General features: G+C 38.0%; 48 protein-coding genes (1 of these 48 only partly in view). 10 read left to right on the top strand and 38 right to left on the bottom strand.

Annotation, left to right across the window (positions count from 1 at the left end; all coding sequences use genetic code 11):
* Positions 1-13: 13 nt before the first annotated feature.
* The 13 genes from cysK to J2786_RS05845 all read right to left on the bottom strand — a co-directional run bounded on the left by cysK (position 14) and on the right by J2786_RS05845 (position 14,234).
* Positions 14-925 carry a cysteine synthase A gene (gene cysK / locus J2786_RS05905; RefSeq protein WP_047430345.1) on the bottom strand — a complete coding sequence of 304 codons (912 nt, stop codon included), beginning with the start codon at positions 923-925 and terminating at the stop codon, positions 14-16.
* A gap of 20 nt (positions 926-945) precedes the next feature.
* The gene (gene epsC, locus J2786_RS05900; protein ID WP_047430348.1) at positions 946-1,776 is read right to left on the bottom strand and encodes a serine O-acetyltransferase EpsC; all 831 of its coding nucleotides are present in this window, start codon (positions 1,774-1,776) and stop codon (positions 946-948) included.
* 3 nt (positions 1,777-1,779) lie between these two features.
* Positions 1,780-3,018, bottom strand: a complete 1,239-nt coding sequence (locus J2786_RS05895; protein ID WP_047430350.1) for a sulfate adenylyltransferase subunit 1 — start codon at positions 3,016-3,018, stop codon at positions 1,780-1,782.
* A 105-nt stretch (positions 3,019-3,123) separates the two neighbouring features.
* Positions 3,124-4,032: a sulfate adenylyltransferase subunit CysD gene (cysD, locus tag J2786_RS05890; protein ID WP_047430353.1), complete on the bottom strand. Its 909-nt coding sequence runs from the start codon at positions 4,030-4,032 to the stop codon at positions 3,124-3,126.
* Positions 4,033-4,043: 11 nt separating this feature from the next.
* Positions 4,044-4,757: a phosphoadenylyl-sulfate reductase gene (locus J2786_RS05885; RefSeq protein ID WP_047430354.1), complete on the bottom strand. Its 714-nt coding sequence runs from the start codon at positions 4,755-4,757 to the stop codon at positions 4,044-4,046.
* Positions 4,758-4,839: 82 nt separating this feature from the next.
* Positions 4,840-5,256 carry an RrF2 family transcriptional regulator gene (locus J2786_RS05880; protein ID WP_081983596.1) on the bottom strand — a complete coding sequence of 139 codons (417 nt, stop codon included), beginning with the start codon at positions 5,254-5,256 and terminating at the stop codon, positions 4,840-4,842.
* 324 nt (positions 5,257-5,580) lie between these two features.
* Positions 5,581-6,075 carry a GNAT family N-acetyltransferase gene (locus J2786_RS05875; RefSeq protein WP_047430356.1) on the bottom strand — a complete coding sequence of 165 codons (495 nt, stop codon included), beginning with the start codon at positions 6,073-6,075 and terminating at the stop codon, positions 5,581-5,583.
* Positions 6,076-6,351: 276 nt separating this feature from the next.
* The gene (locus J2786_RS05870) at positions 6,352-8,499 is read right to left on the bottom strand and encodes a M43 family zinc metalloprotease (protein WP_052186957.1); all 2,148 of its coding nucleotides are present in this window, start codon (positions 8,497-8,499) and stop codon (positions 6,352-6,354) included.
* Between the two features lie 82 nt (positions 8,500-8,581).
* Positions 8,582-9,847: an NAD(P)/FAD-dependent oxidoreductase gene (locus tag J2786_RS05865; protein WP_047430359.1), complete on the bottom strand. Its 1,266-nt coding sequence runs from the start codon at positions 9,845-9,847 to the stop codon at positions 8,582-8,584.
* Positions 9,848-9,854: 7 nt separating this feature from the next.
* Positions 9,855-10,853: a 4-hydroxyproline epimerase gene (locus tag J2786_RS05860; protein WP_047430362.1), complete on the bottom strand. Its 999-nt coding sequence runs from the start codon at positions 10,851-10,853 to the stop codon at positions 9,855-9,857.
* Positions 10,850-12,340: an aldehyde dehydrogenase (NADP(+)) gene (locus J2786_RS05855; protein ID WP_047430364.1), complete on the bottom strand. Its 1,491-nt coding sequence runs from the start codon at positions 12,338-12,340 to the stop codon at positions 10,850-10,852. Before J2786_RS05855 ends, J2786_RS05860 begins: the two co-directional genes overlap by 4 nt.
* A complete protein-coding gene (locus J2786_RS05850) occupies positions 12,337-13,260 on the bottom strand; it encodes a dihydrodipicolinate synthase family protein (RefSeq protein ID WP_047430367.1) in 924 nt (307 codons plus the stop codon). The genes J2786_RS05855 and J2786_RS05850 overlap by 4 nt, the downstream gene beginning before the upstream one ends.
* A 92-nt stretch (positions 13,261-13,352) precedes the next feature.
* Positions 13,353-14,234 carry a helix-turn-helix domain-containing protein gene (locus tag J2786_RS05845; RefSeq protein ID WP_047430370.1) on the bottom strand — a complete coding sequence of 294 codons (882 nt, stop codon included), beginning with the start codon at positions 14,232-14,234 and terminating at the stop codon, positions 13,353-13,355.
* A gap of 187 nt (positions 14,235-14,421) precedes the next feature.
* Here J2786_RS05845 and J2786_RS05840 point away from each other — a divergent pair, with 187 nt between their 5' ends.
* The 4 genes from J2786_RS05840 to J2786_RS05825 all read left to right on the top strand — a co-directional run bounded on the left by J2786_RS05840 (position 14,422) and on the right by J2786_RS05825 (position 19,411).
* Positions 14,422-15,810 (top strand): aminopeptidase P family protein, encoded by a 1,389-nt coding sequence (locus tag J2786_RS05840; RefSeq protein ID WP_310024261.1) that lies wholly within the window; start codon positions 14,422-14,424, stop codon positions 15,808-15,810.
* Between the two features lie 20 nt (positions 15,811-15,830).
* Positions 15,831-18,002, top strand: coding sequence for a S9 family peptidase (locus J2786_RS05835; RefSeq protein WP_082001948.1), 2,172 nt, complete (start codon positions 15,831-15,833; stop codon positions 18,000-18,002).
* A 289-nt stretch (positions 18,003-18,291) separates the two neighbouring features.
* Positions 18,292-18,894, top strand: coding sequence for a DNA-3-methyladenine glycosylase (locus tag J2786_RS05830; protein ID WP_047430377.1), 603 nt, complete (start codon positions 18,292-18,294; stop codon positions 18,892-18,894).
* Positions 18,895-19,093: 199 nt separating this feature from the next.
* Entirely contained in the window at positions 19,094-19,411 is a 318-nt protein-coding gene (locus J2786_RS05825; RefSeq protein ID WP_047430380.1) for a DMT family transporter, read from the top strand.
* A gap of 84 nt (positions 19,412-19,495) precedes the next feature.
* Here the strand turns inward: J2786_RS05825 and J2786_RS05820 are convergent, their stop codons facing one another.
* The 4 genes from J2786_RS05820 to J2786_RS05805 form a co-directional block, all read right to left on the bottom strand.
* Positions 19,496-19,921, bottom strand: coding sequence for a hypothetical protein (locus tag J2786_RS05820; RefSeq protein WP_047430382.1), 426 nt, complete (start codon positions 19,919-19,921; stop codon positions 19,496-19,498).
* A gap of 182 nt (positions 19,922-20,103) precedes the next feature.
* Complete coding sequence (locus tag J2786_RS05815) at positions 20,104-20,805, bottom strand: LytR/AlgR family response regulator transcription factor (RefSeq protein ID WP_047430384.1); 702 nt, start codon at positions 20,803-20,805, stop codon at positions 20,104-20,106.
* Positions 20,786-21,823: a sensor histidine kinase gene (locus J2786_RS05810; RefSeq protein ID WP_310024255.1), complete on the bottom strand. Its 1,038-nt coding sequence runs from the start codon at positions 21,821-21,823 to the stop codon at positions 20,786-20,788. Before J2786_RS05810 ends, J2786_RS05815 begins: the two co-directional genes overlap by 20 nt.
* A gap of 170 nt (positions 21,824-21,993) precedes the next feature.
* Positions 21,994-22,389 (bottom strand): DoxX family protein, encoded by a 396-nt coding sequence (locus J2786_RS05805; protein WP_047430390.1) that lies wholly within the window; start codon positions 22,387-22,389, stop codon positions 21,994-21,996.
* A 569-nt stretch (positions 22,390-22,958) separates the two neighbouring features.
* Between J2786_RS05805 and J2786_RS05800 the strand changes: the two genes are divergently transcribed.
* Entirely contained in the window at positions 22,959-24,617 is a 1,659-nt protein-coding gene (locus J2786_RS05800; protein ID WP_047430393.1) for an FAD-binding dehydrogenase, read from the top strand.
* Positions 24,618-24,638: 21 nt separating this feature from the next.
* Positions 24,639-25,442 (top strand): SDR family oxidoreductase, encoded by an 804-nt coding sequence (locus tag J2786_RS05795; protein ID WP_047430397.1) that lies wholly within the window; start codon positions 24,639-24,641, stop codon positions 25,440-25,442.
* 56 nt (positions 25,443-25,498) lie between these two features.
* Here the strand turns inward: J2786_RS05795 and J2786_RS05790 are convergent, their stop codons facing one another.
* From J2786_RS05790 to J2786_RS05765, 6 genes are all read right to left on the bottom strand, one after another.
* The gene (locus J2786_RS05790) at positions 25,499-26,308 is read right to left on the bottom strand and encodes a phosphatase PAP2 family protein (protein ID WP_310024251.1); all 810 of its coding nucleotides are present in this window, start codon (positions 26,306-26,308) and stop codon (positions 25,499-25,501) included.
* Between the two features lie 33 nt (positions 26,309-26,341).
* The gene (locus J2786_RS05785) at positions 26,342-28,723 is read right to left on the bottom strand and encodes a TonB-dependent receptor domain-containing protein (protein ID WP_310024248.1); all 2,382 of its coding nucleotides are present in this window, start codon (positions 28,721-28,723) and stop codon (positions 26,342-26,344) included.
* Between the two features lie 81 nt (positions 28,724-28,804).
* Positions 28,805-29,560 carry a COG4705 family protein gene (locus tag J2786_RS05780; protein WP_047430406.1) on the bottom strand — a complete coding sequence of 252 codons (756 nt, stop codon included), beginning with the start codon at positions 29,558-29,560 and terminating at the stop codon, positions 28,805-28,807.
* A 164-nt stretch (positions 29,561-29,724) separates the two neighbouring features.
* Complete coding sequence (locus J2786_RS05775; RefSeq protein ID WP_047430409.1) at positions 29,725-31,011, bottom strand: sensor histidine kinase; 1,287 nt, start codon at positions 31,009-31,011, stop codon at positions 29,725-29,727.
* Between the two features lie 108 nt (positions 31,012-31,119).
* Positions 31,120-31,800, bottom strand: a complete 681-nt coding sequence (locus J2786_RS05770) for a response regulator transcription factor (RefSeq protein WP_047430412.1) — start codon at positions 31,798-31,800, stop codon at positions 31,120-31,122.
* A gap of 71 nt (positions 31,801-31,871) precedes the next feature.
* Positions 31,872-32,861, bottom strand: a complete 990-nt coding sequence (locus J2786_RS05765; RefSeq protein WP_310024243.1) for an aldo/keto reductase — start codon at positions 32,859-32,861, stop codon at positions 31,872-31,874.
* 224 nt (positions 32,862-33,085) lie between these two features.
* Here J2786_RS05765 and J2786_RS05760 point away from each other — a divergent pair, with 224 nt between their 5' ends.
* The 3 genes from J2786_RS05760 (at position 33,086) to J2786_RS05750 (ending at position 37,352) form a co-directional block, all read left to right on the top strand.
* The gene (locus J2786_RS05760) at positions 33,086-34,357 is read left to right on the top strand and encodes an NAD(P)/FAD-dependent oxidoreductase (RefSeq protein ID WP_047430417.1); all 1,272 of its coding nucleotides are present in this window, start codon (positions 33,086-33,088) and stop codon (positions 34,355-34,357) included.
* 31 nt (positions 34,358-34,388) lie between these two features.
* Positions 34,389-35,381, top strand: a complete 993-nt coding sequence (locus J2786_RS05755) for an SDR family oxidoreductase (protein WP_047430420.1) — start codon at positions 34,389-34,391, stop codon at positions 35,379-35,381.
* A gap of 123 nt (positions 35,382-35,504) precedes the next feature.
* Positions 35,505-37,352, top strand: a complete 1,848-nt coding sequence (locus J2786_RS05750) for a chloride channel protein (RefSeq protein ID WP_047430423.1) — start codon at positions 35,505-35,507, stop codon at positions 37,350-37,352.
* 164 nt (positions 37,353-37,516) lie between these two features.
* On the opposite strand, the gene J2786_RS05745 is transcribed toward J2786_RS05750, so the two are convergent.
* From J2786_RS05745 to J2786_RS05700, 10 genes are all read right to left on the bottom strand, one after another.
* Entirely contained in the window at positions 37,517-38,461 is a 945-nt protein-coding gene (locus tag J2786_RS05745) for an aldo/keto reductase (RefSeq protein WP_047430425.1), read from the bottom strand.
* A gap of 370 nt (positions 38,462-38,831) precedes the next feature.
* On the bottom strand, positions 38,832-40,640 hold the full coding sequence (locus J2786_RS05740) for a hypothetical protein (protein ID WP_047433254.1): 1,809 nt from the start codon (positions 40,638-40,640) through the stop codon (positions 38,832-38,834).
* A gap of 272 nt (positions 40,641-40,912) precedes the next feature.
* Positions 40,913-42,064 (bottom strand): efflux RND transporter periplasmic adaptor subunit, encoded by a 1,152-nt coding sequence (locus J2786_RS05735; RefSeq protein WP_047430428.1) that lies wholly within the window; start codon positions 42,062-42,064, stop codon positions 40,913-40,915.
* A 6-nt stretch (positions 42,065-42,070) separates the two neighbouring features.
* The gene (locus J2786_RS05730) at positions 42,071-46,408 is read right to left on the bottom strand and encodes a CusA/CzcA family heavy metal efflux RND transporter (protein WP_047430431.1); all 4,338 of its coding nucleotides are present in this window, start codon (positions 46,406-46,408) and stop codon (positions 42,071-42,073) included.
* 200 nt (positions 46,409-46,608) lie between these two features.
* A complete protein-coding gene (locus tag J2786_RS05725; protein ID WP_142016067.1) occupies positions 46,609-46,971 on the bottom strand; it encodes a hypothetical protein in 363 nt (120 codons plus the stop codon).
* A 132-nt stretch (positions 46,972-47,103) separates the two neighbouring features.
* The gene (locus J2786_RS05720) at positions 47,104-47,673 is read right to left on the bottom strand and encodes a Crp/Fnr family transcriptional regulator (RefSeq protein WP_047430438.1); all 570 of its coding nucleotides are present in this window, start codon (positions 47,671-47,673) and stop codon (positions 47,104-47,106) included.
* Between the two features lie 53 nt (positions 47,674-47,726).
* Positions 47,727-48,476: a siderophore-interacting protein gene (locus J2786_RS05715; protein WP_047430440.1), complete on the bottom strand. Its 750-nt coding sequence runs from the start codon at positions 48,474-48,476 to the stop codon at positions 47,727-47,729.
* Positions 48,477-48,478: 2 nt separating this feature from the next.
* Positions 48,479-49,654 carry an MFS transporter gene (locus J2786_RS05710; RefSeq protein ID WP_047430443.1) on the bottom strand — a complete coding sequence of 392 codons (1,176 nt, stop codon included), beginning with the start codon at positions 49,652-49,654 and terminating at the stop codon, positions 48,479-48,481.
* 85 nt (positions 49,655-49,739) lie between these two features.
* Positions 49,740-50,348, bottom strand: coding sequence for a hypothetical protein (locus tag J2786_RS05705; protein ID WP_052186958.1), 609 nt, complete (start codon positions 50,346-50,348; stop codon positions 49,740-49,742).
* A gap of 579 nt (positions 50,349-50,927) precedes the next feature.
* A complete protein-coding gene (locus J2786_RS05700; RefSeq protein WP_047430445.1) occupies positions 50,928-51,710 on the bottom strand; it encodes an AraC family transcriptional regulator in 783 nt (260 codons plus the stop codon).
* 71 nt (positions 51,711-51,781) lie between these two features.
* Between J2786_RS05700 and J2786_RS05695 the strand changes: the two genes are divergently transcribed.
* On the top strand, positions 51,782-52,987 hold the full coding sequence (locus tag J2786_RS05695; RefSeq protein ID WP_310024234.1) for a CynX/NimT family MFS transporter: 1,206 nt from the start codon (positions 51,782-51,784) through the stop codon (positions 52,985-52,987).
* An 8-nt stretch (positions 52,988-52,995) separates the two neighbouring features.
* Here J2786_RS05695 and J2786_RS05690 read toward each other — a convergent pair whose 3' ends face one another.
* The 5 genes from J2786_RS05690 to J2786_RS05670 form a co-directional block, all read right to left on the bottom strand.
* The gene (locus tag J2786_RS05690) at positions 52,996-53,703 is read right to left on the bottom strand and encodes a DUF421 domain-containing protein (protein WP_047430450.1); all 708 of its coding nucleotides are present in this window, start codon (positions 53,701-53,703) and stop codon (positions 52,996-52,998) included.
* Positions 53,704-53,857: 154 nt separating this feature from the next.
* Complete coding sequence (bioA, locus tag J2786_RS05685; RefSeq protein WP_047430453.1) at positions 53,858-55,150, bottom strand: adenosylmethionine--8-amino-7-oxononanoate transaminase; 1,293 nt, start codon at positions 55,148-55,150, stop codon at positions 53,858-53,860.
* Between the two features lie 307 nt (positions 55,151-55,457).
* Positions 55,458-56,441 carry a biotin synthase BioB gene (gene bioB, locus J2786_RS05680; protein WP_047430456.1) on the bottom strand — a complete coding sequence of 328 codons (984 nt, stop codon included), beginning with the start codon at positions 56,439-56,441 and terminating at the stop codon, positions 55,458-55,460.
* Positions 56,441-57,055: a dethiobiotin synthase gene (gene bioD / locus J2786_RS05675; protein WP_047430459.1), complete on the bottom strand. Its 615-nt coding sequence runs from the start codon at positions 57,053-57,055 to the stop codon at positions 56,441-56,443. The genes bioB and bioD overlap by 1 nt, the downstream gene beginning before the upstream one ends.
* A 50-nt stretch (positions 57,056-57,105) precedes the next feature.
* Positions 57,106-57,671, bottom strand: the 3' portion of a protein-coding gene (locus J2786_RS05670; protein ID WP_047430461.1) for an aminotransferase class I/II-fold pyridoxal phosphate-dependent enzyme. Its footprint extends 544 nt past the window's final position; the window shows 566 of its 1,110 coding nt (coding positions 545-1,110); its start codon lies beyond the right edge, outside the window; it ends in the stop codon at positions 57,106-57,108.

Raw genomic sequence — 57,671 nt, 5'->3', positions numbered from 1 at the left:
GTTAATTAAGGATTTAGAAGAGTCCTTCTACAGAGAGATACCTTTCTCCTGTATCGTAATTGATGGTAAGGATTTTAGCGTTAGGTGGTATTTCCGGTAAATGTTTGGCAATGGCTGCTAAAGCGGCTCCTGTGGAAACTCCCACAAAAAGACCTTCTTTTTTAGCTGCATTAAGGGCGTATTCATAAGCTTCCTCCTTGCCTACTGTGATTACTCCGTCTAAAAGGGTAATATCCAGAATGGAAGGTACAAAGCCTGCTCCTAATCCCTGTAATGGATGTGGTGCCGGGCTTCCTCCACTTAAGACGGGTGATAATTCCGGCTCTACAGCAATTACTCTTACGTTTGGATATTTTTCTTTGACGGTTTTTGCAATTCCGGTGATATGTCCTCCGGTTCCTACTCCGGTAATGATATAGTCGAGCCCATCAGGGAAGTCTTTTAAAATTTCCTGAGCAGTCGTCTCAACATGAACTTTTACATTGGCAGGGTTATCAAACTGTCTTGGAATCCATGAATTGGGTGTTTCTTCAGCCAATTCATTAGCTTTTTCAATTGCACCTTTCATTCCTTTTTCTCGTGGAGTAAGCACGAATTCTGCTCCGTAAGCTTCCATAATTTTACGGCGTTCTATACTCATGCTTTCCGGCATGACAAGAATGAGTTTATATCCTTTTACAGCTGCTACTAATGCAAGACCTATTCCTGTATTTCCGCTGGTAGGTTCTATGATGGTGCTGTCTTTATTTAGTAATCCTTTGGCTTCTGCATCTTCAATCATGGCCAGGCCAATTCTGTCTTTAATGCTTCCGCCAGGGTTGCTTTTTTCAAGTTTAATCCAGATTTCGTGATCTGAATTGAATAATTTATTAATTTTTACGACGGGAGTATTTCCAATCGTTTCTAATGCGTTCTGAAATCTCATATCTTTATTTTTTTGTTTTTTTAAATCACAAAGGTTAATGATTCCGGTAATGAAGTATTATCCTTTATTTTTATTTCACTTTTATGGTAAACCAGCGAATTGGCAGGAACATCCTGGGTTATCCAGACATTTCCTCCGATAATGCTTTCTCTGCCAATGGTAGTTTCACCGCCCAAAATGGTTGCTCCAGAATAGATAATCACATCATCTTCAATATTGGGATGCCTTTTCTGGTGGGCTTTTTCTTTGGAAACATTTAATGCTCCGAGGGTTACTCCCTGATAGATTTTGACATTATTCCCGATGACCGTTGTCTCCCCGATCACAATTCCTGTCCCATGGTCAATAAAAAAAGATTTTCCGATGGTGGCTCCCGGGTGAATATCAATTGCCGTTTTGCTATGGGCATACTCTGAAATGACGCGTGGTACTATTTTCACTTTCTGACTCCATAATTGATGTGAAATGCGATAAACATATGTGGCAAAAAAGCCGGGATATGCCAGATAGACTTCTTCCAGAGAATCGGCGGCAGGATCAAATTCTACAATAGATTTTGCATCCAGTACCAACTGATCGTAAAGGTCAGGCAGAGATTCAAAAAACTGATTCACCTGTTTCTCAGTACTGTCCTGATCTCCTGTTACGGTATTGATCTGTTCTGAAAGAGTTTCCCGCAGCGCTTCAAAACTTCTTTTAAGTTGCTCTTCAGTATTATCATTCTGAGGAAGGAAAAGTGTTTCATACAAATCCTTAACCCATTTTTTTGTCTTTATTTTATCAAAGAATCCATGATTACTATTTTGTTTGGTCTGATGAATTCTTTGCGTTAATTGATCGGAAATTGCCATTTTTTATTGAATTATACAGGCTGCTACCGTTGAATTGGACGTTTCATCCACCAAAATGGCAGAGCCCGTTGTTTTATTATTGGTAAAGCTGTCATAGACCAAAGGCTGTGCCGTTCGCAGGGTAACTTTTACAATTTCATTCAGTTTAATTTCGCTGTCTGCCTGTTCATGGATCAGGGTGTTAACATTGATCTTATAATCTACCTCTTTGACAATTGCTTTCACAAGTCTGCTGTTCTGCTGCAGAAGGTATTTATTCCCTGGTTGTAACGGTTTCTGATCAAGCCAGCATAACAAAACCTGAAGGTCTTTCTCAACGGCCGGAATCTGTTCTTCTGTGACAAAAATATCTCCTCTGCTGACATCTACATCATGAGCAAGATGGATCACTGCAGGCTGCCCTTCAAAAACTTCTTCTTTTTCAATCCCATTGATCTCAATTTTAGTAATTTCAGTGGTTAGATCTGCCGGAAGAATATGGATTTTGTCTCCTTTTGTGAATTTTCCACTTAATATTTGTCCGGCGTATCCTCTGTAATCGTGCAGTTCTTCGGTCTGAGGACGAATAACATACTGAACCTGAAAACGGTTTCCATTGTTTTTTTCTTCATTCAGGGTTACTTCTTCAAGATATTCAAGAAGTGAATTTCCTTTGTACCAATCTGTTCTGGAGGATTTTGAAACGATATTATCTCCTTTCAATGCTGAAATGGGGAAATAAGTGACATCGTTTAATCCCAGATTTTCTGCAATTTTTGAATAGTCAGATTTAATGGATTCAAAAACTTCTTCCGAATAATCTACCATATCCATTTTATTGATGGCTACAGCCACTTTCTTTAATTGTAATAAAGAAGCGATGATAGAATGTCTTCTGGTCTGTTCAATTACGCCTTTTCTTGCATCGATCAGGATAACCATCAGATCAGAATTGGATGCTCCGGTAATCATATTACGTGTATACTGTACGTGCCCGGGTGCATCAGCGATGATAAATTTTCTTTTTGCCGTTGAAAAATAACGGTAGGCAACATCAATGGTGATTCCCTGCTCTCTTTCTGCGCGAAGACCATCCGTTAAAAGGGCAAGGTCTACTCCGTCTTCATTTTTGTTTTTTGAATGTTTTTCAAGGACTTCCAACTGGTCCTGTAAAATACTTTTGCTATCGTAAAGCAGTCTGCCGATAAGGGTGCTTTTACCGTCATCTACGCTTCCTGCTGTTATAAATCTTAATATATCCATCCGATTTTAATTATAAATAATGAGTAATTGGTAATGAGTAATATTCTGTCGCTAAGAAGTAAAGTTGTCTGTTCTATTACTTATTACTCATTGCTGATTGCTTATCTAAAAGTAGCCTCCTTTTTTTCTGTCCTCCATAGCGGCTTCTGTCACTCTGTCGTCGATTCTAGTTTCACCACGTTCTGAAATTCTGGTCGCTACAATTTCTTCAATGACGGCATCTATTGTCACTGCATTGGACTCTACTGCTGCGGTACAGGTCATGTCTCCTACAGTACGGTAGCGTATTTTTTTGGTTGTGATGATATCTTCAGGTTCTAATACAACATGTGAAGAATTGGCAAGCCACTGGCCGTTAAAATCTACCACTTCCCTTTCATGCGAGAAATAAATAGAAGGAAGTTCAATTTTTTCTCTCCGGATATAATTCCAGATATCGAGTTCTGTCCAGTTGCTGATAGGGAAAACTCTTACATTTTCTCCTTTGTGGATTTTTCCGTTAAAGATATTCCACAGTTCAGGACGTTGAAGCTTAGGATCCCATTGCCCGAATTCATCACGAACTGAAAATATTCTTTCCTTGGCGCGGGCTTTTTCTTCGTCTCTTCTGGCTCCTCCGATACAGGCATCAAATTCAAATTCTTCAATGGTATCAAGAAGTGTATAGGTTTGCAGCCAGTTTCTGCTTGGAAATTTACCTTTAGCCTCGGTGAGTTTTTTACTTTTGATAGTATCTTCCACTTTTCTCACAGCAAGATTAACATCTAACTGCTTTACCAGCTGATCACGGAAATCCAGTACTTCCGGAAAGTTGTGCCCGGTGTCCACGTGAACAAATGTAAATGGGATTTTCCCGTGAAAAAATGCTTTTCTTGCCAGGTGAGCCAGTACGATACTGTCTTTCCCTCCACTGAATAATAAAGCCGGACGTTCAAATTGACCTGCTACTTCTCTTAATATATAAATAGATTCGGCTTCTAACTGATCTAAATAGTTTAACTGCTGTATTGACATGTTTTTCTTTTTTATTGATGAATATGCAGACCGCATTCTTTTTTGTTGGCATCCTCCCACCACCATCGGCCGGCTCTGAAATCTTCCCCTTCTTTAATCGCTCTGGTACAGGGTTCACATCCTATGCTTACAAATCCTTTCTTGTGAAGGTGATTGTAAGGTAAATGATGATTTTTCACGTATTCTGTCACCTGTTCTGTTGTCCAGTGAAGGATGGGATGGAATTTTATGATCTTATTATCCTGATCCCACTCCAGCTGTGGCATATTCTGCCGGTTTGGGGAATGTTCGGATCTAAGACCGGTAATCCATACTTTATAACCTTCCAGTGCTTTTTTTAATGGATGAACCTTACGGATGGTACAGCACGCTTTCCTCTTTTCAACTGACTGATAGAATGAATCAGGGCCGTTTTCTGTTACAAATTCTCTGAGCTCTTCCATATCCGGATAATAGGCTTTGATATTCTTTTTGAAGAATGCTTTTGTGGAAGTCCAGGTTTCGTAGGTCTGCTCAAAAAGTCTTCCTGTATCCAGGGTAAAAATTTCAATATTTAAATCTTTTATCAGATGAGTGATTACCTGATCTTCGTAACTGAAGCTGGTTGAAAAGATCACTTTATCCGGAAATCTTTCAGCCAGTAATTGCAGTCCATTAGTTTGAAAAGAAGCTTCAGTAGCCTCTCTCAAAAGGTTTTCGTATTCATTTTTCAGACTGTTTTCCATTTTGAATTGAGATTTAAGTCCTGCAAATATATACAAAATTCTATAACTCCTATCAAAATAGTAGAATTTAAATAAAAAATTTTTATTCTTTAGTAATGAACTTAGTCAGAGTAGCTTCCATCATGCTTGTTCTGGTCTTTTCACGAACGATCATTAATTCTTTTCTCAGATAGCAGACTGCTTCATCTACACAGTCATCACATGCTTCGTAAAAGTTTAAAGAGACACAAGGCGTCAATGCAATGGGGCCATCGAAAATACGGTAAATATCTGCTAACGAGACCTCATCGGGTGATTTCAGAAGATAATATCCCCCTACTTTACCCTGTTTACTGTTGACAAGTTTCGCTCTTTTAAGTTCAAGAAGGATTTGTTCCAGGAATTTTTTTGGGATGTTCTCGTCTTGTGCAATAACAGAAGTTGGCAGAAAGCCCTGGTTATAATTCCTTGCTAATCTGACCATTGCTTTAAGTGCGTATTTGCAACGTTTTGACATCATAATTTCTGCAAGTTATGATAAATTATCTGATAAATGAAATGTTTTTATAGCTGAAGACTTTGTGTTTTAACCATAAAAGTCACAAAAGATAAGTTGATTTTAGGTTACAAACAGACTGCTGAGAAGTTCACTGAAGCTTTAAAAATCAAAGATTTTTATTGATTGCTTTGGATAAACTAAAGGAAAGAATATATACAATCATCTTTGTAGATTTGTGAAATCTGTGGTAAAAGAAAACCACCCCGTCAAAAATTCTTTGAATTTTCGCCACCCCTCCAAAGGAGGGGAATTTTAAGTCCTCCGCTTGTACTATGAGCCAAAAGTTTACTCCTTTTGTAGAATAAAGTAAGCCAGTTCTCTGTCTTCTCGCGCAAGATTTTCAATTCTGTTGAAGCCGCTTTTCAGAAGTACCTTTTGAGATCCGATATTATTAAGATCGGTTACAGCAACGATATCTTTCTGATGATTTAATGATAAACAATAATCAACGAGGGCTTTACAAACCTCAGTTCCAAGACCTTTTCCCCAGTAATTTTCTCCTAAAGTATATCCTATTTCCAGCTGGTCAGGATTATCAAGGAAGATTCTGGCCAGGCACATTCCCACAAAATCATTGTTTTGAGTGTTGAATATTGCCCATCTGCTGAATGGACTTTCTTTGTAATCTGTCAATGCTTTGTCAAACATCTCCTTGTATTCTTCAGGAGTTTTGTAAGGCAGATAGCGGGTAACATTTTCATTTTCAAAAAGAGTAGAAAATAAAGGGAATTCTTCGGGAGTAAATTTGCGGATGATGATGGTGTCGTTTTTATAATGCATTGAATATTGTTATCAAAGAATAAAATTACATAAATAAATGAAGAACTGCTCATAAATAGGATAAAAAATTGGCTTACAATGAAGCCCGATCAACCGCATATAAATACTAAGCCATTATTCATATTTCTAAGAAAAGTATTTTGCTGTTTAATTTGAAAGAAGATTGTGGTATAGAAAAAAGAAAGATGAGCTCAATGAGCCCATCTTAATCAAATATATGCAGTTAAAATAAAACCTATTACTAACGATCATATTGTATCGGTATAGCGTTTGATCTTATTTTTTAATGAATTTTTGGGAAGATTTCCCTAAAGAAGTTTCAATATCAATTAAATAAGTTCCGCTTAGGAAATGCTTCACATCAACTTTATCCCCCGTAACTTTAGCATTCATTTTTCTTCCAAACATATCATAAACAGAAATTGACTTAATTTCCCCTTTTGTTTTAATATTTAATACATCAGAAACCGGATTCGGATAGATAGAGGTTTCTGGGTTTGTTGTATCAACGTCTGCAGTAAACGATGATAATGCACAAGGGGTTGTGATACTGCCATTTGGTTGTGTATTGTATCCAAACGCAGTTACAGAATAACCTGAACCATTGGCCCCAACAGTCAGTTTGAAATAGCCGTTAATATTGTAGCCTTCGAATTGGTTTCTAAAACCAACATAAGCGGTTTGGCCAGACCAGTTAGTGTATGTAGGGGTGTACACGTCCAGCTGTCCGGGAGTACCAATTGGGTAACCTATATTATTTGCATTCGTTATAGTGGTGCAGGCCGGAATTAAAGTGATATTTCTTGTTCCTGTCTGGCAAACTAATCCTTTCCAATAAGTTTCCAATTTTAATTGATTGGCTCCATAGTACCAGGCGCCATACCCTGCATCATCACTAAGCTCGGGGTTAATGATAAAATATTTCCAGGTTGCCCCTGAGTTGGTGGTTACTGTTGTTGGTGTTGGGTTGGCATAACTTTCCAGAGGAGTTCCTGTAACTATTTTATAAGGATCTTTATAAGAAAAAGTTAATGCCAAAGCTGTCGTTGATCCTAGTGAAGTTACGCCTCCTGTTATAGCCGGATTCAGGAACGTAATTGATGAATTCAGGACCTGACTTTTAGGATGACTGGTGGCTGCACCATTTATGGTAAGTGTAGCAGTCGTAGGGCTTGTAACTGCTATAGCAGCTGTTAGCCCTGCTGGTAATGAAGAAGTGAAATGTGTTCCTGCAGTAAGAGTTGTTCCATTGGGTACGGCAAATGTTGCTCCGTTCAGCGTAATTGTTGATGTAGGGGCAGAGGCTACTGTTCCATCTAATGATACGACTCCATTATTGTTTAAGTTCTCAGTAAATGTACTGTTGCTAAGGGTTAATCTAGGTGGAGTATTGGCAACGCCGGTTGCGGCTAAGTTGGCAGGCTGCCATAAATTTATTCGCGAAGGATGGTTTAATGCTGCCAGCATTCTGTTAACTTGTCCATTGGTAAACATTTTATAACAACCGGAAGAACCATTGTATCCCATATAGTTTTCAACGTTTACTTTTTGTCCAAGACAATTATTTCCAGGGTTACATCCCAATCCGGAAGAAGCATTTTCTACAGGGGTGTCAGCAACTCCGTCACCATCATTACCAGGATTTGCAGTTGAACAAAGAACATTGAACGTGTGTTGCAGATTTAACCAATGTCCGAATTCGTGAGTAAATGTATCGGAAAACTCGTTTGAAGCCACTGTTCCGGCAGCATTAAATATATAACGTCCATTATAAACAACTCTGGCTGTATTTACTGAAGTCATGTATGAATCAGGATACCAGGCAACTCCTGATTGATATAAATCTTTATTAGAATAGAGATCATTTTGAATATACACATTCATATACTTTGCATTATCCCAGGCATCTGTGCCAATTTGTGCATCATATCCACCTCCGTTGCCATATCCCCCTTTGAAAGGGTGAAATACCACTCCGCTTGTTGCTTTTCCGGTTGGATCAATTTTCGCTAATCGAAATTCAATACTTAATGCTCCTCTGATAGATTGGAAATAAGGATCTACAGTATTTGAATCCGTGTTGATTCCATTGAAATTTAAGTTGATTTGTTGCAGTAAGTCAACTACTTTTTGGTAATTTACTTTTACATTACTTTGAGATTCTCCATACACATGAAAAACCACAGGGATGATGTAGGTTGGATTGCTGGCCCTATTATTCAATGAATTTTTGTTGGATCCCATTTTTTTTACGAAATCTTTGGTGTATTTCTCAAAATTTTCATATTCAACCTTAGATTCAGGGTGCAGCTCAAAATGTTTTTTCATCATTTCATCTGCTTTACACTCACGAGGTCTGTTTTCCTGAGCAAAACCTATTATTGGAAATAGGGAAACAAGTACTAGTAATTTAAATTTTTTCATAAATTTTGGATTTGGTTGTTAATAAATTATTTGAATAACCCAATTGTTTTGGGCTTGATTTGTGTGTTTTATGTGGTGTTTTTTAACTAAATCTTTCAGGGTGGAATTTCTTTATATCAACCGTTGGCTTTTGGTCATTGGCAAGTTCTGACACTGTTTTTCCGAAGATGGGTCCTAAACTTAAACCCATCATACCACCGCCGCCTGCGATAATTAAGTTTTTTAATTGGGAAGATTGTCCCAGATAAGGAAGTCCATCCGGAGCGCAGGGTCTGTAGCCGAACCAGATTTCAGATTCTTTGGGTTTTTGAATCTGAAAGTCAGGTAAATATTGAGGAATAGACCTGATGATCCCTTCTACCCTTTTCATATTAATTGTATCATGATGGGAAGCCAATTCCATCGTTCCACCGAAACGGACCTGCCCATTCATAGGAGTGACAGCCACTCTTGCTTCCAGTAATAAAGCAGCATGATTCAGGGTATTGACCGGATTATCAGGGGTATGCATAAATGAATATCCTTTTCCGGGCATTAACTGAATTTTGATTCCTGCCTTCTGAGCCAGTTCAGGGAGAAATGAACCTCCGGTCATGACGAAACGGTCTGCAGTAAACTTTCTGTCATTGGCAATTACGGCTTTAATCATGCTTCCAGAAAATTCAAAACCTGTTACCTGATGATGAGTATGAAAAATGACACCCTTATTTTTAAGATAAGAGATCATTTGTTTCATCAGTTTCATCGGATTCATGTGACCATCACATTTATAATTGACTCCTCCGATAACATCCAATTGAACATTGGGTTCGAGTTGCTGAATCTCTTTTTTATCCAGAATATCAACGGGTAATCCCATCCCGGTGGCTTTGTGGGCAAGCTCTATTTCTTCCTCTGCAACTTTCTCCGTTTTATAAAGCATTAAAATGCCATTCTGATTAAGCTCAAAATCAAAGTCATCTTGTTTTGCAATTTCATTATAAAGCCTGCTGCTTGCCAGGTTAAGATCTCTGATGGCTGCTGCAGAATAGTCAACATGCTTCTGGTTGGAATGTTTTAAAAACTTCAATCCCCACGATATCAGTTTAGCGTTGAGTGAAGGCTTTACATAAAACGGACTTTTACTGTCGAACATCCAGCGCATTCCCTGCGCAACAACTCCCGGTGCTGCCAACGGAGTAAAGTGACTAGGTACAATCATTCCTGCATTGCCGTAAGAACAGTTGTTGGTAAGATCATTCTGTTCAATAATTTCTACCTGCCATCCTTTCTGCAAAAGATAATAAGCTGAGCTTAATCCCGCTATTCCTGCACCAATAATGAGTGCATTTCCTTTATTCTGTGTCATAGGTCTGTTACATTACCTGAAAACCCTGCCAATAAGGATCTTCATCATCAATAATTATATGATTGTATCCGGTAATTCTTGCCCAGCCTTCTACTGACGGGATAATGGCTGCTCTTCCATCAATAGTAGTGGTCTCTTCAATTCTCCCGATAAACTGGGATCCGATATAACTTTCATGAATGAACTCTTCACCTTCCTTCAGTTTTCCCTTAGCATACCATTGAGCCATTCTTGCAGAGGTACCTGTACCACATGGAGAGCGGTCTAAGGCATTTTCTCCAACCAAAACCGCATTTCTTCCACTGGCTTTAGGGTCAGTAGGTTTACCTGTCCACTGAATATGGCTTAATCCTGTAATGTGTTCAATTTCAGGATGGATGAACTGATATTTTTCATTGAGCAGTTTTCTGATAATTTTTCCATAATGGATGAGCTGGCTGGCTGTAAAATCGGAAATATCTCTGAAGTTTTCCTGAGGATCTATAATCGCATAAAAATTTCCACCATAAGCAATATCGGCACTTATTAATCCAAGATCCGGACAATCGACTTGCAGATTTTCAGCATACAGAAAAGATTTTACGTTGGTCAGTTTTACAGACTTTACTTTTTTTCCTTCCTGTACATAATCTATGAGGATAAGCCCTGCAGGAGTCTCAAGTCTTAATTTTCCCGGAATTTTAGGAACAACAAGACCTTCTTCGATGGCAATGGTAACCGTTCCAATAGTTCCGTGTCCGCACATGGGAAGACATCCGCTGGTTTCAATATATAAAACTCCGATATCGTTATTTTCATCTGCTGGAGGATACAGAATACTTCCGCTCATCATATCGTGGCCACGGGGTTCAAACATGAGTCCTTTTCTTATCCAGTCGTATTCTTTCATGAAGTGAAGGCGACGTTCCATCATGGAATTTCCTTTTAAAATAGGGGCACCTCCTGCAACAAGACGTACGGGACATCCACAGGTATGTGAATCTATGCAAAAAAATGTTCTGTTCATGTGGTCTGTAATTTTAAAGATTCTGAATTCATTGTTCCGTCGACCATTCTGTTGATCTGCAATGGATTTTCATTCTTCAACTCTTTTGGTAAGAATTCATCCGGCCAGTTCTGGAAGGAAATGGGACGGACAAAGCGTTTCACAGCATCCGGTCCTACGGAAGTAAAACGTGAATCAGTTGTAGAGGGAAAAGGTCCTCCATGCTGCATGCCATACACTACTTCTACTCCTGTAGGCATTCCATTGAATAATAATCTTCCGCATTTATCTTTCAAAACATTAATCAATGTACTGTTATCACGTACATCTTCATTGGTCGCTGCTATGGTAATGGTTAACTGTCCTTTTAGCTGCCGGGCAATTTCCATGAGTTCTTCCTCTGTTTCACACACTACAACAATACCAAACGGACCAAAGACTTCTTCACTCAATACCGGATTATTCAGGAAGGTTTCAGCATTCGTTTTTATCACTGAAGCATTTCCCACAATACCTTCTGCCTCCGTATGTCCTGATGCAATAATCTCAACATCTGGCTGTTTTAATGCAATGTTTTTATTTTTTTCGAAATTTTCAAATATTCCTTTGTGAAGCATATTAGCGGGAGCAATTTTCTGAATTTCAGCTTTTAACGTATTGATAAAACGGTCAAGCGGTTTTCCTCTCAATGCAATCAATACTCCCGGATTGGTACAAAATTGTCCTACTCCCAGTGTTAGAGAAGTACTATATTCTTTTGCCAATGTTTCTGCCTTGGTCTCAAGCAGTTGCTGAAACGCAAATACAGGATTGATACTTCCCATTTCTGCAAATACCGGAACAGGATTTTCACGGCGGCTGGCTATATCGAATAGAGCTTTTCCTCCATTAAAAGAACCTGTAAATGCAATAGCCCGGATATCCGGATGCTGCGTCAGATAAGCACCAATCTCATAAGATGTCCCTGTAATATGGCTGAAAATCCCTTCAGGCCATCCGAATGCTGAAACAACCGTTGTTATAGCATCCGCCATTATCTGCGAAGTCTGTGGGTGTGCCGGATGCGCTTTTATAATGACAGGGCATCCTGCCCCGATGGCACTTGCTGTATCTCCTCCTGCTGTTGAAAAAGCAAACGGGAAATTACTGGCCCCAAAAATAACTACGGGTCCAATGCCTACATTGTATTTCCGGATATCTCCCTTTTGTTTTTCAGGCTGGGGAAGATCAATTCTGGCTTCTGTATAGATTCCGGCAGCTACAGCTTTTGCATAGCTTCTCCATTGTCCTGTTGTTCTGGCCTTTTCACCAGTAAGTCTGGCTAATGGTAATGACGTTTCGGAATGAGCGACTGTTAGAAGTTCTTCTCCCAAAGCTTCAATCTGATCAGCAACGGCATTCATAAATTCAGCCCTTTCATGGATGGTCGTATTCTTCAGGAACCGAAAGGCTTCAACTGCCATCTGAATTCTTCTATCAATATTTTGTGGTGATGTTTCTTCTATCATATCTGTATTTCCGGAGTTAATAGTTTCGGACGATTCACTCTGCCTTCTTCAATAATCTTTTGAATTCTTTCAGCTTCCTCTCCATGAAGTTCCAGACGTGGTGCTCTTACATATGGACTGCTTATTCCTTCTGCTGTAGCAGCCAGTTTGATATACTGAATAAGTTTTGGGTGGATATCGAGTTCCAGCAATGGCATAAACCATCTGTAGATTGCTACGGCTTTGTCGTATTCATTTGCTTTCACATAGTTGTACATAGCCATGGTTTCATTAGGGAAAGCATCTACAAGACCTGCTACAAGGCCGTCTGCACCAAGCATGAGGGTTTCCAGACAAATGGTATCTACGCCTCCGAGAATTTTGATTCTTTTTCCAAAACGGTTGATCATTCTGGTTACATTGGCAAGATCTCTAGTAGATTCTTTAACAGCCTGAATGGTTGGGTATTTAATAAGCTCCTCAAACATTTCAAGGGTGACATAGATTCCATAATCTACAGGATTGTTATAGATTAGGATTGGAAGGTCCGTAGCGGAAGCCACTGCTTTGAAATATTCTACTACTTCACGATTATCGGCTTTATAACGCATCGGAGGAAGCAGCATGAGCCCGTCTGCACCCAATTCTTTGGCTTTCTGAGCAAAGTTGACTGCATTTTTGGTTGTATTTTCAGAAAGGTTAAGAATGACAGGAATTCTTCCCTGCGTTATTTTTTTTGCATATTTCAGCAATTCAAATTTTTCTTCCGTCTCCAAAGCACTGGCTTCCCCTAATGTTCCCGCAAGGATAATTCCGTGAACTCCTGCTTTAATCTGGGCTTCTGTATTGACAGCAAACATTTCAAAGTCTATCTTACCCTCTTTTGTAAAAGGAGTTAATACAGCAGGATAAATACCTTCCCAGTTTAGTTTTGTATTCATATCAAATAATATTTATTCAAAACTAGGTGAATTTTAAAACGGTAAATGTTAATATTTTAATGTATTCTAACCGTATTTTAACATGTTGTTTTTTATTGCTGTATGGTAGCCTCTTTGTAGTGTTTCAGATATTCTTTAGGAGAATATTTCATAATGGATTTGAAAACCCTGTTAAAATTGGTGAGACTATTAAATCCACTATTAAAGGCAACAGAAGAAATACTGTACATACTGCTGGCTGTCAGAAGTCTGCAGGCACGCTGTACACGAAGCTCATTGAGATATTCAATATAAGTAATACGTGTACGCTTTTTAAATGACCGGCAAAATGCCTGAGGCGTCATACAGGCTTCTTTGGCAATAAGATCGAGCGTAAGTTTATGTTGAGCAAAATTTTTCCTAATAAAATTCTGGGCATCTATAATCCTTTTGTCAGTATCGGAAATATGATCAGGTAGTTTCTTTTCTGAAGATAAGGGAATATGCAAATGCCTGTTGTGCATAAGATGATTTAGAATTCTGATAAAATCTATGATCTGCTCTACTCCTTTTGTTTTTTGTAAAGCCGCAATATTTTCCCCGATATTTGTTTTTAATTTAGGAGCCACCTGGAAACCTACTTCTGAATGACTGATGAAATTTTTAAGTTCTTCAAATTCCGGTAAGTCGAAAAAGGCAGCGATTTTTTTATACGGATCAAAAAATATAGAGATGGAATGAACTTTTTGTTTTTCATCTTTATCAAAATTACCCCTGAAAACATGGGATTGATTGGCTCCCAGATAGAATATATCACCAGCCTCAAAATTAAAGAGATTTTGTTCTATAGCCAGTGTCCCGTGTCCTTTAAGAATCCACATGATCTGAGTTTCGGTGTGGCGATGGAAATAAGGGTAGAAATTAGGCATTATATCTTCCTGGATGCGGATACTTTTGTTGGCATCAGCAGGAACAGAAAACTGGAGACTCTTCATAACATCAGTGCTTTAATGAAATACTCTATTCGCTTGGTTAAAATATTGCTGAAGATAAGCAAAATATGAACATTCAATATCATATTAAAATCCAAATTTTACATATTCATAATTTTAATGAATAAAGGGCTATAAATAGTACAAAATCGTAACTTTAAACTTTTATAATAAAAAGTATTCATAATATATGTTTTCAGCACAAACTTATCAAAACAGAAGATCAGTATTACAGAGAAGCGTGTCTAACGGAATCTTATTATTTCTGGGAAATATAGAGAATCCTGTAAACTTTGAACATAATCCTTATTATTTCCGCCAGGACAGTACTTTCCTATATTATTTCGGAATTCAGGAACCCCGTATTGCAGCCATTATTGATATTGATGAAAATAAGACCATTATTTTCGGAGATGAACTGAGCATCGATGATATTGTATGGATGGGAAGACAGGAAACTTTGAAAGAGAAAAGTCTGAAATCCGGTGTACAGGAAACACTGCCCTACGCAGAACTTGCACAATATATTGTAAAAGCACAGACTTCCGGCAGAAAGGTTCATTACCTTCCTCCCTATCAGTCTTCCAATAAAATTTTGCTGGGTGATCTTCTCGGAATTAAAATTGCAGCGCTGCAGCCTTCCGTAGAAATGATCAAGGCTATTGTTAAACAACGTTCTGTTAAAGAAGCTCAGGAAATTGCACAGATAGAACAGGCTGTGAATGTCTCCAATGAAATGCACCTGCTGGCGATGCGTCTTGCAAAACCGGGAATGAAAGAATATGAAATTGCCAATGCCATTCAATATCTGGCTGCCAATAAAGAATGTCAGATGTCTTATCCCCCCATTGTGACGATTAACGGAGGTATTCTGCATAATCACTACCGTCTCAATACTTTGAAAGAAGGAGATCTTTTCCTGAATGATTCGGGAGCGGAAACGGCAATGGGATATGCCGGCGATCTTACCAGAACATTTCCGGCAGGCAAAACTTTTACAACAAAGCAAAAGGAAATGTACGAGGTAGTTCTGAATGCTTTTAATCAAGCTCAAAATCTTCTGAAACCGGGAGTACGATTTAAAGATATTCACCTGAAAGCGGCACAACATCTGGTAGAAGGACTTATTGATCTTGGACTGATGAAAGGAAATCCCGAAGATGCTGTAAAGAACCATGCTCATACACTGTTCTTTCAGTGCGGGCTGGGTCATATGATGGGATTGGATGTACATGATATGGAAGACCTTGGAGAACAGTATATTGGCTATACCGAGGAAGAACCAAAAGATACGCGAACATTCGGATTGAAATCTTTACGTTTGGGAAAAGCTTTGGAATCCGGTTTTGTAGTGACAGTTGAGCCGGGTATTTATATGATTCCGGAGCTGATTGACATATGGCAGGCTGAAAACAAGAATGCAGACTTTATTAATTATGATACAGTAAATGAATACCGGAATTTTGGAGGAATCCGTGTGGAAGATGATTTCCTGATTACAGATGATGGATACAGACTTCTGGGGAATGGATTGATCAAAACCGTTGAAGAAATTGAAAATTACAGAGCTGAACATTGAGCTTAATTCAAATATAATTTATGAAAAATATAAAAAAACTAACAGCTATTGCATTGTATTTCCTGTGTTTGTCACCATGGGCGGCACAGAAGACACAATGGACTCCAGATGGGAACGCTTATTATTCATTTACTAAAAAAGGGGTTGAAATTGTTGATATACTGCATCCCGGAAAAGATCAGCTCCTTTTAAGCAGTAACGAGCTGATTCCAGCCGGAAGTTCTGAAGCTTTGCAGGTACAGAGTTTTCAGGTATCTCCTGATGATAAAAGTTTATTGCTTTTTGCCAATACAAAGAAAGTATGGAGAGACAATACCCGGGGAGATTACTGGATTTTTGATAAAAATACTAAAAAGCTTACCCAACTGGGAAAAGGGTTGCCCGCTTCCTCACTGATGTTTGCAAAATATTCTCCGGATGGAAAAAAAGTCGCTTATGTGTCTAAGCATAACCTGTATATTGAAGATCTTGCCGGCAATCAGCAGACTAAAATCACTACAGATGGTACAGACGGAATGATCAACGGTACTTTTGACTGGGTATATGAAGAGGAATTCGGAACTCAGGATGGTTTCCGATGGTCTCCCGACGGTAGTAAAATTGCTTACTGGAAGCTTGATGCACGGGGTACGAAAAACTTTCTGATGATTAACAATACAGACAGTCTGTATTCTTTTACCGTTCCGGTAGAATATCCAAAGGTGGGAGAAAACCCTTCAGGATGCAGTATCTGGTTTTATGACCTTGCCTCTAAATCTTCTAAGAAAGCAGATATTGCAGGTGATGAAATGCAAAATTATATTCCGAGAATGGAATGGGTACTGGATTCTAAATCCGTTATTCTGCAGCAACTGAACAGAAAGCAGAATCAGAGTAAAATCATGGTGGCAGACGCCAGTTCCGGAAGCAGCAAGACGATTCACACAGAAACTGATGCTGCATGGATTGACATCAAATCCCGATGGAATGACAACGATCCAAAAGGCTGGGACTGGATTGATAACGGAAAAGAATTCCTTTGGCTTTCTGAAAAAGACGGATGGAGACATATTTATAAAATAGATATGAGCGGCAAGGAAACATTGATTACAAAAGATGCTTACGATGTAATAAAACCGGAATTCTTTGATGTTAAGAATAATCAGATTTACTTTTTAGCATCCCCCAACAATGCTACTCAGAAATACCTGTATAAAGTAAGCATGAAAGGAGGAAAAGCTCAAAAAGTGACTCCTGAATCCTATACAGGCTCTAATACTTATACGATTTCACCTAATGGAAAAATTGCCATGTTTACTAATACCAGTGTCAATTCACTCTCAGTAGGTTCTGTGGTGTCACTTCCGGAGCACAAAGAATTGGTTGCTGCCAGTAGATCAGAAAAAGCAGATCCTGCAAAATCTAAAGCTGAATTTTTCCAGATTACCACACAAGACGGGATTACACTGGATGGATGGGTAGTAAAACCTAAAAATTTTGATCCCAATAAAAAATATCCAATTGTCTTCACAGTCTATGGAGAGCCTGCTATGCAAACGGTAACGGACGATTTTTATACCGGCTGGAATTGGTTATATGCCGGAGATATGGTTGAAGACGGTTATTTATATGTTTCTCTTGAAAATCGTGGAACCCCATCCCCGAGAGGACGCGAGTGGAGAAAATCTGTGTATCGTAAAATTGGCCAGATGAATATCCGTGACCAGGCAATGGGAGCGAAAGCTTTATTTGCAGAATGGCCTTATATTGATACTTCAAGAGTTGCCGTATGGGGCTGGAGCGGTGGAGGTTCTTCTACCCTGAACCTTTTGGGGCAGTATCCTGATATTTACCAGACAGGTATTGCTATTGCTCCGGTGGCCAATCAGTTATTCTATGACAATATCTATCAGGAGCGTTATATGGGACTTCCGCAGGAAAACAGAGAAGATTTTGTTAAGGGCTCACCATTGGCTTACGCTAAAAACTTAAAAGGGAACCTTCTGTTGGTTCACGGAACAGGTGATGACAATGTACATTATCAGAATACAGAAGTTTACATCAATGAACTGGTAAAATACAACAAACAGTTTCAGCTGATGTCTTATCCTAACCGTACCCACGCTATTAATGAAGGAGAAGGAACATCGCTGCATCTGATCACTATGTTTACCAGGTATCTAAGAGAACACTGCCCTCCGGGAGCAAGATAAATAATGAATGTCTCACAGAAATGTGGGACTTTTTAATTTTTAATAATTAGAAATCGTTTTCAGCAGCAACAAAAATTCCCCGGATTGCTCCAGGGAAAAATAAGTGTCAAAACCTATAATTTTTATAGTGGTGTGAATGATGTATACAAAAAACAACAATGGATGTGCCAAATTAATCACTGTTTTATGAAATCTGAATTTTTGTGGTACCTTTTTTAATTTCACTTTCATGTATTTCTGTTTTTAGATGATTATCACTAAATTTGAGTGAATAATTTCCGAATCATTCATGAAACTACCACTCTCCTACTATTCCAATCAGGACGTTCTTTTTCTGGCTCGGGACCTTTTGGGAAAAGTCCTTTTTACAGAAATCAATGGTGAAAAAACAGCAGGAATCATTGTAGAAACCGAAGCCTATTTTGGAATTAATGATAAAGCTTCCCACGCCTACGGAGGCAGACGTACAGACCGTACTGAAACGCTGTACAGTCATGGCGGAATTTCTTACGTTTATCTATGCTATGGAATTCATCATCTTTTCAATATCGTAACATCCGTGGAAGATGAGCCTCATGCAGTACTGGTGAGAGCTGTTGAACCTTTGATTGGTAAAGAAATCATGGAACAGCGGAGAAATATGCCTGTTTCCAAACCTGCTATTTCAGCAGGTCCCGGATCAGCTGCCAAAGCCTTAGGAATAGATCGTTCCTTTAACAAAAAAGATCTGAACGGACATGAAATCTGGCTTGAAGATCATGGTATTTCATATGCTCCAGATGAAATTATTGCAGGTTCGCGCATAGGTGTTGCCTATGCACAGGAAGATGCGCTTTTGCCCTGGCGCTTTTTTGTGAAAGGAAATAAATATGTGAGCAAGCCCAATAAGTAGAATATGCTCTTCCATATGATACTATTCTATTGAAAATGTAAAACGTTTCATCTTCTCTAAAATACATTCTATCTCTGTTTTTTGTCGGGTCACAAAGTTTATAATATTGATTGTAAATGGATAACGGTAGCTTTGTACTGTAGTAGCAATGAATTTTCTTTAATAGATTTTCATTCGGAATATCATTAAAACAAATAGTATGAACTGGATGGCATTAATTATCGCAGGAATTTTTGAAATCGGATGGCCTTTAGGGCTTAAACTTTCTCAACAGCCGGAAAATAATAAATGGAACTGGATCATTTTTTCAATTCTGTGTATGACTGTCAGCGGTGGTTTGCTCTGGTTTGCTCAGAAAAGCATTCCTATCGGAACTGCCTATGCAGTATGGACGGGAATTGGTGCTGTAGGAACGCTATTGGTGGGAGTTCTCTTTTTCCAGGATTCTGCCAGTACTTTAAGATTATTGTCAGCATTATTGATTGTCGTAGGGATCGTTGGCCTTAAATTATTTTAAAAAAAATTGGCTTAAGACTACGATCAGTCATAAGCCAAAACATTATTCAACATTCGAATAATAAACCAACCACATTCTATTGTATTATTGTTTCTCTCCTTCAAAATAAAAAGCCACCTCATTTTCAGAGGTTTTCTGAGTACTTATCTGAAGTGATTTTGATGAAATCATGTAGTTAACACTTCCCTGGCTGTCATTGCCTGAAACACTTATTCCTGCAGTATTGGTAACATTGATGGTTTTAGAGGTTGCTACTGAATAAGCCTCACCTGATTTTGGCTGCACTTTAACATGGGCATCATCTGTCTTTGACACATTAACTATTGCATTATAATAATCTTGCCCCTGAATTTTCATAGTCCCTTTGAATACTCCTGTTGCTACTTCAATGCCATGTGAATTGGGTGCCGAATCATCATCATCACTGTTTTTACAACTGAAGAAAATACTTCCCAGAGCCAGCATTAAAAAGAACCTGCTCCTTAGTTTCGAAATTCCGATTACTTTCATAATTCAAATATTTATTATTTACAGTTTCAAAGATGTACAAATGAATATGAACCGGAAAAGAATATCTATAAATGGGCAATTCCAATCTATCAACTTCTTTTGAAAACAGGTTATACCGCAAATACAGGCTTAATAATTAATAGGAGTAAAATAATAGTGATATTAAATTAAAATGAGCATACTTAAAGCTCTATCAGTGTTTTATAAGTTCTCCCCACGGGAAGTCTTTTTCCATTGATATGAATAGCATTGGCAGACTTGATTTCAATTTTTTGTTTCGATATAATATACGATTTATGAATACGGACAAACATTTTGGGGTTAAGAATCTCTTCTATTTTGCTGATGGGCATTTTAAAAGTAAAAGTCTCCGTTTTTGTATGAATATGAATGTATTCTCTTAAACTTTCGATATAAAAAATATCGTGGAGAATAATTTTAACTTTCTTTTTACCACTGTTCATAAAAATAAAATCACGCTCAGAGACTTCGAGTAAAGCATCTTCTGCTTCTATTAAATGCTTGAATTTATCAATAGCAGCCAGAAAGCGATCATACGGAATAGGTTTCATCAGATAGTCTGCAATATCAAGCTCATAGCCTTCTACAGCATACTGATGATAAGCTGTTGTGACAATAACGAAGGGAGGATTTTTTACATTTCTGAGAAAATCAAAACCCTTTACTACCGGAAGATGTAGATCAAGAAACATTAAATCTACATCATAAATACTTAAAAGACTGCTGGCATATACTGCATCTGCACATTTTCCTACAAGATTCAGGTCCTGATCTCTGGAGATAAAACTTTCCAGTATTTCTGTGGCAATAGGTTCATCTTCTACAATAATGCAGTTGTATTTTTTAGTGACTGATGGTATCATGAAAATCAATGGTTAAAGTTACAGTATAGCGGTTTTTCTCATCTTCTACACGAAGCGTATGGTTGGGATAAAGCAGTTCCAGCTGTCTTCGGATATTTTTCAGGCCTATTTTTGTGGAATTTTCATGAGAGTTTTCCTGTTTGGAGTTTTCTATGAAATAGGTAAGAATTCCATTTTTTAATCGGATATCTATCATAATGAATGCTTTTCCCAGGCTTTCGGAAACACCATGCTTAAAAGCATTTTCTACAAACTGTATCAATACCAGAGGTGAAATTTCCTGTGAAGGAAGATCAATTTCCTCCATAAAACTTACAGTAAGCTGACGATGCCGGATTTTCTGAATTTCTATGAAGTCTTTAATATTTTCAAGATCCTTGGCTATGGAAATATTTTTTTCCGCAGCTTCATAAATATTATACCGCATGATTTTGGATAGCTGCAGAATAACATCCGGAGTTTCATCTGCTTTTTTCAGCGCCATTCCATAGATATTATTAAGGGTATTGAAAAGAAAATGCGGATTGATCTGGGCTTTCAGCATAGTAAGTTCCTGGTCAAGTTTTTCTGATTTCAACTGAGAGATCTGTTCTTTGAGTACATTCTTTTGCCGGGTAATTTCAATTCCGAAAATAAGACCTACCATAAAAATAAGATCCATAAAAGAATTGAATGCCACATAACCATTGATAAATCCGGAAGCCTGCTTTCCGTCCAATGTTTCAGTAACACCGTAGATATAAGGATATAGGAAGTAATGCGTTAAAAAACGGTGACCCAAAACAGCTGTTATTACAATGAAAATATAGAGTATATATTTAAAAACAAGTTTAAGATCAACCTTTTCATATAGGTACAGCAAGGAATATGCTAACGGAATTTTAACCAAAAAATAACCAAGCTCCAGCACAAGGGAATTCTGAAGTCTCATTTGCCATCTGAAATCGGGAAACTGATACCTGGACCAGTAAAAGTCCAGGTAAACTTCCAGAATATAATACAAGATCCAAAAAAGCAAATGAATCCGCCATTTAGATTGAAGATCTGATCTCAAGCTTATGATGATTTAAAAGTACAAAGTACCATTTGTTCACTCAAATATAAAAATATAAGTCTATCAAAGGAAGCTAAAGATCTACAAATTACCTCCTTTTGAATCATAATGCATCATGAAGATCTTTGAAGACCCTAACTCTTATTTTTATTCGTAAAACGTAAAGAAATCTCGGGATACATAAGATTAAAAAAGCTGAAGATCAGTAAAATACTGAATTCAACACCATTCGCTCCGCCACCTACTACAAACCACCCATTTTGCCAATGAACATAATAAATCCCGAAAATAAAAATGAAGATATTACAAACAGCTACAGGTTGAATACACCTGTCAATCCAGATTAACGGCACCGAAAAAAGATGAGTCAGTTTTATCGCCCATGCAATATAGATTCCTACAGGGCTGAAACCTAATCTGTCCAGATAGAAATGGCCAAAATCATTCACATCCCCACTGAAAATAGAAATCACACTATGCATCAGTAATATCACTGAAAGTGCCAAACGAAGATAAAAACTCTTTTTCATAGAAACAAAATTAAAGTGCAAAAACAGATACATACTATTCTGTATATCAACTACTTTAAAAAAGGGATGAAAGTTTTTTTCCAGTATACATTCCGAAAGGAATTGTAATGGAATATTAAATCTTTTTAATATTTCAATATTTAGTGATTTAATAAATACAATTTAGTATATTTACATTCAGATCAGACATAATAATGGATTCCCTCATAATCATTAATCTGTCTTTGTAAGATAGTTTTGGATGATTATAATAAGATTCTAAAACACAAATGCTTCTATCTTTTTCAACTAAAAAGAGTGGTAAAATAGCTTACCACTCTTTTATATTATAACCAGAAAAATGCCCTGTTTTAATTCTGTATTAAGTTTTTATTAATAAATGAAGTTCCATCCTCCTTGTTTAGTGTAATTTCAGAGGTCTTCTTTCCTATTGCTGTTTTTACATAGATCAGTTGAAAAGTTTAGAGTTCAGGGTTGAATTGATCATAGCAAGACTGATTTAAATTTTTAATTTTAAATCTGATTACGAATAATTTTATACATTTATCTAAATCAAAACACTCGTAACAATGGAAGAAAGATTCCAGCCTGATGCAATTATTATCGGAACCGGACTGGCAGGACTTACCGCAGCAATGGAAATTACCAATGCCGGAAAAAAAGTATTGCTTCTGGATCAGGAAACGGAACAGAATATTGGCGGACAGGCATTCTGGTCATTTGGAGGATTATTTCTGATTAATTCTCCTCAGCAAAGAAGAATGGGAATTAAAGATTCTTATGAACTGGCCCTTCAGGATTGGAAAGGTACTGCTGGCTTTGATCGTCCGGAAGATTATTGGCCCCGCCAATGGGCAGAAGCTTACCTGAAATTTGCTGCCGGAGAAAAGTACGATTATATTTCCAAACTAGGAATCAGGCTGATGTTTATGGTGGGCTGGGCAGAGCGTGGCGATGGCTCGGCAACGGGTCATGGAAACTCCGTACCCCGCTTTCATGTGAGCTGGGGAACAGGTACAGGTGTGGTAAAACCTTTTGTAGACAAAGCTTATAAAGCTCAGGAAAAAGGACTGCTTCAGATGAAATTCAGACATCGGGTAACTGAATTGATAGAAGAAAACGGTAAAATTAAAGGTCTTAAAGGCGATATTCTGGAAAATGATACCCAGGAAAGAGGTGCTTCAACGAACAGGAATATCATCTCTGCATTTGAGTATACAGCTCCGAATATTATCATCGCATCGGGGGGTATTGGTGCCAATCACGAGCTGGTAAGGAAAAACTGGCCGGAAAGATTGGGAAAAGCCCCTGAAAATATGGTGTGTGGAGTTCCAGCTTATGTGGATGGTAAAATGATTGGCATTGCAGAAAATTCCGGAGCTCATATCATCAACCCGGACAGAATGTGGCATTATACGGAAGGGTTACAAAACTGGAATCCCATTTGGCCAAACCATGGAATAAGGATATTGCCTGGTCCTTCATCACTATGGTTTGATGCTAAAGGAAAACGTCTACCCGCTCCTTTTCTTCCAGGATTTGATACATTGGGAACTTTACAGTACATTCAGGAAACCGGATATTCTTATTCGTGGTTTATTCTTACCCAGAAAATTATTAAAAAAGAATTTGCGCTCTCGGGTTCAGAGCAGAATCCGGATATCACCAATAAAGATTATGCTCTTTTTCTGAAAAGGATTTTTGGTAAAAAAGCACCGGGACCAGTAGAAGCTTTTAAAGAACATGGAAAAGACTTTATTGTATCGGATAATCTGGAAGATCTTGTTAAAAGGATGAATGAACTGGCCGGAAATAATCTCCTGAAATATGATAAAATAAAATCCCAGATTGAAGCCCGCGACCGGGAACTCAACAATAAATTTTCAAAAGACACTCAGGTTAATTACATCCGGAATACCCGAAATTATTTAGGAGATAAGTTGGGACGCGTTGCTGCTCCCCATAAGATTCTAGATCCGGAAAACGGACCTTTGATTGCTGTACGCCTTAATATTTTAACACGGAAAACGTTGGGTGGAATAAAAACAAATCTGAATGGTCAGGTCCTGAGAGAGGATAACAGCATTATTGAAGGGCTGTACACTGCAGGAGAAGCGGCGGGTTTTGGCGGTGGCGGAATGCATGGATACAGAGCTCTGGAAGGAACATTTTTAGGTGGCTGTATCTTTTCAGGAATGAAAGCCGGAAAGTATATCGCCAAGCTTTAAAATTTGATAATAATAATGAATATGGGCAGTTATTTCGATCATAAAATCATTTGGATCACAGGTGCATCATCTGGTATCGGAGAGGCTTTGGTAAAAAACCTGGCCAGAAACAGCAATGCAAAAATTATTCTTTCTTCCAGAAAAGAAGAACAGCTTCATTCCGTGGCTGAAAATGCCGGTTTACCTAAAGACCGGTATGCTGTAATTCCTTTAGATCTTAAAAATTATAAAGACATGCCTGCTATAGCAAAAAAAGCATCAGAACAGTTTGGAAGGATTGATATTCTGATTAACAACGCCGGACTGTCACAACGATCATTAGCCATGGAAACTGATATTGAGGTTGATAAACAGCTGATCGATATTGATTATATAGGAACAGTAGCGCTCACTAAAGCAGTTGTACCCTACATGATTGAAAATAAAAAAGGACAGATTGCTGTTGTGTCAAGCCTTATGGGAATTTTTGGAGCGCCAATGCGAAGCGGGTATGCCGGAGCAAAGCATGCTTTACATGGCTTTTTTGACGCGTTGCGGGCAGAATTATTCAATCAGAATATTTGTATTACAATAATATGTCCGGGTTTTATACAGACTGACATTTCTATTAATGCAGTCACCGGAGATGGTTCGACACAAGGTACAATGGACGAGGCTACAAAGAATGGAATGCCTGTGGATATTTTCGCAAAAAAAATGCTTTCTGCGATTGAAAAACAGAAAAAACAAAAAGCAATAGGCGGTAAAGAAGTAATGGCTGTCTATCTTAAGAGATTCTTTCCGAATTTGCTGGCAAAGATTATCCGTAAAGCAAAGGTTGTATAAAGAAAAAGCACCATCCAGATTACTGAATCGTGCTTTTAATAATGAGGAAATTAATATCAAAAAGTTTTTACCAATCCTATTCCTACAATTTTATTTTGGTAGAAAGGCATTACCATCGTAGATGAAAATGAATTTTTGACTTTATTTTTTCCCCGCAATATATTGTTAATTTTTGGAAACAGCCAATAGGCCAGTTCTGTAGAAAGAATTCCAAATCCGGCTCCTGCCACAACGTCTCCCAGCCAGTGCTTATCATTCAGCATTCTGTATACTCCGGTGAAAATAGCAAACGGATATCCTGAGATACTGAGCCAGAAATTGGTGTCTTTATATTCCCTGAACATAAATTGCGCAGAGGAAAATGCGATCGCAGAATGTCCTGAAGGAAAAGATAACGTATTGGATCCGTCCGGCCTTTCCTCTTTTACCAGATATTTTAAAGGTATGGTAAAAGCAGCCGCAATCAGTTGTGAGGAAGCGTAAATGATGGTGCGGTCCCTCAGGTTATGTTTCCCTTTTATTCCTATTGCATTAAGTCCATATACCATTACTGCCGGAGCATATTGGGTATAATTATCCAGTTGTATCTGTGCGGGCTGGTGCTCGCTGATTTCAACTTTTATAGATACATTAAGCTGTTTCAGATTCTTTATGGAAAGACCTGCTACTCCGTAGGCTATGAATGTGGCAGGAATGATCAGACTTTTATAATTCAATTTGCTTTTCTGAATTTCTGTCGTGGTCAGACTGTCCTGTACAGGTTTTTGGACATTCACTGTATCGTTGGTATTCTGAGCATCGATTTTGTTTACCAATAAACTCAGAATCATTGCATACATCACTGTTTTTTGAAAGTGCTTTTTCATTTTAAATCACATTAAAAATCATCTGATTCTGTATTAAAATTTATAACTGTACCCCAATCGAATTACCTGAGTTTCGTAGTAATCATTACTGGTATAAGCAAAACCACTGCCTTGTACAGACTTCTTAGTCACCATCGTATTAAGCAGATCTGAAGCATTTAAAAAGAGCTCGCCTTTCCCTTTCTGAATAGCTTTCTTTACTCCTGCATCCATTGAAAATCTGGATTGTATCCTTCCCTGTGGAATAATATCAGGAGCCAGATACACAAGCGTAAACTGCATATCCAGCCCTTTTGAGAAATGAAAAATGTTATTCATCTTGATATTCCCTGAGATAGCGGTCTGCTGATCTGCAGAGAAAATATTAGGCTGAGGATACAGATTTTGAACAGTAAATGCATTGATCTGGTTACGATATACATTTCCGTTGACATTCAGGGTGTAGACATCAGATACTTTTTGATTCCATATTGCTTCAAGCCCGGTATTATAGCTTTTTCCTGCATTTTGGAAAATGGCATAAATAAGGGTGCTTCCGGGAACGATACTGGAAATTCTGGTGATCGTTCCATTAGCAAAACGGTGATACAGTGCAGAATATAAATATCCGTTATCCCAATTGTGCTTATATCCGAGTTCAACAGAATTCGTAAACTGAGGACGCAGTGCGGGATTTCCTACCTTAATGATCTCTGCATCATCATATTTTGGAAAAATTCTTATATCTACTTCATTGGGACGGTCTACCCTTCTGTTATAGAAAACAGAAAATTTATTACGTTCATTAAGTTTATAGGCCAACCTGAAATTCGGGAAAGGTTGTGTGTAGTTGTATCCGTCACTTTTATAGGTTGGATGATTGGGATTTACATCGTATTGAATTTTTACATATTCCAGTCTTACTCCCAGTTCTGCTTCCCATTTTTCATTTTCAAACACATAATTTCCATACACTGCAGGAATAAATTCTTTATAATCGGCTTTTCCTCCGGCAGAAACGTCCAGCACAGAATTAGCTCCCGGAATGAAGTTCATATTGGTAGGAATGCTTCTGTTCCGCAGCTTGATTCCTGTTTCTATCCGCCCATATTTCAATGGTTTTACATAATCTACATTGAAATCACATACCTGTTCATCAGATAATAGTTTAAAGGCATCAGTTCCTGTAGAAGAAGGAAGATAATTGTAGTAAAAATATTTTTCATCCTCTCTGTGAAAGGTATAATTAAACCCTGCGTTCAAAACATGTCCGGCCTCTTTGAACTTATGCTGATAGGAAGCGGTACCCATAACCGTTGTTTTCAGCTCATCTTCCAGAAACTGCCACAGACGGAGACGCTGGGATAAATCACCGTTGAAAAACGGCTGATCGCCTCTGTCAGTAATTTTTTCGCTGCCGTACATTCCTGAAACGGTTATTGTATTTTGAGAATCAATCGTCCAGTCTATTCCAGCTTTGGTAGTGAAGAAATTGGTATTTCTGTTTCTTTTCAGCTGAGAATTGATCACGGTTCCGTCATCATAAGTTCGGGTTACAAATTCATTTTTGTTAAGCGTTTCCGTGTAAAGATTATCAGCCTGTAAAAAAAGATTAACTTTATTTTTCCTGTAATTAACAGATAATGAAGGATTAATTTTAGGAGTGAATGTATATTGAGGTCTGATCGTAGGAAGATTTTCCTTTCTTACCCAGAGAGATCCTAATCCTGTGGTAAACCCGGCTTTTCCGTTCCATCCGTTCTGTTTATTTTTTTTCATGATGATATTGATGATTCCGGCATTTCCGTTGGCATCATATTTCGAGGAAGGATTGTTAATGATTTCAATCTTATCAATGGCAGAAGCGGGAATATTGTCCAGTCCTGTCTGGCTTCCAAAACCGGTAAGAGCAGTCTGTTTACCGTCAATCAGAACGGTTACTTTATCGTTTCCTCTCAATTGTACTTTCCCATCCTGAACCGTGATTCCGGGAAGGTTCTGCATACTTTGCAATACGGAACCACCGCTTTGGCTCAGGTTATCAGCCACAGAGTAGGTTTTCTTATCCAGATGGCTGTCTATTTCATTCTTTTTGGATGCTGTGATGGTTATCGCTTCTATTTTAGTTTCACTTTCCTGTTGTGGAACTTGTTCAATTACAGGGATTTCCAGAAATTCTGAAAGGCTTCCTATGAAAACAGGTTGTATCTGTGTATTATATCCGGCGAGTGAGGTTTCCAGAAGATAATGATCCGGTTTTATCCCAGTAAGAGAAAATCTGCCTTCTTCATTGGTAATCGTTCCTGCTGTAAAAGTGCTGTCTTTTTCTTTTTTTAAAATGATATGAACATAAGGTAATGCTGTTTTGTCTTTACCTGTAACTCTCCCTGAGGCTGTCACAGAAGCGGTCTGCGCAGAAACTAGAGAAGAAATCATTAGACATGTCGGAAAAAATAACAGAGCTGTTTTATTCATTCTTATTTTCTTTAAAATTCTTTTAGTTGTATGAGATAGTAATTATTCATTTTTAAGGAGTAGCTCACGGTTGTGTTTTCTTTGTGAAATGATAATCATCAAAACCATTAAAGCAAGAGATATCAAAGAGGCATTGAGTGTTCCGAGGTCCAGACCTCCTTTAGCTAATGGTTTGGTTAAAAGATCTCCGAAAGTAGCACCAAATGGTCTGGTAAAAACAAAAGCAATCCAGAACAGTAATACATGATTGATCTTTGTGAAATAATGTAGCAATACGACCATTAAAATAATGAGTCCTGTAATCAAAGCTCCGGTCATATAGCCAAGGCCTAAATTATCACTCAGAAAATCTCCGAAAGCCGTTCCCAGACTGTTGGAAAATAAAATGGCAGTCCAGTAATAGAATTCTTTATTCTTTTCAAAAATGGGATAAACCTCCAGATTTCCATATTTTTTGTACCATAAAAACAAAGAAAGCAAGAGCCCGGAAAGTAAAATTAAACTTCCGGTAAGATATCCGGTTTTTAATGTTCTGTCGATGAAGTCAGAGATTTCAGTACCTAGCGTAGTTGTTCCCACAATCACCATCCAGTAAACCGCAGGAGTATATTTTTTCATACGGAGTTGCATGAATACAATAATGATGAAAAACACCAGGGTGATCAGAATTCCCGCAGCATATCCTAAATTCAGGGTCATGGAAATAAAATCTCCCAGCGTTTCTCCTAATGTAGTCGCTACAATTTTCATCAGCCAGAAAAGAAGAGTGACGGCTGCAACTTTATTAAATGTTTTCATTCTGATGTACTTTTATGATGGATAAAAAATACTGTAGAACTAAAAGCCTGGAATGTTTTTGAAATCATTTCTAGATACGATTAATGCCTCAGTATATTTTTATACAAAGGTGCAATCCGATTTAGAAGAAATTTAGAATTTATCGGAATCCGGAATTTTTTTAATTAGAATTTAACAGAGAAAACATGACGATGATTCTCAAATCTGTAACTGATTGTCCAATGATGGAACCTGCAGATTTCCTGAATGATAGAAAGCCCAAGACCGCTTCCGCTGTTATCTGTTGAAAGTTTTGAAAATCTCTTGAACATCAGATCCATATTCAGTTTTTCAGTGCCGGAATTGGAAATTTCGAAAACAGCATCTGTAAGCTGTATGGAAATGCAGCCTTCTACAGTTGTATGACGAATGGCATTGATGATAAGATTATTAATTAATATTTCTGCCAGAATATTGTTTCCGCTTACCTGTGCAGCGACTGAAATGTCTTCTGTGACGGAAATATTTTTTTGCTCAAAATGTTCTCTGAGAATATCAATGCTTTGATGGAGCAACTGATCAAACAAAATGGTTTCCGAACTGTCAAACTGATTATTGTCAATTTTAGCGAGAAGCAAAAGATTTTTATTGATACGGGAACTTCTTGTAAGCGCTTTGTTGATGTCTTCTGCTATTTTGTATTGCTTTTCAGTGAGATCCTGATCCTGTAGCAAAAGATCCAGCTTGTTTTTAATAATAGCAAGCGGAGTCTGCAACTCGTGGGAGGCATTTTCAGTAAACTCTTTCTGGGTTTTATACGTTGAAACATTACGTTCTATGAGCTTGCAAAGAGACTGATTAAGTTCTTCAAATTCTGAGGTGTCAGAAGCCGGAAATTCTATTGTATTCTGACTGTTAAGGTTAAAAGTTTTAAGCTTATCCAGAGTATCCCGGAAAGGCTTCCAGATAGATGAAGAAAGTCTTCGGTTAAGATATAAAAGCCCCACAACAATCATTACAAAAAAGAATATGGTAATCATCGCAATGACAGCTATGGTTTCATGAGATTCCTCAATATTGGTCTGTATCGTAAACAGATAAGGTTTGTTGTGAATGTAAATTACTTTTTCAAGACATCTGTAGCGTTCCTTTTTTTGTTCCGAAATGAAAGGTAGATGCTTTTCATAAGTGTATATTTTATCCTGATTGATCTGATCGGAAGAAATTTTCTCAATATTCGTTTCTGGCTGAATGTGATTCCACAATTCAAGACTTTTGTTCAGCGCATCTTCTGACAACTGTAATTTGTTGAATTCATAAGCCGTTTTCTCTACAATAATCTGATTATGTTCATCCAGTTCACTTTTCCAGATCGTATCTACCACAAAATAATACACAGGAATACTTATTATCAGTACAATGAGTACATAGATAAGGAAGGGTTTCGTGGTTTTGGTAAGTAGAGGCTTCACAATAATGATGAATTATAAATGTACAGAGTTTAAGGTTTAAAGTTCAGAATTTCAAGGGTAAAGTAGGATACAAAAGATAATCATTTTTTACCTTCCAACAATCAGTTACTAATTTGGAATTTCCCACTTATACCCTGTTCCATATACTGTTTTAAGATAATGTCCACATCCTGCGTCGTAGAGCTTTTTCTTAAGGTTTTTCACATGAGCATACACAAAGTCGTGATTGTCCAGCATATCAGCAAAATCCCCGGAAAGATGTTCCGCAAGGGTACTTTTGGAGATGACTTTATTTTTATTACCGATAAAATAAATTAAAAGATCAAATTCTTTTTTGGTTAAAGAGATCATTTCATCGTTTACAGTAACCGTTTTAGCCAGCAGATCAATCTGAAGTTCATTTTGCTTTACCACATTGGAACTGCTGAACTGTTTTCTCCGGATAATCGAATAAACCCTTGCCATAAGCTCAGAAAGGTGAAAGGGTTTGGTGAGATAATCGTCAGCACCTAATTTTAATCCTTCAATTTTATCGTCCAGAGCATTTTTGGCTGAAATAATAATTACGCCATCCTGTTTCTGCTGCTTTTTTAATTCCTCCAATATTTTCAGGCCGTTTCCATCCGGAAGCATAATATCCAGCAAAATACAGTCATACTCAAAGATCTCTATTTTATTCATAGCTTCCGTGAATGTACTGGCAGATTCGCACACATAATGCTCTCCGGAAAGATATTCGGAAATACTTTGGGCAAGCTCAGTTTCGTCTTCAACGATTAGAATTTTCATGCTATAAAACTATTACTAAATTTTGAAGAAATTTTGAACTTACAATATTTTTATAAAATGAAAGGACTGAATTAATTAGGAACCTGCGCCTTCTCATAAATCAGACCTTCATTTTTTAATTCTTTCCAAAATTCGGCAGGAATGTTGGTTTGCAAGGCATTTATATTATCTTTTACCTGTTCAGGCTGGCTGGCTCCCGGAATAATGGAAGCAAATTCATCAGCGGCCAGTACAAAATGCAATGCAGCATCAATGAGACTTATATTATACTTTTCAGCAATAGAAGTCATTCTGGCTCGCTTTTCATGCATTCCTTTTGGGATCACATCTTTATAATTGTAACGTTCTCTTCCAGCCAGGTATCCTGAATTATATCCTGCTCCTGAAACCAGTTTTGCCCCGGCTTTTTTAACTGCAGGAAGAAGACGGTCAACCGCATCTTCATGTTCCAGAATAGAATATTGCGTTGCCGAAAGACAGATATCCGGATCAGCAGATTCTATACAATCTAAAATAGGTTCTATCTTATTGACACCCATTCCCCAGGCCTTAATCACTCCCTGGTTACGAAGATCGGAAAGAATTTTAAAAGCTCCGTTTCTTGCCTGTTTCAGAAAATAGGGATATCGGTCGCCTACCTGATCCTCAGACAGATCATGAATGTATACAATATCAATATGGCTCAGTCCTGTTCTTTCCAGGCTGTCCTCGATTGATTTTTGTATCGCATCAGCTGTATAATCATGAAAGAAATCGTAGTTCAGAGGTTTCTTCCACATGGTGGGAGGCACTTCAGAGGCTGGAACTTCGTGAAAAAGCCTTCCTACTTTTGTTGAAAAGACAAATTCGTTTCTTTGTTGCTCTTTGAGAAAATCTCCGAATCTGCGTTCACTCTTCGTCAGTCCATACCAGGGTGAAGTATCATAGTATCTGATTCCATCATTCCAGGCTGTTTGCAGTATTTCATGAGCCTGTTCATCTGTAATATTTTCAAAAGCTGTTCCTATCGCTACACCACCAAGTCCCAGTCGGTGCTTTTCTGTTAAAATCTCGGTTTTCATATGTAAATATTTAAAGTGTTGGATGACTGGTAAAGTACAAACATCATGCTGACCTCCATAGAAACGTTAAAAAGAAGAGGGTAAGTAAAGAACGAAATTCGCGTTTAATACCGGAAATATGACTATTTCAGCATTTTAAATATTATGTTAAATATTTATTTTGAACCTCCTTTGGTCTTGTTATTGAATGAATTTCAGTACACCATTTGAAATAATCACATATTATGAAAAAGCACATTCTAATCGTAGGAGGAGGATTTGCGGGCATTAATCTTATCAAATCTCTCAGGAATGATAAAAGGTTCAGAATAACACTGGTTGATAAAAACAATTATCATTTTTTCCCGCCACTTATCTATCAGGTAGCTACATCGTTTATAGAAGCTTCCAACATCAGTTATCCCTTCAGAAAACTGTTTTCAAACAATAAAAATGTGAAGTTTCACATGGGAAGCCTGCTCAGGGTCAATCCTGAAAATAAAACCATAGAAACCGATACCGGAAATCTCAGCTATGATTATCTGGTACTGGCATTAGGCACAGAATCTAATTTTTTTGGAATGGAAAATGTGAAAAAATGTGCCCTTCCGATGAAAAATATAGAAGAAGCTCTTTATCTGAGGAATCATATTCTGCTTACGTTGGAAGAAGCTGCCAGAAATAAAGATATTAAAGAAGCTGAAAAACTTCAGAATATTGTCATTGCCGGAGGTGGTCCTACAGGCGTTGAACTTGCAGGAATGCTTGCCGAAATGGGGAAATATATTGCTCAGAAAGAATATCCGGAAATCAAACTTGGACTTTCCAATCTTTACCTTATTGATGCTCTGCCTACTCTGCTTTCACCTATGAGTCAGCTGGCTCAGAAAACAGCTTATGAGAAGCTGAAAGAATTAGGTGTGAAAATCCTTTTGAATGTTTCTGTAAGAGATTATACAGATAACAAAGTTATTTTAAGCGATGGAAAAACTATTGAGACAGAAACTCTGATCTGGACCTCCGGAGTGATCGGAAAAGAAATCCCCGGTCTGCCGGAAGAAGCTATTGGAAAAGGAAGAAGAATTCTGGTGGATGACTATAATAAAGTAACGGGAACTACCAATATTTACGCGCTGGGAGATATCTGTCTGATGCTTACCGAAGAAAAATACCCCAAAGGACATCCTCAGCTTGCTCAGGTTGCCATTCAGCAGGGAGTCAACCTTGCTTCCAATTTTAAACGGATAGAAGACGGAAAAGTACTGGAACAATTCCGGTACAATGATAAAGGAAGTATGGCCATCATATCAAAATACAATGCCGTAGTAGATCTTCCGAAGCATTCTTTTAACGGATTTACAGCCTGGCTTACCTGGCTTTTCATCCACATCATTCCTCTGGTAGGATTTAAAAATAAACTTCAGCTGGCCATGGACTGGTTTCGGTTATTTATCACCAATAATCCGTCCATCAGGCTTATTCTTTTTCCGAAAAGAAGTACAGGAAACGGATCATGATAAAAATAAGAACATCTAAATCTATCATATTATGAAAAATCAAAGAAGACCTCCGTTTTTTGGAGAAACAGTAGTCATTACCGGCGCTTCAAGCGGAATTGGTAAGGCTACGGCAGAAGCTTTTGCAGAACAGGGAGCTGATCTTGTGCTGGCAGCAAGAGGTGAAGAAGCACTTACAGAAACTGCAGAATTATGCAGAAAACTGGGAGCTACAGTAATTGCTGTTCCTACGGATACTTCTGTTGCAGAAGACGTTCAGAACCTTGTTAGAGAAGCCCTTGAATTTACTGGGAAAATTGATTACTGGGTCAATAATGCCGGAGTGCTGGCATTTGGGAAATTTGAGGAAATTCCGGTAGATGTCAGCGATCAGATTGTAAAAACTAACCTTTTGGGATATATGCATTCGGCACATGCAGTACTTCCTGTTTTTAAAAAGCAAAAAAAAGGAGTGCTGCTTAATAATATTTCCATTGGCGGATGGATGCCTGCACCTTATGGGACAGCCTACACAGCCTCAAAATTCGGTGTTCGCGGAATGGTCGAAACATTACAGGGAGAGGTTTCAGACTTTCCTGATATTCATATCTGTGCGCTTTATCCAGGGTTTCAGAAATCTTCAGGAATAGAACACGCAGCAAATTATTCAGGAATAAAACTCAGCACACCACCTCCAGCGTTTGACCCCCGTAAGCTGGCCGCTTCTATTGTGAAGACGGCAAAAAATCCAACTGAAGCTTCCTATCCGGACTGGTCTGCAGTAGTTTTTAAAAATTTATATGAAATATTTCCCGGAATAGTCCGCTATGTATCTTCCGCAGGAGTGAGAATGGCAATGAAGAAAGCTGCTAAGGATGAAAATACCGGAGGAAATGTACAAAAACCTTCCGCAGGAAATATGAGAATTGACGGAAAAACATTATTTTCTATTCCCAGAAAACCATTAATATGGGCAGGAGCAGGAATCATTGGAGTACTGGCTGTTGGCCTGCTTTTTTCAGGAAAAACGAAAGAAATAAAATAAAACTGATAGAAATAAACATTCATGGATGTATTGCGAAAAAGGTTATTTACTATATTTTTTGTGATATATTTCATAAATTTACAGAACTGTATCAATCTGATGATAGTGTAAAATATTTCGACGGTGAAAATTCACAACAAAAAAAAATACCTTAGCTTCCTTAAATTTAAAAGAGATTTCCAGAAATACGGATTAGAAAAAGCACGCAGTTACGAACTTATTCTTCACTGGCTGAACAACAGGCTGAGCAGAAATCAGTTTCTTGTTCTTTCAGGGATTCTTGTAGGCTGCACAGCAGGTCTGGCAGGAGTGATCCTGAAAACGCTGGTACACAATATCCATTATTTCATTACAAATAAAGTTCATTTCGAATATCAGATTTTATTCTATATCGTTTTTCCTTTTTTAGGAATCGTACTGACAACAATGATTGTTCTTACCTTGTTTAAAGGTCAGGATCGTAAAGGAATCGGGGCTATTTTATACGAAATTGCACAGAATTCCAGTATTGTGGCTTCCGTTAAAATGTATTCTCAGGTGATACAAAGTGCTGTTACCGTAGGATTGGGAGGTTCCGCCGGATTGGAAAGTCCTATTGCCGTTACCGGAGCTGCTATTGGTTCCAACTATGCCCAAACATACAGGCTAAGTTATAAAGAACGTACTTTGTTACTGGCTGCCGGTGCCACTGCAGGGATTGCTTCTGCGTTCAATGCTCCTATAGCCGGGATTATGTTCGCCTTTGAAATCCTTTTAACCGGAGTGGTTTTCACAGATTTTATCCCTTTGGTAGTGGCTGCGGTCTGCGGAAGTCTTTTGTCAAGGATTTTGCTTCAGGAAGATGTTCTTTTCCGATTTTATACCAGAGATCCTTTCAACTATAAAAATGTTCCCTATTACCTTATCTTAGGGATTGTTACTGGTTTGTATGCCCGTTATTTTGTGATTATTTCTCAAAAAGTAGAACACTTTATAAAAGGTCTTCAGCTTTCAAGAATGCGTAAAGCGATGTTCGGAGGAGCTGTTCTTTCCCTGTTATGTGTACTTTTTCCTCCTTTGTTCGGGGAAGGTTACGAAACGGTAAAGGCATTTACCAACGGAAATACCTACACTATTATTGAAAACAGTTTTTTCAGATATTTTGAAATCGGAGACTGGACGATTATTATATTTTTGGTTCTGGTATTGCTTTTAAAAGCATTTGCTACCTCATTTACAATCTTTAGCGGTGGGAACGGTGGGAACTTCGCTCCATCCCTTTTTGCGGGAGGAACTTTGGGGTATCTGTTTGCACTGGTTTGCCAGCATTTAGGATTTTCAGATGTTCCGGTGACCAATCTTGTTTTGGTAGGAATGGCCGGAGCAATGAGCGGTGTTTTATATGCGCCTCTTACTGCAATCTTCCTGATTGCGGAATCAAGTTTCGGGTATGATTTGTTTATTCCTCTGATGATTGTTTCCATCATATCCTATCTCATCGCCAAATGGTTCTCCCCGATTTCCCCGGAATTAAAATCATTAGCCGACGAAGGAAAAATTTTCACAAATAAACATGATAAGAACCTGCTGTTTGCTTTAAGAACCGAAGATTTTATTGATAAATATTCCCAGACCATTCATGAAAATGCTTCCGTTACAGAACTGTTTGAAATGGTCAAGAACGGTGATAAAAATATTTTTGCTGTGGTGGATGAAAACAGAAAACTAAAGGGAGTTCTGACGCTGGATGATATAAGACCTTATCTTTTTAACAAAGAAATGGAAACTTCCCAGACGGTTACTCAGATTATGAAAGCTCCACCAGCGGTTCTTCATCGGGAAAATAAACCATTGGATATTCTCCAGACCTTTGATGATACGGGCGTATGGAATCTCCCTGTAGTAAGTGATACCAATGATTTCATCGGGTTTATCTCAAAATCATCAATATTAATGAGCTACAGACAGCTTTTGAAGGAATATTCTGATTAATAGTAACAACAGAAAATAACAATCGGAAACCTAAATTCCCCTCCTCCGGAGGGGTGGCGAAAATTCAAAGAATTTTTGACGGGGTGGTTTTCGCCGTTCAATCATAAAAAATCCGTTCAGCAATGAACGGATTTAATTTTAATCTATAATGATAGTCGAAAAAATTAGTTGCTCGCTCTATTAAGCAGATCAATATCTTCCTGATCCAAAACAAGTTTTGGTGCATTGAAGACTGTTTCAAGCTGAGAGGAACTGGTCGCACTCACAATTGGTGCTGTAATCAGAGGATTGGATAACAGCCATGCCAGAGAAACAGTTCCCTGCGTTGTATTATGCTTTACACTTACCTGATCCAGCGCTTTTAATACTTCAAGTCCTTTAGGATTTAAATACTTTCTTACACCCTCGCCTCTTGCACTTTTTGCCAAATCTGCTTCATGACGGTATTTACCCGTTAGGAAACCTGCTGCCAAAGACCAATAAGGAAATACACTTAAATCAAACTGTTCAGCCAGCGGAGCATAATTTTGCTCAAAACCTTCTCTTTCCATTAAGTTGTAATGAGGCTGTAATGCAACATACTTAGGAAGATTATGCTTTTCTGCAGCTTCAAATGATGCTTTCAAACGTTCCGGTGATAAGTTGGAAGCGGCAATATAACGTACTTTTCCAGCTTTAATGATCTCATCATAAGCCGAAAGTGTTTCTTCCACCGGAGTAATATTGTCGTCAAAGTGGGTATAATAAAGATCGATATGATCGGTCTGAAGCCTTTGTAACGATTCATCTACAGATTGTAAAATATGCTTTTTGCTGATATCATAGCCATGTTCTTTCGTTTCTGAACCTACTTTGGTTGCCAGAACGATATCATTACGGTTAGAGCGGCTTTTCATCCACTTTCCGATGATCTCTTCAGACTGTCCGCCTTTTCCGTTCACCCACCAAGAATAGGTATCTGCAGTGTCTATAAAATTGAATCCTGCTTCAGCAAAGCGGTCCAGTATATCGAAAGACTGTTTCTCGTCTAGTGTCCATCCAAAAACATTTCCTCCGAAGTTGATTGGCGCAATCGTTAAATCGGTGTTTTTGATTTTTCTTTTTTCCATAAAAATAATTTACTAAGTGAGCTCTAAGGTAAGGAATATTAAGCCTGGAGAATATTCAAAATGACCATTCCCTTTATAGTTATTATAAATGGAAATGCTGATGTTTACTGATTTTTTTTGACTAAAACCTTTGTTTGATAAATGCAAAGTCGCAATTAAAACCTTTGCGACTTTGCGATATTCCAACAATATATAGAAGAGAGCAAATTTGTTTACATATTTTATAAAATAATTTGAAGTTGGATAAACGCAAAGTCGCAAAGAATTTTATCTCATAAAAACTCTTCAACAGAACAGAACAGAACAGAAAAAACAAAAACAGCCTCCGCATTGAAAACTGTTTTTATTATCTATCAATTAAAAAATACGGTTATTTTTCAACCTGAGGAATTTCAATAGCAATAAGCTGAAGTTTATACTCCTGTAATTGAAGATTGATGGTTGATAAACCGTTGCTGAAGAATGAGGATGCTTTAAAAAGCTCATGATAATATTCTATCCCATCAAGAACATTTTTTCTGAAAGCATTCCATTTTTTTGTCTGTGAATGGGTAATCTGTATCGTAGATTCGGTAATTTCCTTTCTCAGATAATCCACATACATTTTCAATTCATTAATAAACATATTCGGACGCTGGCTGTCGGAAAGAATATTGGCATTTCCGTAGATATGTTGTACCATTTCCGAAAGAGAAACTTCCTTATCAAAAAAGGCAATATTGGGTCCCGGGCATATGACAACGCCTTGTTTTTCTCCCTTAATTTCAAGGTTCTGTTCCATATATGCCGCATTAACAAGTCCCACACAAAGGCAGGCCTTATCTGTAATTTCAGATTTCCTTTTATTAAATTCCTTTTCTGTAAAGGTTTCCTTATGATTGTACAGTTCTTTGAGCTTGATATCCTGATATTTTCTGGAAGCAGTACAGGTTCCTTCCGGTGAGAATTCTTTGCTTAATGCCAGAAGTTTTTTGGGGCATGAGCTTCCATATTTCCCTTTTGCTTCTTTTTCATGCTTTAATCGTTCATTGGAAGTTCCTTTTACCGTATTGAAAGGCACTCCCAGAGGCGAAATATTACTCAGATAAAAGTCCTGCTCTTTTGACCGTAAAAGTAAATTTCTGGTTTCTGTATCTACCGACGTTGCTTCGGGTACCAGCAAAAACGGTGAACCCCATCCTACGCTGTCTACACTGTAATTCGCCAATAAAAACTCGTGTTCTTCTGCGGTTCCTACTCCACCCTGAACCGTAATTTTCATTTCTAAAGGTTCGGAAACTACATGTTTTCCTTTTTGTTCTAAAGCCGCGGTCATTAAGGAATGGGCTGATTGTATCAGATCGTTTTTTTTCTGTTTGAATTCTTCCATGATTGGTCCGAGAAGCATTCCTTCCGTGGCAAAAGCATGACCACCACAATTCAACCCGGATTCTATCCTGTATTCAGAAACCCACAATCCTTTTTTTGCCAGAAAATTTCCCTGGATCATTGCAGAACGGAAATCGCTTACTTTAAGGATGATTTTCTTTTTGATGTTTCCATGTTCGTCCGGGAAAAAATCGTCAAATTCTTCCATATAGCTGTATAAACGGGGATTCATCCCTGCAGAAAGAACCATTGAAGAAGATAATTTACTCTTGGCAAATCCACGCAGTGAAGCATGGGCATCGTTAAACATTACCGGAAGCTGTTCATTATTTTGATAATTGTCTTTATCTACTTTCGTCATGATATTGACATCAATACTTCCCGGTTTTAAATTGGATTCAATGAAATTTTTGATATTGGCACTCCAGTTATCCTTTTGACTGATAAGGTTCTGAAGACCGTTTTTGAGGTCTGATGTATTCGGAAGCATGGCCATGAAGTCTCTCAAAGCCTCTTTATTCCTGCTGATCTCGTGTTTGAAAGATTCAAACTTTTCATTCACGATATCATCCACCATATCCAGATAAGCCGTAACCCTTTTGGCTCTGTAATCTTCTGTTTTTGCTGAGATCCCGAAATAGTCAAGATTGAACTTTTTGTTATAAAAGTTCTTCATTTTTTCCAGGATTTCATCATCAATAATAGAGATGACGGAAGAAATTCCATACTGGGCAACACGAATCGGACTGTCTATTGTGTAAGCCAGCCCCATCACCGGAATATGGAAATTGTGCAAAGGTTTTTTTGTCATAAAGTTTTGATAAAATTTTTTATTATTCATCTAAAAATCCTTTACAACTATTCACTTCTTAAAAATATTATTTTAAAATGAATTATGCGTTAAATAGTATTTTAATTATCGAAAACATGTCAAATATCATTTTTTTAAGTTGCTTGAAATAAAAAAGATCAGCCGGATAACTGATCTTTTCTTCTTGTATGTTTTATTTTAACCGCAAAAGTCACAAAAGTTTTTTAAACTTAAGTATTTTCAAACTAAAAGTTTTTCTGGTTTCACTTTAATTATTGTGCTTTGTTTTTAAGCATCATCAGCAGGCTGTAGGCTCCTTTCTGTACGATTTTCTTATCCTTTAAAACATCAGCTTTCAAAATCTCTGTAAACTGGTCATCAGAAATTCCGGTTACGACAGGAAGCATTTTGTAATTTGATTTTCCAAGATCTTCAAAAACATAATTCTTATTTTCAAATGAAACTACTGCTTCGTTGGGAAGTCCCTGTGTATAACGGCTGCTGATATTCACTTCTGCATTCACATACATTCCTTTTACGAATTCCGTATTCACAGAAGATAATCTGGCAATTGCTGTTGCAGAACCTCCGTTTTCAATACTTGGAACTACGCTGACAATTTTAGCATTTGATTTCACATCCGGATTCTGATTGTTGTACACTAGAATTTCCTGTCCCACTTTTACATCATTCACATCATTTTCAAAAACCTTTAATTCTAAAAGTAATCCAGCCGGATTAATGAGTTCAAATAAAGTATCTGCCGGATTGATATACTGTCCGTTATTCACGAGAATTTTGCTTACAAAACCTGTAAATGGTGCATAAATATTGATTTTACTTCTGATATTTCCGGTATTCAAACCTTTGGCATTAATTCCGATAATTCTCAGCTTTTCTTCCAACCCTTTTAAAGTAGCGTTTAAAGTGGAATAATCTGCCTGGGCGGTCTGTAGGGTCTTGTCGCTGCTGGCTTTGCTGGTATTCAAATCTTTCTGACGGTTAAAATTCAGTCTTGCCGCTTCAAGTTGGGCCTTTGTTACCAGATAATCCTGCTGCAGCTGTATAAACTGCGGATCTTCCACCACAGCGAGCACCTGTCCTTTGCTGAAAAGGCTTCCATTGATCACATTAATAGACTTGATATGTCCACCCATAATACTGGAAATCAAACTGATGTGTGAGGGGGCAATTTCTGCTTTCCCATTAAGTTTCACCAGCTTTTCCATATTCCTGTTCTGGATGGTGGTTACTGTCAGTCCTACAGACTGAATCTGTTTTTCTGTAAGCTGCACAGAGTTTTTGTCGTTCTTAGAAAATTGGGTGTTTTCATAAACCGTTTTTTCTTCCTCTTTTTTCCCCGAGCATGAAGATAAAGTAAGAACTAAAGCAAGGCTGTATAGTGATATATTATTGAAATGCATGATGTATTATTTTGAAATTAGGAATTGAAGTTCGGCTGCGGTCTGATTAAGCTTTTCCAGCTGATCAATATAATCTGCTTTGGTTTTTACGGCCTGATTCACCAGTATGACCCAGTTCAGATAATCTATTTCTCCTACCTCCATTTGTTTCTGAGCAGTTTTTAGGATGGTCTCGGACTTTGGAAGCTGTTTTTGTTCATAATTTTCGATGATCTGCTGTTGGTTCATGTAATTATTCAGCTGTTGTTTCAATCTGTTTTTAAGCTCAATTTCTTTTCTCTGGTATTGATTTTCAGAGATGGCAATTTTTGTCTGTGCCGCCTTTGCCAAAGCTCTCTGTCCTTTGGTAAACAACGGAATGCCCACTCCCACCTGAACTGAATTGAAGCGATTATTATTGATGTTTTTCATGCTCTGGTTGGTGTATCCAACAAGAAGATCCGGAAGAAGTTTACTTTTTTCTAACTGCATTTCTGCCTCTCCCACTTTGATCTGTTGCTGCAGGTACTGAAGCTCAGGGTGTTGTTTTACCATTTCTTCTGAAACCTGAAGGCCAATATTCACAATGGGTCGATCAGCAACAGGCTGGTAAGGAACCTCTGACTGGAGCAATAGCTGAAGCTGAAGTTTTGCCACATTTAGATCATTTTCAAGGGTATTCAACTGTACTTTTATCTGTTCTTTCTGAATTTCGGCAGTAGATTCCTCGAGAATATTGGCTTCCCCTTTTTTTAATCTTAATCCGGCTTTGTCTGCGAAATTATGATACAGCTGGCTGATGTATTCCAGCACTTTTTTCTTCTCCTGCAGCACAAGTATTCTGTAGAAAACGTCTGTTACTTCTTTGGTAAGCTGTGTTTTGGTCAGATTCTGATTGATGACACTGGAAGACCATTCTGCATCCAGCATTTGTCTCCTTTTTGAATACACCGTAGGAAAACTGAATCTTTGAGAAATCCCGAAAGAATTATCCGTTTCCTCGCCCTGAATTTGTCCGAATCCGCCGGTAATTTCTGTCTGGGGAATATCCAGATAACTGGCTTTCAGTTTCTCCTGATAATCTGATACCAGTTTTGAATTTTTAAGCGTTCCATTCTGCTGATAGGCTTTTTCCAAAGCCTGTTCATAGGTGATGTTTTCCTGAGCCTGATTGATTCCGAAGGCCATTAACAACAAGAAAACAGACAGTTTTTTATAATTGAGTTTTTTTGAGAATTTCATTTTATCTTTATTAATATGTTCAAACAGGACGTATAAAATGGGGAGGACAAATAAGGTTAAAAGAGTCGCAAGCATTAATCCTCCGATAACGACAGTTGCCAAAGGTCTCTGTACTTCTGCTCCTGCGCCGTTGCTGATGGCCATGGGAAGAAACCCCAGAGAAGCCACAAACGCAGTCATTAAAACCGGACGAAGCCTGATTTTTGTACCCATGAGTACAATTCTGCTGGTGTTGGTTATTCCATTCTTTTTCAATCGGTTAAATTCTGATATCAAAACAATTCCATTAAGTACGGCAACTCCAAATAAAGCAATGAACCCTACCCCTGCACTGATGCTGAAAGGCATTCCTCTTAATGCCAGAAAATAAACACCTCCTATCGCAGATAACGGAATGGCAGTATAGATCAGTAAGCTGTGTTTTACAGAACCGAAAGCAAAGAATAACAGCAGGAAAATCATCACCAACGAAATAGGAACAGCAATTCCCAGCCTTGCTTTAGCTTCATTTAAGTTTTCAAAAGCACCTCCGTAAGAGACACTGTATCCTGGTGATAATTTCAGGCTTTTACCTGCCTTTTGCTGAAGCTCTTCCACGATACTCTGAACATCTCTTCCTCTTATATTGAAACCTACAATGATTCTTCTTTTGGTATCTTCCCTCTGGATCTGGTTCGGACTGTTTTTAAGTTCCACTTTCGCCAATTGTGACAGAGGAATCTGCTCTCCTGAAGCAGTAGGAACCAAAAGGTTCTGGATGCTGGTGATATCTTTTTTATGTTCGTTATCCATTCTCACAACGATATCAAACTTTTTCTCTCCTTCATACAAAGCACCTGCGGTCTGACCTGCAAAAGCCATATTGATCACTCTGTTGATTTCCGCAACCGAAATATTATATCGGGACAGTTCCGAACGGTTATAATCAATCACAACCTGCGGAGCACCTACCACCGGTTCAATATAAAGATCCTGAGCACCTTTTACAGTGTTGATGATGCTTCCCATCTTTTTTGCATAGGCGGCAAGGCTGTCAAGATCTTCACCATAAATTTTACAGACCACATCCTGTCTTGCTCCCGTCATAAGCTCATTGAAACGCATCTGTACAGGAAACTGAAAACTGGTTGTCAGTCCGGGAATAACATGTAATGCTTTACTCATCTTGTCCGAAAGTTCAGGAAATGTTGTTGCAGAAGTCCATTTCTTTTTTGGCTTTAAAACAACAATCATATCTCCGGAATCCATAGGCATCGGTTCTGTGGGAATTTCTGCACTTCCAATTTTCATCACCACTTTTTCTACTTCAGGAAACTGTGTCAAAAGGATGTGTGCAGCCTGAGTGGTAGCTTTTTTGGTTTCATTGATATTACTTCCCTGAAGAATCCTCATTTCGACAGCAAAGTCACCTTCTTCAAGAGACGGAATAAATTCTCCACCCATTCTGGAAAGGGTAAAAACAGCACCTGCAAACAGAATCAACACCCCAATGATGATAGTTTTTCTGAATTTAAGAGCTTTCATCAGTAGCTTCTGATGTCCGGTTTCCACGTTGCCCATGACACGGTCTGAAATATTCTCTTTTTCCTTTTTCTTTCTGCTTAATACCAGAGAACTCATCATCGGAATATAAGTCAGGGAAAGAATAAATGCTCCAATCAGGGCAAAAGCAACAGTCTGAGCCATAGGTTTGAACATTTTCCCTTCAATTCCCTGAAGCGTAAAAATCGGAAGATATACAATTAAGATAATAATCTGCCCGAAAACCGCACTGTTAACCATTTTGGTGGCAGAACCGGAAACCTGGTCATCCATTTCTTTTTTGCTGAGCATATTGTCTTTTCCGAAATGCTTTTTATGGGCAAGCTGATGCAGTACAGCTTCCACAATAATGACGGCTCCGTCTACAATAAGACCGAAATCCAGCGCTCCAAGGCTCATCAGATTTCCTCCTACACCGAAAATGTTCATCATGATAATGGCAAAAAGCATAGCCAAAGGAATAACAGAAGCCACCAGTAATCCTGCCCTAAAATTTCCCAGAAATAACACCAGAATGAAAACCACAATAAGAGCCCCTTCCATCAGGTTTGTTTTTACAGTACTGATCGTGTTATTCACCATTTTAGCACGATCAAGAAAAGGCTCTATCACAACTCCTTCCGGTAAGGATTCCTGAATTTTTTCGAGTCTTTGTTTAATATTTCCGATCACTACATTCGCATTCTCTCCTTTCAGCATCAGAACAATCGCTCCGGATACTTCTCCGGTATCATTATAAGTCATAGCACCATACCTTGTCGCATATCCTATTTTTACAGATGCTACATCTTTAATATGCACTGGAACTCCTTCTTTGGTTTCCGCTACCTGAATGCTTCCGATATCTTCCGTACTTCCCAGAAGTCCTTCGCTGCGGATAAACAGAACAGTTTCTTTCTTTTCAATATAAGCACCTCCTGTATTCTGATTGTTTTTCTCCAGCGCAGCAAAAACATCATTGATATTGATATTAAATGCCTGTAACTGATTAGGATTAATGGCGATTTCGTATTGCTTCAGTTTTCCTCCGAAACTGCTGACATCCGCCACACCTTTGGTTCCAAGAAGCTGTCTTCTGACCACCCAGTCCTGGATCGTCCTAAGTTCTGTTTCGTCATACACATTTTCGTAACCTTTTTTGGCTCTTACCACATACTGGAAAATCTCGCCCAATCCTGTTGAAATGGGTCCTAATTCCGGTTTGCCGATTCCGGCCGGGATGTTGTCCTGAACAAGCTGTAAGCGCTCCTGGACCTGTTGACGAGCCCAATAGACATCAGTTTTGTCATCAAAAACTACAGTGACTAATGAAAGTCCGAAACGGGAGAAACTTCTCAATTCTGTAATTCCGCTGATATTGCTGGTAGCCTGTTCAATTGGGAATGTAACAAGGCGTTCTATATCCGCTGCACCATAAGAAGGAGCAGTGGTAATGATCTGAACCTGATTATTGGTGATGTCCGGCTGGGCATCAATAGGAAGTTTAGTGGTTTCATAGACTCCAAAGAGGATAAGAGCCACCGTAAACAGAGCAATGATGAGTTTATTCTTTACAGAAAACTCAATAATTTTATTTAACATGGAAAAACTATTAATTGGTAACCCGGAATGCCTTATAAAAGCTGAGATCCTTCCCAAAACTAAAGTATCAAAACAAGCGTTTGTAACTTCTCTGGTTAAGGGTAAGCATCAATACAATGCATTACGAATTAATTGATATGTAACAAGAATTCATTGCTTTAGGCAAGAACATAAAGCATTAATTTTCAATGTGAAGTCAATTAAGAAAGCCGTGGGGGCTGGAAAATCTGAGAAAGGTATTGGTTGGAAAAATCTTTTTCCTTGTAGATACTGCTTTTCTTTGAAACAGTAATTTCCTTAGGTTTTTTTATTTCGAATGAAAGTTCCGGAAGCTGGGCATGTACAGTCAATACGATTGGTGGATTGATAAATGGCAGTTTCTGATCGGTATCCCAGTCTGAATCCTGCTTGTGGTTATCATAATGCTCCATCACAAATTCTGAAAAGCTTCCATGGTATTCCATGAAATGTTCAACAAACATAGGCACTTTCAGTACTTCCCCCGCATTGGTGGTAGCCAGCACATACATCATTGAGCATAATATGGAGAACCATTTTAACATGAGTGCAAATATAGGGCTTAAATTTTTTCTGAGAGGGCTCTGGTATTAATTTTTTGAGAATTTTTGCCAGTTTAAAAATAGTTTAAATAAATAAAACACCTCCGTAATAATGTTAGGTTGATCAAACAAAAATCACAGCCTCGACTTCAGTCTGCTCAGTGTCTCTTGCGAGATGTTAAGATAGGAAGCCACCAGTTTATTGGAAAGCCTTCTTACCACTACAGGGTTTTCGTCTAAAAGCTGACGGTATTTTTCAAGAGCATCCTGAACAAGGAAAGACATCAGTCTTTTGGTATTATTCACATAAGCAGTTTCCAGGTATATTCTGTAAAATTTTTCCCACTGAGGGATAATATCCAGAAGATGATAAAAATTTTTATGGGTAATATAATATACTTCTGAATCCTCTACGGCCTCTATAAATTCCTCAGAGGGTTCAGAAGTAATAAAACTGGTAAGTGCAGTGGCAAACTGGTTTTCAAAAGCAAAATATCGGGTGGAATCCTGCCCTTCTTCATTGATGAAAAATATACGGAGACAGCCATTTACAACAAAAAATGTTCTCTGGCTGTTTTGTCCGTTGGAAAGAAGCATTTCATTCTTTTTTAACCGGACCGGTATAAAATAGGAAAGAATTGTTTCCAATTCTGCATCCGTTACTGATATTCTATTGTTGATATATGACGTTAAAAGTTCCTGCATGTAAGCAAAAGTAGTAATAAATGGCTTTGCTTACTGCTTTTATTCTGTTCTAACTATGGGTTTTCTGCCTGCCCGGCTTTCCAGTATGAACAAATGTACATACCATGCGGATCCCATTCCAGCGTTGTTTTGAAATAGGTACGAAGCTCATGTACAGTGGCATATTCTGCGGCGATGTACACATATTCTTTCAATACTCCGGGGGGAAACTGAACAGACTTCACCACTTCCGCAAGCTTGCTTCCTTGCTCGGGATGAGGATTATGCAGCCATTCAACCGAAATATCTGCTGCAGAACACAGGATAAGCTGGTCTTCTTTATCTGCCACTTCCAATAGTATTTTTGCTCTAACATACGATGGAAACTGTTCTGCAATGGCACAAATCACTGGCAATGCCGTGGCATCTCCTGCAATCAGGTAAAAATCAGCCTCAGGAATTAAAGGCCTTGTACTTTCTTTCATCCCTATTTCCAATATATCACCGGGACTGGCTTTTAATGCCCATGCAGAAGCCGGACCGTTATCACCATGTGCGACAAAATCAATACTTAATTCACGGTTTTCAAGATCAATTTTTCTGTTGGTATAGGTTCTGACAAGCTGAGCGTTTTCCTCGCCAGCCTGGATAAAAATTTTATTATTAGATCCGGATTTTACATGAGCCAACAGTTCAGCCTGGTTTTTATCAATATTAAATATAACACGGATTAAATGCGGTGTCATAAAGAGTTTCTTTTTAACAGTAAATGCGGAACGTATTTTTTTCGTTTCTTTTGCCTGAGATATTATAGAATTTTTCATTTTTATTTTTTGTTAAATAATAAAATAATCATTGCAATCATACAGCTGATTCCTCCGAACAGATATACAGCCTGATAATCAAACCAACCGGCAATTAATCCTGCAATAGGACCAGCAAGGCCTAATGAAAGGTCAACAAATGCTACATAGGCGCCTAGTGCAGTTCCTCTCATCTGTGGTTTTACTTTTTGAATAGCAAGAACTCCTAAAGCCGGAAAAACCAATGAAAATCCAACCCCGGTCAATCCACATCCCACAATAGCCAATGTTTTGGAAGCAGAGGTCCAGATCAGTATTTGCCCTGCTACTTCGATGACCAGAGAGATCATGGCGATTGTAAAACCTCCGTATTTGTCCGGAAAAGAAGCAAAGAAGATTCTGGTCAATACATAACAAGCTCCAAAGATCATAAATGCAAGTGAAGCATCTCCCCAATTCTTTTGTGAGAAAAATAAAGCAATAAAAGAAGCAATACATCCAAAAGCCATTGATGAAAAAGCAAGGCTCAGCCCCTGGCCGGATATGGCACCAATTACTTTGTAGAAAGGAGTCCGTACATGATCTTTATCCACGGGAACAGAAGGAAGTTTTGCAGTGGAAATCCAGCTTACCAGCGGAAGAAAGGCAATGAGAAGGAAAGCAGGCAGCATATCGTATTCTTTACTTAACCAGATACTGACTGGAGCACCGATTGCAATTCCCGCATACATGGCAATACCATTCCATGTCATTACTTTCCCTGAGCTGGAATGTCCCACAAGACCTATTCCCCACGTTAATGCTCCGGTAACCAGAAAACTTTCGCCAATTCCATGAATAATTCGTGCTAATAAAAGAAAGGAAAGTGCCAGCAAAGGATGAGCCTGAAATAATACAGCCAGTACATAAATAATCCCGGCAATAACCGCCAGTGCTACCCCCGACATTTTACTTCTTTTAGCACCTCTGGTATCTGTAATTTTTCCTGAATAGGCTCGGGTTAAAAGTGTAGACAATGACTGCAGACCAATAACAAGTCCTACAATAATAATGTTAAAACCCAATGTGTTCTGAACAAACCCGGGAAGTACTCCCAAAGCAATTCCTATGGTAAGGTAGACTGCAAATACCGAAATGATAATAGGAGCTGTTGCCTGATAGAAATTAATAGTGTGTCCCTTTTCTAATGTTGTACTCATAAATTTTGTTTAAAATATTCGGGTGCAAAGGTCTCCGAACAGTTAACACAAAACTTTGATCTAAGTCAAAAAAGGTACAGTCGTTTTAATCAAAATCCAGAAAACTATCAGTAAGCTGCTTCCACTGTATTTTTGCAATTCCCATCATTCCGCCGATAGCAATTGCAAAATTCCGGATGACATCCAGAAACTTAGCGTTTCGGTTAGGCTTTTCATTTCGCCCGTATACAGCTGCTTTTAAATACGCAATATTCCTGGTTATCATAAAGGTTGAGGTGGCGGCAGCACTGTAAAAATGAGCAATATGACGGCTTTTCTTATTTTGAGGATCTACGGATGGCCTGCATGTGATGGATATACTTTCGGAAAAACTATCCTGATAGAAACAGATATCTGTTATTTCTACCCAATCGTACCCTTTAGCCTCAGGTTCTCCCGGACCCGGAATATCGATCCGGATAAAATCTCCTTTTTGAGGTTCCCTATCTACGGGATTACCATCAAAATCATATAATTTAAATGCAGCAAACGCTTTCCCACTATAGTTTTCCCATTGATTAACTGAAAAGAATCTTTTTTTTAATATTTCAAACTTTTCCGGAATCAGATCCTGGTCAAATACTTTTCTGCTTTCTGTATCGTGGAAGCCTCCGAATTTTTGTGCAGGGACTCCCTTAAATATTTTTGGACTCATAGGACGGGTTTTTAAGCAAAGTAGTACAAAAAACTTACAGAATTTATGAGCAGGGTCACAAAAGAGTTAAACGGTTGTTTGAATATCTGTTCGTCATCGTCTTATTTTGATAATAATTCACTTTTAATGATTTTTCTATTTTGGACGAAAAACATGCATGCAATTCTTCAAAATGGCGAATTATATTTAAATAGATATGTTTTTATACCAGTAATTTCGGAATCTTAAATAAAATGAACAACATTTAAGGAATAATTATTTTTACCTGAAATAAATATTTTTTAAAAAAAATAAGCTTATGATGTTTTGCATAACATGATTTTTGTTTATATTTGTGAATCGAAATAATTTTTTTTCATCATTTGTGTTTTTTTAAGGTCTCCATTCGTGGAGACCTTTTTATTTTCAATAATATCATAATTGAATATTGACTATTGAAGTGGAAAAGCGGTCAAAATGTGAAATATTTTCTTTTTCAATCCCACTAATTACTTTTACTTAAAGGAATATGCGAAGTTTTATAATGTTGATAACTCTCCTTTTCAACAATAATTGACAGTTTTTTTACAGGTTTATAACTTATTGAATGGTTTTAATAAAATCAGTAGGCCTGAATTTCATCACAGACTGAAAACTTCTGGTATAAGCCTGAACACTCCTGTATCCTACTTCATAAGCTGTTTCTGAAACCGTAAGATTTCCGGAACTCAAATATTCCAGACTCTTGATAATACGGAGCATTTGCTGATATTTACTTAGGGTAAGACCTGTTTCTTTTTTGAAAATACGTTCCAGTGTACGGAAAGATAAGAGGGCTGTATCACTGAGGTCTTCCATCCTGATCTCATTATGATAATGAGTGTGCAGATGCTCTATCACTTTATCAAGGCGCTTATCTTTCGGGAGGCTGATATGAAAGGTCAGAGAATATTCTGCAAACCGCGGAAGTTCGTTGAACAGTGCTTTCAGAAATACGTCCTCATTGTGATCCGGCTTCACCAGCTTAGACCATTTTTCTGAATATTTTATCATTTCTTTCAAAACAGGAGGAACAGAAAATACATTCACCTGATCATAGAAAGATTCCTGAGTGCTGATTTCTGCAAACATGATCATCAGCTTGATCTTTTCAGAATGGGAGTTGGTTTTATGGATAGCATTTGGAGGAATCCATACCGCATGATTCTGAGGAAGGAGATAGATTTTTTCTTCAATGGTAATATATTGAAAACCACTCTCTACATATACGAGCTGTCCCTTCTGATGGTGATGAAGAACGTTATCATGAATCCAGTTTTCTTCAAACCATACAAAATACGGCTTTTTCAGTTCATCTATATTTATAGTATCGTTAGCGTTCATGTCGTTTCAGGTTAAAACTTTGGCAAAATTAAACAAAATTACTGTGTTAATTTTGTACAAAAGTTTTTATTATGATGAAGAATGAAGTAAAAAAGAATGCTTCGTATGTTTTATTAATCATTAATGTTCTGGTAGTTATACTTATTTCCAGCAACCTCAGGTCTCCGATTGTGGCAGTGGCTCCTGTTCTTGGAGAGGTAAGAGATGCTTTACAACTGGATAATTTTCAGGTGAGTCTGCTCACTTCTATTCCACTGTTTATGTTTGCTGCCTGTTCTGTGCTGGTGAGCAGGTTTTCCAATACATTCGGAATCAGTAAACTTCTGATGTATTCTCTGATTATTTTAAGCTTCGGGTTATTTTTACGAATCAGTGGTTCTCTATGGCTTTTGTTTTTAGGTTCTATATTCATTGGTTTGGGAATATGCATTGGAAATGTGGTTACTCCGGGATATGTTAAGAATAATTTCCCGAAGCAGATAGGTCTTATGACTGGAATTTTTGCTGTATCGATGAATCTTACAGCAGCATTAGCTTCCGGATTCAGTGTGAAAATTGGAGAACTGACAGGTTTTGGATGGAAAGGTTCTCTGGGAATATGGCTGGTGATCGCCGCATTGGGATTTCTGGTTTTATCACTGGAATTTATATGTAATAAAAGAAATCCGGCTCAACCCAAAGCAGCACTCAGCACCTCTGATTTTAATATGTTCAAATCTGCCCAGGCATGGAATATCAGTATTTTTATGGGGCTGCAGTCTCTATTTTATTATTGCCTCGTAGCGTGGCTTCCTTCGTTTCTTGGAGATTATCATATGCAGGGAGAAAGTTCCGGATGGGTATTTTTTGTCATTCAGATTACGATGATTCCTGTGACATTCTGCTGCCCGATTATTGCCAGTAAAATGAAAGACCAGAGACTTATGATCCTTTTCATATGTACTCTGATGTTCGGAAGCACCATGATGTTTGTCTTTATGAAATCTCAATGGATTTATGTGAATGCTGTGATTATCGGGATATCTAATGGACTGTCTTTCAGTTTGTCAATCCTGTTCTTTTCTACAAGAACGAAAAGCAGCATTAATGCGGTTAAAATATCAGGTATGGCACAATCCGTAGGCTATCTGATCGCTGCTTTCGGACCTCCGTTGTTTGGAAAGCTTCATGATTGGGACATTTCATGGAACAGTTCATTCTATCTGTTAAGCTGTGCGGTATTACTGATGCTGTATTTCGGACTGAAGGCAGCGAGAAATAAATATGTTGAGGATTAGGATAGAGGTCAGGTTACACGTCTTTTATTACTGGAAGCTACCCATTCTTCTTTTTGGCATCTTGGGCAGCTTCCTGCATTACCCGGTTTTTTATGCTCTGTATGCCCGCAGAATATACAAGAGTAATGTCTTTCCTCCTGAATATACTGTAAAGGATTATTTAATGATCCCGGCATAATTGGAAGCCCATATCTTACAGATTCATCTTCGAAAAAGAATACACTGATCTCTCCGGATATTTCTTCTATAGCCATTTCAAGCTGTCCAAGTTGCGAAACTCCTTTCAGCCTTAATTCCGCGAAGAATTCGTCACTCCCCAGATTTTCTTTTTGAAAGTTTTTAATTGAAAATTCACCATTTTCTATCAGACAGATGGATTTTCCTTCAACCAGATTTTCAAAATTTTTACTTTTTCCGATGAAATGGGTCACAATAGAATACAGGAGAATAATAACAATAAAAACAATAAGGGATGAGATAATTCCGACATCCTTATTAAACATAGGATCTCCTGCAGCTGATCCAAGACCGATAATGACTACCAATTCAAAGATTGAGAGCTGTTTTACCCCTCTTTTTCCTAAAATTCTAAGTCCGATGATAATAGCCAGAAACATAATTACAGTACGAAGAATGATCTCTAAAAGAAAAGACCATTCTTCGTGTCCCAATAGTAATTCTTTCCAATCAAGATGTATGAGAAAAGCTGACAGCATACCAAATATTTATCAGGGAATATTCAAAAAATAAGCCATAATTCCTTAAAAAGTTTTCGATACTGTAAACACATAAAAAACCTTATAGGCTTCAAAAACCTATAAGGTACATTTAAAAAAAATTAAAAATAATTATTACCGGAACAGGATCAATTTAATCTTTAAACTGATCCAGAACTTCCGTAATATTCTGATAGACAAAATCCAGTTCTTCGGATGTAATACAATACGGAGGAACAAGATAGATCACATTTCCCAGTGGCCTCATAATGATTCCTCTCTGTAAGAATTCATTGTAAAGCTTCTTCCCTATTTCGTTGAAATAAGAAGTGCCATTCCCGGTTTTAAAATCGAAAGCTAAAATAGTCCCGATCTGGCGAACCTTTTCTACATGAGGATGAAAAGCAAGCGCTTTTGCAAACTCTGAATGTTGATGAGTGATGCGGTTGATATTCATTTGAGTTTCGTTTGTCAAGAGTATTTCCATACTGGCGAGAGCGGCCGTACAGGCTAAAGGATTAGCTGTAAACGAATGTCCGTGAAATAAGGTTTTATAACGGTCATCCGACAGGAAAGCATTATAAATTTCACTGGAACATGTGGTGATTCCCATGGGCATCGTACCTCCCGTTAAACCTTTTGAAAAACACATAATATTAGGTTTTTCTGTAAGATAATCTGCTGCGAAAAGCTTACCCGTTCTTCCAAATCCTGTAAACACTTCATCCTGAATCATTAGAATACCTTCCTCCCGGCAGAATTTCATGAGCTGGCTAAGATCTTCGGCATCATACATCAGCATTCCGGCAGCACCCTGAACCAGTGGTTCATAAATAAAACATGCTACTTCGTCAGCAAGTTCTTTAATCTGTGCATGAAGGTGTTCCAGATTTTCAGCATTCGGTGTATCAATAAAAACGACTTCAAACAGCATACTTTCAAAAGGTTTTGTCCAGAAGCTTTTTCCACTTACAGACATCGCTCCGAAAGTATCTCCGTGATAAGCATTTTTAAAAGCGAGAATCTTTGTTTTCTTTTTTTCCTGATTGTATGCATATTGAATACACATTTTTAAAGCTACTTCAACTGCCGTAGAACCATTATCAGAATAGAAAACCTTCTCCTGACCCGCCGGAAGCAGCTTCAATAAATTCTCCGAAAGCTGTACTGCGGGTTCATGCGTAAAGCCGGCAAAGATAACCTGTTCCAATGTGTTTAGCTGTTCAAAAACACGCTTGGCAATGTATGGATGAGAATGTCCATGCAGCGTTACCCACCAGGATGAAACAACATCCATGTATTTTTTTCCTTCGGTATCATAAAGATAAATCCCTTTTCCTTTTACAATAGGAATGGCATCATCAGCGGTTTTCATCTGCGTGTAAGGGTGCCAGTTCACCGCTTTGTCTCTCTCCTGCAGACTGATTTCTTTTGTTATTGTATTCATATATTGATCTAAAAAGTGGTAAAGAAGAATGTGGTTTTTAAATTTTAACGCTATGATCGCCAGGTTTTATTATATATGCTATTGTTTTAAGCTCGCAAAGGCGTTTCACTCAGCAATAGGAAATATTCTGCTTTGCTAAATAGAATGCCCTTGCGAACGAAATATTTTAAGAATTAAAAATCTTTCTTTGCGAACCTTAGCGTTAAAAACTAATACTAGTACTGATGAAATCAGATATCAATGCTGCAATAAAAATCATAATACTAATAATCCAGCTCATCACTCATTATTTATCATTTATAATTTACTAGCAGCATGTTTCTTTTTTCATCATAGGTTTCAATCCTAAGGTCTGAAGCATCTGCATATCTTCAGAAACTCCCGGATTAGGCGTTACCAATAATGTTTCTCTTTCTCCCGTGAAAATGGAATTGGCACCTGCCATAAAGCACCATGCCTGTTCTGTTTCTGACATTTCTATACGTCCGGCACTTAGTCTTACCATAGAGGATGGCATTACAATTCTTGCGGTAGCGATCATTCTTACCATTTCCCAGGTATCTACTTTTTCATTATCTTCTAATGGCGTTCCAGCTACTCTTGCTAATGCATTGATAGGAACAGATTCCGGGTGTTTTGGCATTGTTGCCAGCGTCAGAAGCATTGAAATTCTGTCTCTGTGTGTTTCACCAAGTCCGATAATTCCTCCGGAACACACTGTGATTCCTGCTTTTCTTACGTTATTGATCGTATTGATTCTGTTGTCAAAAGTTCTGGTGGAAATGATTTCTTCATAATACTGTTCAGAAGTATCAAGATTGTGATTATAAGCATATAGTCCTGCTTCCTGCAATCTTAAAGCCTGTTCTTCCGTAAGCATTCCGAGCGTACAGCAAACTTCCAGACCAAGTTCATTTACGCCTTTTACCATATCAATTACTCTGTCAAAATCACGGTTATTGCGAACTTCACGCCATGCTGCTGCCATACAGAATCTTGATGATCCGGAATCTTTCGCCTTCTGAGCGTGTTCAATTACGGTTTCAGTTGGTAATAAAGCCTGTACTTTGATATTGGTGTGATAACGTGCTGCCTGTCCGCAGTAGGAACAGTCTTCAGGGCATCCACCTGTTTTGATGGATAATAATGTAGAAATCTGTACTTCAGAAGGGTCATGCCATTCGCGGTGTACGGTTGCTGCTTTATAAATAAGTTCCATCAGAGGTAAATGATAAATTTCTTCAATTTCCTCTTTGGTCCAGTTGTTTCTCAATGTTGTTTTAGTATCCATTATCCTATTTTTGTTATTGTTAATTGCTTTGCAGCATTTTGTATTGATTCTTTATCGGTATGATTGATCTCCGGAATCCTTATAATTTTTGTTTCTTTTTCGATAAAACTGCAGATCACTCTTTCTGTATCTTCCGGGAAATCTCCATTAAGAACTAAATATTCCAGCTGAATTTCTCTCTGTTGTAAGGCTAAGATTGAGAGTAAACTATGATTGATGCAGCCCAGATAGTTTCTTACGACCAATGCTGCCGGAAGGTTTAATTCTTCAATCAGATCAATCATAAAAGTAGTGTCTGAAATGGGAACCATAAGACCTCCCGCTCCTTCTACAATCAGTGGGTTTTCTGTTTTTGGGAGTTGAAAATCATTCAGATTGATGGTAATATTTTCTTCTCCTGCAGACTGATGTGGTGAAGCCGCCAGATGTAAACGATAAGTTTCCGGATGGCAAAAGCTGGTATCTGTCCATGCTTCAATTTTATGACTGTCTGTGTAATGTAGATCTCCGGACTGTATCGGTTTCCAGTATTCTGTTTTAAAATGCTGAACCAAAACAGCTGAACAAACTGTTTTTCCTATTTCGGTTCCTATTCCTGTTATAAATAATTTCATGTTTTGATTTGGGATTCGTGTTTCGGGTTTCGGGTTTTAAAAATTATACCTTACATAAATTCTTTAATAATTTCTGTCAGTTTCATAATTTCTTGTTCTGTATTAAAGCTGTGAAGGCATATTCTCAAGCGTTCACTACCTTCTTTTACCGTTGGGCTGTAAATAGCATAGGTTAAAAATCCTTCTTCAGATAAAGTGTCCTGTACTGTTTTCAGTTTTTGGTTATCCGGGATTAGAATAGCCTGAACCGGACTCGTTTCTGCGGATGGAGAATCTAGATTTTGGCTTCGGAAAATCCTGATATTATCCTGAAGTTTTTTAGACAGCTCAATATTTTGATCCAAAAATTCATATCCGCTTTTTATGCTTATCCACTGAAAATCCTGCGCTGATGTCGTATAAATAAACGGACTCGCAAAATTGACCAGATAAGATTTCACTGTTTCACTGCAAAGAATTGCTGCTCCGTGAGCTCCAAGGGCTTTCCCATAAGTTACAACGGCTGCTGAAACTTGTTTCTGCAATTCATATTTTTCAATCAATCCATATCCAAAAACTCCGAAAGCGTGGGCTTCATCAACAATCAAAGAAGCTTTATACCGTTCTGCAATCGCTG

Origin of the sequence: Chryseobacterium vietnamense (assembly GCF_031454475.1) — a bacterium.
In the GTDB taxonomy this organism is placed as follows: domain Bacteria; phylum Bacteroidota; class Bacteroidia; order Flavobacteriales; family Weeksellaceae; genus Chryseobacterium; species Chryseobacterium vietnamense.
The sequence above is the reverse complement of the archived record's forward strand: the minus strand, read 5'-3'. Positions and strand labels throughout refer to the sequence as shown.

Coding starts and splice junctions, on each gene's coding strand:
- J2786_RS05880 (WP_081983596.1), bottom strand. CDS start 5,256: ATGATGTCAAAACGTTGCAAATACGCACTTAAAGCAATGGTCAGATTA.
- bioA (WP_047430453.1), bottom strand. CDS start 55,150: ATGAATACAATAACAAAAGAAATCAGTCTGCAGGAGAGAGACAAAGCG.
- J2786_RS05710 (WP_047430443.1), bottom strand. CDS start 49,654: ATGAGTACAACATTAGAAAAGGGACACACTATTAATTTCTATCAGGCA.
- J2786_RS05705 (WP_052186958.1), bottom strand. CDS start 50,348: ATGAGTCCAAAAATATTTAAGGGAGTCCCTGCACAAAAATTCGGAGGC.
- J2786_RS05730 (WP_047430431.1), bottom strand. CDS start 46,408: ATGTTAAATAAAATTATTGAGTTTTCTGTAAAGAATAAACTCATCATT.
- J2786_RS05795 (WP_047430397.1), top strand. CDS start 24,639: ATGGGCAGTTATTTCGATCATAAAATCATTTGGATCACAGGTGCATCA.
- J2786_RS05700 (WP_047430445.1), bottom strand. CDS start 51,710: ATGAACGCTAACGATACTATAAATATAGATGAACTGAAAAAGCCGTAT.
- J2786_RS05830 (WP_047430377.1), top strand. CDS start 18,292: ATGAAACTACCACTCTCCTACTATTCCAATCAGGACGTTCTTTTTCTG.
- J2786_RS05885 (WP_047430354.1), bottom strand. CDS start 4,757: ATGGAAAACAGTCTGAAAAATGAATACGAAAACCTTTTGAGAGAGGCT.
- J2786_RS05870 (WP_052186957.1), bottom strand. CDS start 8,499: ATGAAAAAATTTAAATTACTAGTACTTGTTTCCCTATTTCCAATAATA.
- J2786_RS05740 (WP_047433254.1), bottom strand. CDS start 40,640: ATGACAAAAAAACCTTTGCACAATTTCCATATTCCGGTGATGGGGCTG.
- J2786_RS05755 (WP_047430420.1), top strand. CDS start 34,389: ATGAAAAATCAAAGAAGACCTCCGTTTTTTGGAGAAACAGTAGTCATT.
- J2786_RS05825 (WP_047430380.1), top strand. CDS start 19,094: ATGAACTGGATGGCATTAATTATCGCAGGAATTTTTGAAATCGGATGG.
- J2786_RS05695 (WP_310024234.1), top strand. CDS start 51,782: ATGATGAAGAATGAAGTAAAAAAGAATGCTTCGTATGTTTTATTAATC.
- J2786_RS05790 (WP_310024251.1), bottom strand. CDS start 26,308: ATGAAAAAGCACTTTCAAAAAACAGTGATGTATGCAATGATTCTGAGT.
- J2786_RS05785 (WP_310024248.1), bottom strand. CDS start 28,723: ATGATTTCTTCTCTAGTTTCTGCGCAGACCGCTTCTGTGACAGCCTCA.
- J2786_RS05765 (WP_310024243.1), bottom strand. CDS start 32,861: ATGAAAACCGAGATTTTAACAGAAAAGCACCGACTGGGACTTGGTGGT.
- J2786_RS05725 (WP_142016067.1), bottom strand. CDS start 46,971: ATGTTAAAATGGTTCTCCATATTATGCTCAATGATGTATGTGCTGGCT.
- J2786_RS05875 (WP_047430356.1), bottom strand. CDS start 6,075: ATGCATTATAAAAACGACACCATCATCATCCGCAAATTTACTCCCGAA.
- J2786_RS05865 (WP_047430359.1), bottom strand. CDS start 9,847: ATGACACAGAATAAAGGAAATGCACTCATTATTGGTGCAGGAATAGCG.
- cysD (WP_047430353.1), bottom strand. CDS start 4,032: ATGTCAATACAGCAGTTAAACTATTTAGATCAGTTAGAAGCCGAATCT.
- J2786_RS05805 (WP_047430390.1), bottom strand. CDS start 22,389: ATGAAAAAGAGTTTTTATCTTCGTTTGGCACTTTCAGTGATATTACTG.
- J2786_RS05745 (WP_047430425.1), bottom strand. CDS start 38,461: ATGGAAAAAAGAAAAATCAAAAACACCGATTTAACGATTGCGCCAATC.
- J2786_RS05835 (WP_082001948.1), top strand. CDS start 15,831: ATGAAAAATATAAAAAAACTAACAGCTATTGCATTGTATTTCCTGTGT.
- J2786_RS05720 (WP_047430438.1), bottom strand. CDS start 47,673: ATGCAGGAACTTTTAACGTCATATATCAACAATAGAATATCAGTAACG.
- J2786_RS05860 (WP_047430362.1), bottom strand. CDS start 10,853: ATGAACAGAACATTTTTTTGCATAGATTCACATACCTGTGGATGTCCC.
- J2786_RS05770 (WP_047430412.1), bottom strand. CDS start 31,800: ATGAAAATTCTAATCGTTGAAGACGAAACTGAGCTTGCCCAAAGTATT.
- J2786_RS05820 (WP_047430382.1), bottom strand. CDS start 19,921: ATGAAAGTAATCGGAATTTCGAAACTAAGGAGCAGGTTCTTTTTAATG.
- J2786_RS05800 (WP_047430393.1), top strand. CDS start 22,959: ATGGAAGAAAGATTCCAGCCTGATGCAATTATTATCGGAACCGGACTG.
- J2786_RS05840 (WP_310024261.1), top strand. CDS start 14,422: ATGTTTTCAGCACAAACTTATCAAAACAGAAGATCAGTATTACAGAGA.
- J2786_RS05690 (WP_047430450.1), bottom strand. CDS start 53,703: ATGCTGTCAGCTTTTCTCATACATCTTGATTGGAAAGAATTACTATTG.
- J2786_RS05855 (WP_047430364.1), bottom strand. CDS start 12,340: ATGATAGAAGAAACATCACCACAAAATATTGATAGAAGAATTCAGATG.
- bioD (WP_047430459.1), bottom strand. CDS start 57,055: ATGAAATTATTTATAACAGGAATAGGAACCGAAATAGGAAAAACAGTT.
- J2786_RS05895 (WP_047430350.1), bottom strand. CDS start 3,018: ATGGATATATTAAGATTTATAACAGCAGGAAGCGTAGATGACGGTAAA.
- J2786_RS05715 (WP_047430440.1), bottom strand. CDS start 48,476: ATGAAAAATTCTATAATATCTCAGGCAAAAGAAACGAAAAAAATACGT.
- J2786_RS05845 (WP_047430370.1), bottom strand. CDS start 14,234: ATGAAGAGTCTCCAGTTTTCTGTTCCTGCTGATGCCAACAAAAGTATC.
- J2786_RS05850 (WP_047430367.1), bottom strand. CDS start 13,260: ATGAATACAAAACTAAACTGGGAAGGTATTTATCCTGCTGTATTAACT.
- J2786_RS05735 (WP_047430428.1), bottom strand. CDS start 42,064: ATGCATTTCAATAATATATCACTATACAGCCTTGCTTTAGTTCTTACT.
- J2786_RS05815 (WP_047430384.1), bottom strand. CDS start 20,805: ATGATACCATCAGTCACTAAAAAATACAACTGCATTATTGTAGAAGAT.
- bioB (WP_047430456.1), bottom strand. CDS start 56,441: ATGGATACTAAAACAACATTGAGAAACAACTGGACCAAAGAGGAAATT.
- epsC (WP_047430348.1), bottom strand. CDS start 1,776: ATGGCAATTTCCGATCAATTAACGCAAAGAATTCATCAGACCAAACAA.
- J2786_RS05760 (WP_047430417.1), top strand. CDS start 33,086: ATGAAAAAGCACATTCTAATCGTAGGAGGAGGATTTGCGGGCATTAAT.
- cysK (WP_047430345.1), bottom strand. CDS start 925: ATGAGATTTCAGAACGCATTAGAAACGATTGGAAATACTCCCGTCGTA.
- J2786_RS05780 (WP_047430406.1), bottom strand. CDS start 29,560: ATGAAAACATTTAATAAAGTTGCAGCCGTCACTCTTCTTTTCTGGCTG.